53 protein-coding genes and 4 pseudogenes (2 of these 57 cut by a window edge) are annotated in these 57,671 nt (G+C 32.3%); 46 read left to right on the top strand and 11 right to left on the bottom strand.

The window, feature by feature from the left end; translation table 11 throughout:
• A protein-coding gene (locus CO726_RS20090; RefSeq protein WP_099685458.1) for a glycoside hydrolase family 10-like protein crosses the window boundary here: on the bottom strand, positions 1-778 show its beginning. It extends 782 nt beyond the left edge of the window; the window shows 778 of its 1,560 coding nt (coding positions 1-778); it begins with the start codon at positions 776-778; its stop codon lies beyond the left edge, outside the window.
• A gap of 226 nt (positions 779-1,004) precedes the next feature.
• On the opposite strand from CO726_RS20090, the gene CO726_RS20085 reads away from it, so the two are divergent.
• The 8 genes and pseudogenes from CO726_RS20085 to CO726_RS20050 all read left to right on the top strand — a co-directional run.
• Complete coding sequence (locus CO726_RS20085) at positions 1,005-1,310, top strand: PTS sugar transporter subunit IIB (protein ID WP_076537689.1); 306 nt, start codon at positions 1,005-1,007, stop codon at positions 1,308-1,310.
• 11 nt (positions 1,311-1,321) lie between these two features.
• On the top strand, positions 1,322-2,605 hold the full coding sequence (locus CO726_RS20080; protein WP_099685457.1) for a PTS sugar transporter subunit IIC: 1,284 nt from the start codon (positions 1,322-1,324) through the stop codon (positions 2,603-2,605).
• Positions 2,606-2,683: 78 nt separating this feature from the next.
• A complete protein-coding gene (locus CO726_RS20075) occupies positions 2,684-2,950 on the top strand; it encodes a hypothetical protein (protein WP_099685456.1) in 267 nt (88 codons plus the stop codon).
• A gap of 22 nt (positions 2,951-2,972) precedes the next feature.
• Complete coding sequence (gene anmK / locus CO726_RS20070; protein ID WP_099685455.1) at positions 2,973-4,121, top strand: anhydro-N-acetylmuramic acid kinase AnmK; 1,149 nt, start codon at positions 2,973-2,975, stop codon at positions 4,119-4,121.
• 20 nt (positions 4,122-4,141) lie between these two features.
• Positions 4,142-5,041, top strand: a complete 900-nt coding sequence (locus CO726_RS20065) for a BadF/BadG/BcrA/BcrD ATPase family protein (protein WP_099685454.1) — start codon at positions 4,142-4,144, stop codon at positions 5,039-5,041.
• 132 nt (positions 5,042-5,173) lie between these two features.
• A complete protein-coding gene (plsY, locus tag CO726_RS20060; protein WP_099685453.1) occupies positions 5,174-5,722 on the top strand; it encodes a glycerol-3-phosphate 1-O-acyltransferase PlsY in 549 nt (182 codons plus the stop codon).
• A gap of 69 nt (positions 5,723-5,791) precedes the next feature.
• Positions 5,792-7,375, top strand: a complete 1,584-nt coding sequence (locus CO726_RS20055) for an aminotransferase class V-fold PLP-dependent enzyme (RefSeq protein ID WP_099685452.1) — start codon at positions 5,792-5,794, stop codon at positions 7,373-7,375.
• Positions 7,376-7,460: 85 nt separating this feature from the next.
• Positions 7,461-7,928, top strand: a pseudogene (locus CO726_RS20050) (pyridoxal-phosphate dependent enzyme); the annotation flags it as partial.
• 66 nt (positions 7,929-7,994) lie between these two features.
• On the opposite strand, the gene CO726_RS20045 reads toward CO726_RS20050, so the two are convergent.
• Positions 7,995-8,324, bottom strand: a complete 330-nt coding sequence (locus CO726_RS20045; protein WP_099685451.1) for a YkvA family protein — start codon at positions 8,322-8,324, stop codon at positions 7,995-7,997.
• Positions 8,325-8,568: 244 nt separating this feature from the next.
• Here CO726_RS20045 and CO726_RS20040 point away from each other — a divergent pair, with 244 nt between their 5' ends.
• Positions 8,569-9,255, top strand: a complete 687-nt coding sequence (locus CO726_RS20040) for an MBL fold metallo-hydrolase (protein WP_099685450.1) — start codon at positions 8,569-8,571, stop codon at positions 9,253-9,255.
• Here the strand turns inward: CO726_RS20040 and CO726_RS20035 are convergent.
• Positions 9,250-10,092 (bottom strand): hypothetical protein, encoded by an 843-nt coding sequence (locus CO726_RS20035; protein ID WP_099685449.1) that lies wholly within the window; start codon positions 10,090-10,092, stop codon positions 9,250-9,252. The genes CO726_RS20040 and CO726_RS20035 overlap by 6 nt on opposite strands.
• Before the next feature lie 29 nt (positions 10,093-10,121).
• On the opposite strand from CO726_RS20035, the gene CO726_RS20030 reads away from it, so the two are divergent.
• The 8 genes from CO726_RS20030 to CO726_RS19995 all read left to right on the top strand — a co-directional run bounded on the left by CO726_RS20030 (position 10,122) and on the right by CO726_RS19995 (position 18,430).
• Entirely contained in the window at positions 10,122-10,391 is a 270-nt protein-coding gene (locus tag CO726_RS20030) for a hypothetical protein (RefSeq protein ID WP_099685448.1), read from the top strand.
• Positions 10,392-10,464: 73 nt separating this feature from the next.
• Positions 10,465-11,805 carry a DEAD/DEAH box helicase gene (locus CO726_RS20025; protein WP_099685447.1) on the top strand — a complete coding sequence of 447 codons (1,341 nt, stop codon included), beginning with the start codon at positions 10,465-10,467 and terminating at the stop codon, positions 11,803-11,805.
• Between the two features lie 248 nt (positions 11,806-12,053).
• Positions 12,054-12,689 carry a TetR/AcrR family transcriptional regulator gene (locus CO726_RS20020; protein ID WP_099685446.1) on the top strand — a complete coding sequence of 212 codons (636 nt, stop codon included), beginning with the start codon at positions 12,054-12,056 and terminating at the stop codon, positions 12,687-12,689.
• Between the two features lie 61 nt (positions 12,690-12,750).
• Positions 12,751-13,998, top strand: coding sequence for an MFS transporter (locus CO726_RS20015; protein WP_099685445.1), 1,248 nt, complete (start codon positions 12,751-12,753; stop codon positions 13,996-13,998).
• A 6-nt stretch (positions 13,999-14,004) separates the two neighbouring features.
• A complete protein-coding gene (locus CO726_RS20010; RefSeq protein ID WP_099685444.1) occupies positions 14,005-16,344 on the top strand; it encodes an ABC transporter permease in 2,340 nt (779 codons plus the stop codon).
• 11 nt (positions 16,345-16,355) lie between these two features.
• Positions 16,356-17,117, top strand: coding sequence for an ABC transporter ATP-binding protein (locus CO726_RS20005; protein WP_136699771.1), 762 nt, complete (start codon positions 16,356-16,358; stop codon positions 17,115-17,117).
• 133 nt (positions 17,118-17,250) lie between these two features.
• Entirely contained in the window at positions 17,251-17,904 is a 654-nt protein-coding gene (locus CO726_RS20000) for a class I SAM-dependent methyltransferase (RefSeq protein ID WP_099685466.1), read from the top strand.
• Positions 17,905-18,022: 118 nt separating this feature from the next.
• Positions 18,023-18,430 (top strand): VOC family protein, encoded by a 408-nt coding sequence (locus CO726_RS19995; RefSeq protein ID WP_099685442.1) that lies wholly within the window; start codon positions 18,023-18,025, stop codon positions 18,428-18,430.
• A gap of 47 nt (positions 18,431-18,477) precedes the next feature.
• Here the strand turns inward: CO726_RS19995 and CO726_RS19990 are convergent, their stop codons facing one another.
• A complete protein-coding gene (locus CO726_RS19990) occupies positions 18,478-20,163 on the bottom strand; it encodes an alpha-keto acid decarboxylase family protein (RefSeq protein ID WP_099685441.1) in 1,686 nt (561 codons plus the stop codon).
• A gap of 106 nt (positions 20,164-20,269) precedes the next feature.
• On the opposite strand from CO726_RS19990, the gene CO726_RS19985 reads away from it, so the two are divergent.
• The 6 genes from CO726_RS19985 to pepD all read left to right on the top strand — a co-directional run bounded on the left by CO726_RS19985 (position 20,270) and on the right by pepD (position 24,685).
• Complete coding sequence (locus CO726_RS19985; RefSeq protein WP_099685440.1) at positions 20,270-20,752, top strand: MarR family winged helix-turn-helix transcriptional regulator; 483 nt, start codon at positions 20,270-20,272, stop codon at positions 20,750-20,752.
• Between the two features lie 172 nt (positions 20,753-20,924).
• Positions 20,925-21,662, top strand: a complete 738-nt coding sequence (gene gpmA / locus CO726_RS19980) for a 2,3-diphosphoglycerate-dependent phosphoglycerate mutase (protein ID WP_099685439.1) — start codon at positions 20,925-20,927, stop codon at positions 21,660-21,662.
• Between the two features lie 188 nt (positions 21,663-21,850).
• On the top strand, positions 21,851-22,588 hold the full coding sequence (locus CO726_RS19970; RefSeq protein WP_099685438.1) for a type II toxin-antitoxin system SpoIISA family toxin: 738 nt from the start codon (positions 21,851-21,853) through the stop codon (positions 22,586-22,588).
• A gap of 107 nt (positions 22,589-22,695) precedes the next feature.
• A complete protein-coding gene (locus CO726_RS19965; RefSeq protein ID WP_136699769.1) occupies positions 22,696-22,824 on the top strand; it encodes a D-alanyl-D-alanine carboxypeptidase in 129 nt (42 codons plus the stop codon).
• A gap of 72 nt (positions 22,825-22,896) precedes the next feature.
• Entirely contained in the window at positions 22,897-23,073 is a 177-nt protein-coding gene (spoIISB, locus tag CO726_RS31860; RefSeq protein ID WP_099685436.1) for a stage II sporulation protein SB, read from the top strand.
• A 142-nt stretch (positions 23,074-23,215) separates the two neighbouring features.
• Entirely contained in the window at positions 23,216-24,685 is a 1,470-nt protein-coding gene (gene pepD, locus CO726_RS19955; RefSeq protein ID WP_099685435.1) for a beta-Ala-His dipeptidase, read from the top strand.
• A 594-nt stretch (positions 24,686-25,279) separates the two neighbouring features.
• Here the strand turns inward: pepD and CO726_RS19950 are convergent.
• Positions 25,280-25,750, bottom strand: coding sequence for a DUF5065 family protein (locus CO726_RS19950; RefSeq protein WP_099685434.1), 471 nt, complete (start codon positions 25,748-25,750; stop codon positions 25,280-25,282).
• Positions 25,751-26,204: 454 nt separating this feature from the next.
• On the opposite strand from CO726_RS19950, the gene CO726_RS19945 reads away from it, so the two are divergent.
• From CO726_RS19945 to CO726_RS19910, 7 genes are all read left to right on the top strand, one after another.
• A complete protein-coding gene (locus CO726_RS19945) occupies positions 26,205-26,864 on the top strand; it encodes a CatB-related O-acetyltransferase (RefSeq protein WP_099685433.1) in 660 nt (219 codons plus the stop codon).
• Positions 26,865-27,328: 464 nt separating this feature from the next.
• Positions 27,329-28,642 (top strand): D-alanyl-D-alanine carboxypeptidase family protein, encoded by a 1,314-nt coding sequence (locus CO726_RS19935; protein WP_099685431.1) that lies wholly within the window; start codon positions 27,329-27,331, stop codon positions 28,640-28,642.
• A 538-nt stretch (positions 28,643-29,180) separates the two neighbouring features.
• Positions 29,181-30,290: an acyltransferase family protein gene (locus tag CO726_RS19930; protein WP_099685430.1), complete on the top strand. Its 1,110-nt coding sequence runs from the start codon at positions 29,181-29,183 to the stop codon at positions 30,288-30,290.
• Positions 30,291-30,464: 174 nt separating this feature from the next.
• Positions 30,465-31,085, top strand: coding sequence for an SGNH/GDSL hydrolase family protein (locus CO726_RS19925; protein WP_136699767.1), 621 nt, complete (start codon positions 30,465-30,467; stop codon positions 31,083-31,085).
• Between the two features lie 203 nt (positions 31,086-31,288).
• Positions 31,289-33,256: a penicillin-binding transpeptidase domain-containing protein gene (locus CO726_RS19920; protein ID WP_099685428.1), complete on the top strand. Its 1,968-nt coding sequence runs from the start codon at positions 31,289-31,291 to the stop codon at positions 33,254-33,256.
• A 592-nt stretch (positions 33,257-33,848) separates the two neighbouring features.
• On the top strand, positions 33,849-34,382 hold the full coding sequence (locus CO726_RS19915; protein WP_136699765.1) for an RNA polymerase sigma factor: 534 nt from the start codon (positions 33,849-33,851) through the stop codon (positions 34,380-34,382).
• Positions 34,372-35,199 carry an SH3 domain-containing protein gene (locus CO726_RS19910; protein WP_099685426.1) on the top strand — a complete coding sequence of 276 codons (828 nt, stop codon included), beginning with the start codon at positions 34,372-34,374 and terminating at the stop codon, positions 35,197-35,199. Before CO726_RS19915 ends, CO726_RS19910 begins: the two co-directional genes overlap by 11 nt.
• An 11-nt stretch (positions 35,200-35,210) precedes the next feature.
• Here the strand turns inward: CO726_RS19910 and CO726_RS19905 are convergent, their stop codons facing one another.
• On the bottom strand, positions 35,211-36,977 hold the full coding sequence (locus CO726_RS19905) for a peptidoglycan D,D-transpeptidase FtsI family protein (protein WP_099685425.1): 1,767 nt from the start codon (positions 36,975-36,977) through the stop codon (positions 35,211-35,213).
• Positions 36,978-37,355: 378 nt separating this feature from the next.
• Here CO726_RS19905 and CO726_RS19900 point away from each other — a divergent pair, with 378 nt between their 5' ends.
• From CO726_RS19900 to CO726_RS19875, 6 genes and pseudogenes are all read left to right on the top strand, one after another.
• Complete coding sequence (locus CO726_RS19900; protein WP_099685424.1) at positions 37,356-39,488, top strand: peptidoglycan D,D-transpeptidase FtsI family protein; 2,133 nt, start codon at positions 37,356-37,358, stop codon at positions 39,486-39,488.
• Positions 39,489-39,715: 227 nt separating this feature from the next.
• Positions 39,716-40,642, top strand: a complete 927-nt coding sequence (gene bla / locus CO726_RS19895; RefSeq protein ID WP_425427811.1) for a class A beta-lactamase Bla1 — start codon at positions 39,716-39,718, stop codon at positions 40,640-40,642.
• A gap of 222 nt (positions 40,643-40,864) precedes the next feature.
• A pseudogene (locus CO726_RS19890) lies at positions 40,865-41,107 on the top strand (hemolysin BL lytic component L1); the annotation flags it as partial.
• A 146-nt stretch (positions 41,108-41,253) separates the two neighbouring features.
• Entirely contained in the window at positions 41,254-41,802 is a 549-nt protein-coding gene (locus tag CO726_RS19885) for a fascin domain-containing protein (RefSeq protein ID WP_099685422.1), read from the top strand.
• A gap of 154 nt (positions 41,803-41,956) precedes the next feature.
• A pseudogene (locus CO726_RS19880) lies at positions 41,957-42,268 on the top strand (peptidase S8); the annotation flags it as partial.
• A 215-nt stretch (positions 42,269-42,483) separates the two neighbouring features.
• Complete coding sequence (locus CO726_RS19875; protein ID WP_099685421.1) at positions 42,484-42,699, top strand: alpha/beta-type small acid-soluble spore protein; 216 nt, start codon at positions 42,484-42,486, stop codon at positions 42,697-42,699.
• A gap of 75 nt (positions 42,700-42,774) precedes the next feature.
• On the opposite strand, the gene CO726_RS19870 is transcribed toward CO726_RS19875, so the two are convergent.
• The gene (locus CO726_RS19870) at positions 42,775-43,188 is read right to left on the bottom strand and encodes a hypothetical protein (protein ID WP_099685420.1); all 414 of its coding nucleotides are present in this window, start codon (positions 43,186-43,188) and stop codon (positions 42,775-42,777) included.
• A 1,054-nt stretch (positions 43,189-44,242) separates the two neighbouring features.
• On the opposite strand from CO726_RS19870, the gene CO726_RS19865 reads away from it, so the two are divergent.
• The 9 genes and pseudogenes from CO726_RS19865 to CO726_RS32555 all read left to right on the top strand — a co-directional run bounded on the left by CO726_RS19865 (position 44,243) and on the right by CO726_RS32555 (position 51,674).
• Complete coding sequence (locus CO726_RS19865) at positions 44,243-45,340, top strand: S-layer homology domain-containing protein (protein ID WP_099685419.1); 1,098 nt, start codon at positions 44,243-44,245, stop codon at positions 45,338-45,340.
• 1,107 nt (positions 45,341-46,447) lie between these two features.
• Positions 46,448-46,741, top strand: a complete 294-nt coding sequence (locus CO726_RS19860) for an ArsR/SmtB family transcription factor (protein WP_098761965.1) — start codon at positions 46,448-46,450, stop codon at positions 46,739-46,741.
• Positions 46,742-46,909: 168 nt separating this feature from the next.
• On the top strand, positions 46,910-47,377 hold the full coding sequence (locus CO726_RS19855; protein ID WP_099685418.1) for a GNAT family N-acetyltransferase: 468 nt from the start codon (positions 46,910-46,912) through the stop codon (positions 47,375-47,377).
• A gap of 399 nt (positions 47,378-47,776) precedes the next feature.
• A complete protein-coding gene (locus CO726_RS33210; protein ID WP_016135744.1) occupies positions 47,777-47,896 on the top strand; it encodes a lariocidin family lasso peptide in 120 nt (39 codons plus the stop codon).
• A gap of 496 nt (positions 47,897-48,392) precedes the next feature.
• Positions 48,393-48,989, top strand: a complete 597-nt coding sequence (locus tag CO726_RS19850) for an ABC transporter permease (RefSeq protein ID WP_099685417.1) — start codon at positions 48,393-48,395, stop codon at positions 48,987-48,989.
• A 629-nt stretch (positions 48,990-49,618) separates the two neighbouring features.
• Complete coding sequence (locus CO726_RS19845; protein ID WP_099685416.1) at positions 49,619-49,801, top strand: hypothetical protein; 183 nt, start codon at positions 49,619-49,621, stop codon at positions 49,799-49,801.
• 308 nt (positions 49,802-50,109) lie between these two features.
• Positions 50,110-50,559 (top strand): annotated as a pseudogene (locus CO726_RS19840) (asparagine synthase-related protein); the annotation flags it as partial.
• Positions 50,560-50,774: 215 nt separating this feature from the next.
• Positions 50,775-51,329 (top strand): streptothricin N-acetyltransferase SatA, encoded by a 555-nt coding sequence (gene satA / locus CO726_RS19835; protein ID WP_099685465.1) that lies wholly within the window; start codon positions 50,775-50,777, stop codon positions 51,327-51,329.
• A gap of 186 nt (positions 51,330-51,515) precedes the next feature.
• Positions 51,516-51,674, top strand: a complete 159-nt coding sequence (locus CO726_RS32555; RefSeq protein WP_245916702.1) for a hypothetical protein — start codon at positions 51,516-51,518, stop codon at positions 51,672-51,674.
• Between the two features lie 62 nt (positions 51,675-51,736).
• Here CO726_RS32555 and CO726_RS32550 read toward each other — a convergent pair whose 3' ends face one another.
• The 4 genes from CO726_RS32550 to CO726_RS19810 all read right to left on the bottom strand — a co-directional run bounded on the left by CO726_RS32550 (position 51,737) and on the right by CO726_RS19810 (position 56,515).
• Complete coding sequence (locus CO726_RS32550) at positions 51,737-52,003, bottom strand: hypothetical protein (RefSeq protein ID WP_245916700.1); 267 nt, start codon at positions 52,001-52,003, stop codon at positions 51,737-51,739.
• A 693-nt stretch (positions 52,004-52,696) separates the two neighbouring features.
• Complete coding sequence (locus CO726_RS19820; protein WP_099685415.1) at positions 52,697-53,341, bottom strand: GNAT family N-acetyltransferase; 645 nt, start codon at positions 53,339-53,341, stop codon at positions 52,697-52,699.
• A gap of 108 nt (positions 53,342-53,449) precedes the next feature.
• Entirely contained in the window at positions 53,450-55,102 is a 1,653-nt protein-coding gene (locus tag CO726_RS19815) for a pyridoxal phosphate-dependent decarboxylase family protein (RefSeq protein ID WP_099685414.1), read from the bottom strand.
• 486 nt (positions 55,103-55,588) lie between these two features.
• Entirely contained in the window at positions 55,589-56,515 is a 927-nt protein-coding gene (locus tag CO726_RS19810; RefSeq protein WP_099685413.1) for an aldo/keto reductase, read from the bottom strand.
• Positions 56,516-56,881: 366 nt separating this feature from the next.
• Here CO726_RS19810 and CO726_RS19805 point away from each other — a divergent pair, with 366 nt between their 5' ends.
• Positions 56,882-57,671 carry the beginning of a non-ribosomal peptide synthetase gene (locus tag CO726_RS19805; protein WP_099685412.1) on the top strand. 6,806 nt of this gene lie beyond the right edge of the window, so only the first 790 of its 7,596 coding nucleotides appear in the window; it begins with the start codon at positions 56,882-56,884; the stop codon falls past the right edge of the window.

Raw genomic sequence — 57,671 nt, 5'->3', positions numbered from 1 at the left:
CGTATGATTTTTCTTGTTTGATAGTAGCATTTAAATCTTTGACAAGTCCATTTACATTGTCACGTCTCCAATCCTCTATATTTGTAAATCTACCGTTATTATACGCTTCGAATGTTTTTTGATCGGGAAATTCTTCACCCACTATTCTATAAGGATAGAAATAATCATCCATATGCAAAGCGTCAATATCGTAATTTTGTACGATTTCTAAAGTACCTTCAGTTATAAATTTTTTCACTTCTGGAATACCGGGATTGTAATATAACTTTCCACCATATGGTACAACCCAATCGGGATGTTGTCTTGCAGGGTGATTATTTGATAATCGATTTATATCAGTGTGATTCATCGTTATTCTGTATGGATTAATCCATGCGTGGAATTCTATATTTCTTTTATGAGCTTCTTCAATCATAAATGCGAGCGGGTCGTATCCAGGATCTTTTCCTTGTGTACCTGTAATGTATTCAGACCAAGGACCGTAATGGGAAGGGTAAAAAGCATCAGCGGTTGGTTTTATTTGTACAACGACTGCATTCATACCGGTGTTTTTTACATCGTCTAATAATCTAATAAATTCTTGTTTTTGATTTTCGATAGGTAAGTCAGTTTTTGAGGGCCAATCAATATTAAGAACAGATGCAATCCATACAGCACGTAACTCATGTTTTTTGTACGTAGTACTTACTTCAGCATAAGTAGAGTGAGGGGAAATGAAAGAGAAAGGAATAAAAAAGATGGCGATACAACATATCATTAATAAACGTTTAACAATCATTTATACGCCTCCCTATCATATGATTATCTAATATATTATCTGAGGTGGGGTTGGCCTTGCAATTGAGAAAATAAATATTGAAACATTAATTTAATAGGAAAAATATTTTTACTGAAATTTACTTTCATTATAACTAAATCGATTCACTTCTTCATATGCTTGTTAGTAAAGTGAAACTTTCTTTCATTTGAAGGGGAATAAATTATAAGTATAGGAGGATTAATAAATGAAAGTATTGTTTGTTTGTTCTGGAGGAATGTCCAGTGCAATTGTTGTAAACGCTTTAAAAAAAGAGGCAGAGAAAAAAGGTGTAAACATGGAAGTGCATGCGATTGGAACAAATGAGGTAGAGGAAGAAGTAAAGAATGGCTGGGACGTTGTAATGGTTGCACCTCAAGTAAGACATCGATTTGATTCAGTTAAAAAATTCGCAGAAGAGGAGTCTATTCCGTGTGGTATTATTCCGCCGCAAGCATATACTCCGCTTGGCGGACCGACTTTATTAAAAACTGTAAATGATTTAATTAGTTAGGGGGAAGCGTTATGAATAAGTTTGTCACGTTTCTTGATAAAAATCTATCTGGACCGATGGCAAGGCTTTCTGAACAGAGGCATTTACAAGCAATCCGTGATGGCGTTATTTCGGCGTTACCATTTATTATTGTTGGAAGTTTCTTTTTAATTGTAGCATTTCCACCATTACCGAAAGATAGTTTCATATCGGTTTGGGCATTAAAGAATCAAACAAGTATATTAATACCATATCGTTTAACAATGTTTATTATGTCTTTATATATAGCGTTTGGAATAGGATATAATTTAGCGAAGAGTTATAAGCTAGATGCCTTATCAGGAGCACAGCTTGCAGTATGTTCATTGCTATTAACATTAACGCCTGAATTAATTGATAAAAAAGGGTTTATGCTTCCGATGACAAATCTCGGAGGCCATGGATTATTCGTGACAATGATTGTTTCTATTTTATCAGTTGAGATTTTAAGATTTTGTAAGAAGAAAAACGTAACGATCAAAATGCCAGAACAAGTACCACCGTCAGTAGCGCGTTCGTTTGAAGCACTTATACCTGCGGCTTTCGTTATTATTATTATGAGCCTTATTACTGTCGTTTTTAAAGTAGATGTACATTACGTTGTGGATAAATTAGCAGCACCATTAGTTAAAGCTGGCGATAGTTACTTTGGCGTTATTATACCTGTATTTTTAATTACATTTTTCTGGTCTTTCGGGATTCACGGTGTATCCGTTGTAGGTACTGTCGCAAGGCCGCTTTGGGATGTGTATTTAGGGAAGAACGGTGAAGCTGTAGCAAGTGGGGCAAGTCATTTTCCATTCATTGCACCAGAGCCGTTTTATCAATGGTTTATTTGGATTGGTGGTTCGGGAGCAACGCTAGGGCTTGTATTAGCCATGATTGTATTTGGTAGATCGAAATATTCGAAAGCATTATCGAGAAGTTGTATTGTGCCTGGAATTTTTAACATTAACGAACCAGTTATATTCGGTTTACCAATTGTCTTGAATCCAATTTTAATTATTCCATTCGTCATTACGCCGCTAGTAACAGCTACTATAGCTTATTCTGCAACTGCAATGGGATTTGTAACGCCAACGCATATTATGCCGCCGTGGACACTACCTGCTCCAATTGGTGCATATTTAGCTACAGGAGGAGATTGGCGTGCAGTTGTTTTAGTTTTAATAAATATAGTCATATCATTCCTTATTTATCTACCATTCTTTAAAATGTACGACAAAAATATGCTTGCAATTGAAAAGAATGGAGACGGAGAGTCTGTTAATCCGTAAGTTTCATACTGTATTTATGAGTGATAGGTATTTTGCCTATCACTTCTTTCACATGAATTCCAGAGAGGATGAAATGGGATGAATATAAAATTTAGTTATAAAGGTGTATTTTTATTATTATTTGGAGTGATATGTGCAAATTTACTTTTTGTCCCTTTATTAAGAATGCTACATCTATCACAAATGCATAGTATATGGCTCGTTACAAGCATTGCGGCAAGCATTTTGCTTACAGTAGTTGTTTCTTTCATTGATGGATCGTTTGCATCAAAAGTTCAGTTGTTTTATAGATTTATATTCTTTTCGATCGGTTGTACGTTTGTAACTTACATGATTGTTTTCTAGTAAATGGGAGGTCATGCATGTCATGTATATTGCAGGGATAATGTCCGGTACGTCATTAGATGGAATAGATGTAGCGCTCGTTCGTATAGAAGGGAGTGGTGTAGATTCTAAGGTTGAACTCACCCATTTTACTACAGTTCCATTTCGTAATGATATAAAAAGTGAAATACAACAAGCATTATCAATAGAAAATTCAAATGTCCAACTCATATGTAGTTTGAATTTTAAGTTAGGTTTATGTTTCGCCAACGCTGTAAAGGAAGTTTGTAAAGAGGCCAATTTTTCTTTGGAACAATTAGATTTGATAGGTTCTCACGGTCAAACGATTTACCATCAGCCAAAGCCAGAAGGTAATATGATATCTTCCACATTGCAAATTGGGGAACCTGCAGTAATAGCATATGAAACGAACACGACGGTTATCTCAAATTTCCGAACGATGGACATGGCAGCAGGAGGACAAGGTGCACCACTTGTACCATATTCAGAAGTCATTTTGTACCGTGATCCAAGTAAAAATAGACTACTACAAAATATTGGTGGGATTGGTAATGTTACAGTAATACCAAGTCAACAAAGTGATCAGAACGTTATAGCTTTTGATACTGGTCCGGGGAATATGATAATTGATGAAGTATGTCAAAGGTTATTTCAGTTGCCATATGATCAAAATGGTGAAATTGCAAAACAGGGTGGAGTTGTAGATGAAATTTTGACATATTGTATGAACCATCCATTTTTGAAAATGAATCCACCGAAATCAACTGGTAGAGAACAGTTTGGAGAAGAATTTGTAAGTGAGTTATTGAAGCGGTATGAAAAGCATAGAAAAGAAAATATATTGACGACTGTCACGATGTTTACAGCAAGTTCAATTGTACATCATTATAAGGAGTTTATTCTGCCGTATTATGAAATCGATGAGGTAATTGTAGGCGGTGGCGGAAGCTATAATAGCACACTTGTTGAAATGATACGGTATGGATTGAAGGATGAAGAATGTACAATATTCATTCAAGAAGATATAGGCTACTCTTCAGAGGCGAAAGAAGCAATCGCCTTTGCAATTTTAGCAAACGAAACACATCATCGTAATCCGAGTAATGTGCCAAGCGCAACTGGTGCAAAGCAAGCTGTACTTTTAGGGAATATAACATTCCCTCTGGTATAAAGAAAATGAGGTGAACATATATGAAGTATATGATTGGAGTAGATGGCGGGGGAACGAAGACAGAAGCAACTGCATTTGATAAAGACGGAAACGAACTTGTAAGGGCTACTAGTGGATTTGGAAACATATTAATAGATTTTGAAGAAGCTCTTGTGCATATTATGGAAGCGATTGATCAATGCCAAAAAGGTTTATTAAACGGGCGTTGTGTTTGTATTTGTTTAGGATTAGCGGGTGTAAGTGGAGCAAATACAAATGAATTAACAGTACGTCTAAAAAAGAAGTATGGAATACAAATTGAAGTTTTTAATGACGCAATGATAGCACATGCAGCCGCTTTAGAAGGGAAGGACGGAATTTTAACAATTGGTGGCACAGGCGCGATTTGTCTAGGGAGAAAAGGAGAAGTATACGAGTATAGCGGCGGATGGGGACATATTTTAGGAGATGAAGGAAGCGGATATTGGATTGCATTACAAGCTTTAAAGAGAATGGTAAATCAATTTGATCAAGGAGTTAGATTTTGTCCATTAAGCTTAAAAATTCAAGACGAGTTTCAACTTTTGACATCGTCTCATTTAAAAAGGCTAGTATATAGCTCTTCAAAAGATAAAGTTGCAGCAATCACACCATTAGTTATTCGGGAAGCTAGAAATGGGAATGATGCTGCACATGAAATTATGATGCAAGCTGGAAAGGAATTAGCAAGAATTACGGTAGATGTTTATAACAAGATGCAGTTTGATTTATCAGCTTCAATTGCAGTAAGTGGCAGCATATTGCGTTTTGTTCCTGAAATATATGCTGAATTTAAGAAATGCTGTGAGAAGAGTATAGGAGAAGTTACATTTGTATCACAATCAGAACCAGCAGTGAAAGGAACATATTATTTAATGAAAAATATATATTTTAAAAAATAGTTGTATGAGAATTTTTGTATGATTTGTAAATATATGATGTTAAAATGTATAAAGGGATGTGGATAGAAAAGTACAATATACATAGTTCTTGAATATTGTATAAGTACTCCTACGTAGAAAGTGAATGATTACATGATTAATAGTATGCAATTTTTGTATTTGGTCGCTTCTTATTTATTTGGAAACATATTGACCGCTTATATAGTAACGAAATGGAGACATAACGTTGATATTCGGGATGAAGGAAGCGGTAATCCTGGTGCAAGAAATATGGGGCGCGTATATGGAAAAGGGTATTTCGTCGCTACATTTTTAGGTGATGCAATTAAAGGGGCAATCGTAGTTTCTATTGCAAAATACCTTTTTGAAGATTCTACTTTTGTAATGTTAGCTTTACTAGCTGTTTTACTTGGACATATTTACCCAATTGTATTTAAAGGCAAGGGCGGAAAAGGCATTTCAACATTTATTGGAGGATTAATCGCATTTGATTATTTAATAGCGCTTACTCTTGTTACTGTTTTCATTATATTTTATTTAATCTTTAAAGGATTTACTAAGCCAGGGTTAATTACAATCGCTTGTTTACCAATTTGCATAATTTTGTATTCTTACTCTATTGTTACGACTATTTTCAGTGCTCTTATAATTGTACTTATTTTATATGTAAATCAAGAATGAAATGAACTTTTAATAAGTGGAGTTAATCTCCACTTATAATTTTTATTAAATGCATAAAGGAGATAGAACATGGGGTTAATTTATAAGGTTGCTGATCAAGATTGGGAATTTGAAAGTATACATAAATTGAATTATAAAACATTTGTAGAAGAAATTCCGCAACATGAAGAAACGAAAGAACGTGCTCGTATTGATCGTTTTCATAAAGAGAATACATATTTAATTTGTTTAGATGACGATAAGTTAGTAGGTATGGTTGCGTTGCGAGGAAAACGACCATTCTCGTTAGATTATAAAATTTCAAATCTAGATTTTTATTTGCAAGAACATGGAGAAAATGTATATGAAATTCGTTTACTTTCAGTAGAACGTGAATATCGAAATGGAAGAGCATTGTTAGGTTTAATTCGCTTTTTACATCGTTATTTGCTTCTAAATGGATATGAATTGGCTCTCATTTCTGCGACAACACGTGAACTACCTTTATATGAGCAAATGGGATTTAAACCTTTCCATAGGTTAGTTGGTACAGAAGAAGCAGACTTCCAGCCTATGTATGTTACCCCTGCTATGTTTGAAGCGTCGAGTGTCGGGCGGATTATGACGAAAGAATATACGTTTTTACCTGGTCCAGTAGATATTGAAGAGAATGTTCGAAAGGCATTTTCTACTAAGCCTATTTCGCATCGTTCTAAGTCGTTTCAAGTGACGATGGATAATGTAAAGAAACGATTACTTCAAATGACAAAAGCGAAACGTGTGCAAATAATGTTAGGAACAGGGACGTTAGCAAATGATGCCATTGCTTTACAGTTACGTTCTTTAAAAGGGAAAGGTTTAGTATTAACAAATGGGGAATTTGGTAATAGATTAGTTGGGCAGGCAAAACGCGCACAGTTATGTTTTGATACGTATGAAACAGAAATGGGAAAACCGTTTATTTATACAGAATTAGAAAAAACAATGGAAACTGGAAAGTATGAATGGTTTTGGTTTGTTCATCATGAAACATCAACTGGAATGTTAAATGATTTAGACGAACTAAATGCTCTAAGTAACAAGCATCAAATGAAACTATGTGTAGATTGTATTAGTTCGATTGGAGCAATACCGATAGATTTAAAGGATGTATATTTTGCAAGCGGTGTTAGTGGAAAGGCAATTAAATCGTTTACTGGAGTATCTTTCGTTTTCCATAATCACAATGTGAAAGTAAACGAGACATTACCAGCCTATATGGACATTGGCATGTACGAAGAAAATGAAAGTATTCCATATTCTCATTCATGGAATTTAATTTATGCACTGCAAGAAGCATTAAATAGTTTTGAAGATGAAATGGCATTTGAAAAAATAAAAGAGACCTATGCATATATTGAACAAGCTATTACTACTATAGGTTTAAATCTTGTTACACCTAAAGAAAATGCCGCGCCAATTATACTTACCATTCAATTAGATGAAGATCAGTCTTCTAAAACAGTAGGCGATACGTTAGCGTTACAAGGGTATATCGTCCATTATGAATCAGCGTATTTACAAAAGAATAACTGGATCCAAATTGCATGCTTAAATCATTACAAAGAACGTGATATGAAGAGGATGTTAAATTGTTTGCAAATGTGCGTATTACAGAGTGGGGTTCATATATAAAGACTTTTTCTTAACATAGATGGTTTCGTATAAAGGAGCTGCGACTTACGAAAACTTAGGAATAGAACATTGGAAGAGGTGTTAGATTGTACCTATTGGCGGAGGCGGAATTATTTCTGGTATTGCTGTTGCATTAAAATCTTTTAATCCATCGATCAATATAATTGGTGTACAAGCAGACAATGTTCATGGGATGAAGGCATCTTATGACAAGGGTACAATTGTAGAACATTATGAGGCACCTACTATTGCAGATGGTTGCGCAGTTAAAATACCAGGGGAACTAACATTTGAAATTGTAAAAGAATTAGTAGATGATATTGTAACAGTATCAGAAAAAGAGCTGGAAGTAGCGATGAAAGACTTATTACAGCGTGGGAAAGCTGTTGTAGAAGGTGCAGGTGCATTAGCTACTGCTGCTCTACTTGCAGGGAAAGTGGATACATATATTAAAGAGAAAAAAGTAGTAGCAGTTATATCTGGTGGAAACGTAGACTTACAGCGCATTTCGAGTGTTTGTGAGCAATTTTTTGTGGCGAATGAAGTGAAATGAAATAGTACATTTAAACATTGTGTAATGAAAGAGGAGCTAAGTGAAATTATATTAGCTCCTTTTTCATTATGTTTGTGCGGGAGTAAATAATGATTCCATTTTTATTTTACTCTTTTCTCGAATTTCAGCATCTGCATGGCGCATTACAAATTTATGCGCTATAGCGATTGCTAAAACATCATCTAATAAGCCGATCCCAATAATAGCAGCTATGTCTGGAATGAAATCGATTGTTAATACGTAATAAGATAAAGCGGCTAATATTATGAATTTCGCTTTAGTAGGTAACCCTTTTTTTCTCATTGTGTAGTATAAAATAATACTTTCATATACGCTAGATTTCCCAAGGTTTGTTGAGCTTTTTTTGAATTTTTTCCAAAGTGTCTGTTTCTCCATATAAACACTCCTTTTACAAAAACATAGATTTTTTAAAAGGATAGACAAAGAAGTAGGGAAATAATCAATTTTATTATTTTTCTTATTGTATATTCCATAAAAATAGGGAATTACCTGTTCAAAATAATAGAATGTTGGTTATGTAACGACTCACAGTGTTTTGTTACATAAGTATGTACAGTAAAATGTATGTGGATGATTTATTAATTATTAATCATTAAATAATGGGTATGGGGGAAGAAAAATGAAGATAATAGAACTACCAATTGAATTTGAAATTAACGGGGCAAAACAATATATTTATCCGAGCTTAATTATAATAAACAATGAATTAACTTTAGTAGATACGGGTTATATCAATTTTTTAACTTTAATTGAAGACGCAATTTTAAAACATGGATATGAGATGAAAAACTTAAAAAATATAATTATTACTCATTATGATGACGATCATATAGGATCTTTATATGATTTCAAAGTGAAATATCCTCATGTTAATATTATTGCTAGTGAAATTGAATCCCACTACATTAATGGTGATATAAAATCAGAGAGATTAGTTCAAGCTAAAGAAATGTTAGAACATATGCCAATTGAAGAGAAAGAATTTGGTGAGTGGTTTATACAGCAATTAAAAAATATAAGACATATTTCCGTCGATGAAAAAGTATATGATGGTCAAATGATTTTGAATGATGAATGTCAAATAGTAGCGACCCCAGGACATACTTCGGGGCATATTTCATTATATTTTCCAAATTTAAACTGTGTAATTACAGGGGATGCGGCCGTTCAAGATAATTGTGAATTAGAAATAGCTAATCCGAATTTTTGCTTAGATATAGAAAAAGCGGAAGAGTCTTTAAAGAGAATTAAAAACCTTAAAGCAGCAAGCTATTATTGTTATCATGGAGGAAAGCTTACTTTATAAAATAATAAAAAAACGATCTTTCCCATATCGAAAAGATCGTTTTTTTAAATTCATAGATTCTGCAATTTGAATTAAATCCTTTATGTTATATTTTCCTTTTATATAGCGTTTGTTACCAATTGCAATTGTATATTGAAAACCATTCTGCTGAAAGATAAATTCATATGCTGAATCAAAATGAGGATTATATAATGCCTTTATATTATTTTTTAAGGTGTAGAACTTAGCTCCCCTAAGTACATAGAAGCCTAATTTGTTTTGAACTGGTGAAATAGTGATTTTAAAAATCCCATTAATATCTTCATTGTAGTATTGGAGGTTTAAGTAATCGTTATAGATGTACCCTTGAAATTCGTGAATTTCGAACGGGAATTTTGTAGGAGTAAGTATATGTTCCTTACACTTTATTTCATATTCTTTTACAATAGTAGCTTCTTTCATAAGAGGATTCGTTCCATCATAAATTTGATTAATTTGAGATATTTTATTATTTTTTGTTACTATTTCTAAAATGTGACCGAGAGTAAATCCATCATCAGTGTCTTTGAAATAAGAAATAAGAATTGTAGTATCTTCTTTTGGAGATGGTACTATTTTAACTTCATGAATTTGTTTATTTGTTTGGAAAGTAGGTATTTCAACCCCTTCTGTTACATATGACCTCATTAATTTTTTATCATTTTTGAGTAAAGCATGTTTGAATTCACTTATTATATCTGTTTGAGATTTCGCCATAATAATTGAGGTCGATTGAAAATATAGTAAGAAAAATATACAAAATATCTTTATGAATGTATTGGTCAATTTTATCACCTTGTAACTATGTTTCCTTAACATTGAAATATATATGTATAGGAGGGGAGAAGATGAGTTTATTATTTGATCTAATAATGGATATAATTATGTTTTATCCTCGAAATGACATGAAATTGAAACACCATATCGCAAAATTAAGCGAATTTGAGTGGTTTCGAAGGCTACACGAAGATACAAAGTATACAAGATTAATTTGGAGTAATAGAAAAATTAAAAAGTTCATTTTGTCTACTACTAACATGGAAGCATTAATAAATTCCGAGAAAAAGCAAAAAGAATTTGTCTGCCTAGTACACGATGAATATAAAAAAAGAAGATAAGAATTTTTTTATTTTTCATATTTGGCGAAACAAATGGTACAATGAAAGCTAATGTGAAAAATAAGGAAAAGAAGTGGTCTATTTGAAAAACTTTTTAGAATTAGGAATTAGTGAAACTTTTAATCATACATTACGTGAAAATGGAATTACAGAAGCAACTCCGATTCAGGAGAAGGCAATTCCTGTGATACTGTCAGGTAAAGATATTATTGGGCAGGCAAAAACAGGTACGGGTAAAACATTAGCATTCGTGTTACCGATTTTAGAAAAAATTGATCCAGAGTGTAGTGATGTTCAGGCTTTAATTGTCGCACCAACAAGGGAACTAGCGCTGCAAATTACGACTGAAATAAAAAAAATGCTTGTTCAAAGAGAAGATATTAATGTACTAGCGATTTACGGCGGACAAGATGTAGCACAGCAATTGAGGAAATTAAAAGGCAATACACATATTGTTGTTGCGACACCAGGACGATTATTAGATCATATACGACGTGAAACAATTGATTTAAGTAATCTTTCAACGATTGTACTAGATGAAGCGGATCAAATGCTTTATTTCGGTTTCTTATATGATATTGAAGATATTTTAGATGAGACACCTGGTAGTAAACAAACGATGTTATTCTCAGCAACGATGCCAAAAGATATTAAAAAATTGGCGAAACGTTATATGGATGAGCCGAAAATGATTCAAATACAAAGTGAAGAAGTAACGGTAAATACAATTGAGCAGCGTGTCATTGAGACGACAGATCGTGCAAAGCCAGATGCACTTCGTTTTGTTATGGATCGTGATCAGCCATTTTTAGCTGTTATTTTCTGTCGTACAAAGGTTAGAGCAAGTAAGTTGTATGATAATCTAAAAGGACTAGGTTATAATTGTGCTGAACTTCATGGTGATATACCTCAAGCGAAACGTGAAAGAGTTATGAAGAGTTTCCGCGAAGCTAAAATTCAGTACTTAATTGCGACTGATGTAGCAGCTCGTGGACTTGATGTAGATGGTGTAACGCACGTATTTAACTTTGATATCCCTGAAGATGTAGAAAGTTATATTCACCGCATTGGCCGAACAGGACGTGCAGGTGGATCAGGTCTTGCAATTACGTTCGTTGCAGCGAAAGATGAAAAACATTTAGAAGAAATTGAAAAAACGCTTGGTGCACCAATACAAAGAGAAATAATCGAACAACCGAAGATAAAACGTGTAGATGAAAATGGAAAACCAGTACCAAAGCCGGCTCCGAAGAAATCAGGTCCGAAACGTGAAAGAGATAGCCGTGAAGGTTCAAGAAGCGGTTCAAAAGGTGGCCCAAGAAACAATTCAAGAAATGATAACAATCGATCATTTAATAAGCCAAGTAATAAAAAAAGTAGTGCAAAACAAGGTCAGCAAAGACGTGGCCGTTAAATAGTTATTTTTGAGAAGAGTCGCAGATCGTTGCGGCTCTTTTTATTTTCTATACAACGAGGTATATAAGTGCAAAGGTGATGAAAAGGAGAATTCTTAAAATTTCATTCATCGTATTAAAAAATAAAAAAATTATAAAGGAAATAAAAAGTAGTGTGTTGTATATGTACAATAACAGGAAACTTTTTACTAACTAAACATATAATTAAAATAGACCGGCAGTCGGTCTGGTGGGAAGGAGAACGTGAATGCGCATTGTAAAGGAGTATGAGGAGCGACGAAAGGAAATTTTAGAAACTGCTGAACGTTTATTTATTACGAAAGGTTATACGAAAACAACAGTAAATGACATTTTAAAAGAGATAGGGATAGCAAAGGGGACGTTTTACCACTATTTTAAGTCGAAAGAGGAAGTAATGGATGAAATTATTATGAGGATTATTAAAGAAGATGTTGCTAAAGCAAAAGTAATCGTCTCTAATCCCAATATCCCAGTGTTAGAAAAGTTATTGCGGGTATTGATGGAGCAATCGCCAAAATCAGGGGATGTAAAAGATAAAATGATTGAGCAATTTCATCAACCAAATAATGCAGAAATGCATCAAAAAAGTTTAGTACAATCCATTATTCATTTATCTCCTGTATTAACAGAAGTTTTAGAACAAGGAATTGAAGAGGGGATATTTTCAACTTCATACCCACAAGAAACGATTGAACTATTACTATCCTCAGCGCAAGTCATTTTTGATGATGGGTTATTCCAATGGAAACCGGAAGAAATGATGAGGAGAGCGAAAGCGTATATTAAAATGATGGAAGTATCTGTTGGAGCGAAAGAAGGATCCTTTGATTATATGATGGAGGTTTTAATGAAACAGAAATAATATTTTTCTGTTTGTTTATTATAGACCGACAGTCGGTCTAAATTAAAGGAAGGTTGTGATCATGATGTCTATTAGTATAAAACCTTCGATGAAAGATTTTTATTTAATTGTGAGTGGGCAAATTATTACTATTTTAGGTTCAACACTTTTACGTTTTGCTTTGTCATTATATGTACTAGATATAACAGGGCGTGCTGATATATTCGCAGGACTATATGCGGTAACAAGTATCCCGTTTTTGCTAGCTCCTCTTGGCGGAGCTATAGCAGATCGTTTCAATCGTCGTAATTTAATGGTTATTTTTGATTTTATAAATGCTGCGATTGTAATAAGCTTTATAGTTTTGTTATTTACTGGATCTGTATCTATTTTATTGATTGGAACAATTATGTTTTTACTAGCAGTCATTGGTGCAATGTACTCACCAGTTGTCATGGCAAGTATTCCACAATTAGTCCCAGAGAAAAAGTTAGAACAAGCGAACGGTATCGTAAATGGTGTGCAAGCACTATCTAATATAGTTGCTCCTGTATTAGGAGGAATATTGTACGGCATAATTGGTTTGAAAATGCTCGTAATAATAAGTTGTCTTGCTTTCTTTTTATCTGCGATTTTAGAAATGTTTATTAAAATCCCTTTTATAAAAAGAGCACAAGAAAGCCATATAATACCGACAATTGTAAAGGATATGAAAGAAGGATTTATATATGTTTTAAAACAGCCATTTATTTTGAAGGCTATGTTACTTGCAGCTTTACTAAACTTAATTTTGACACCGTTATTTGTTGTTGGAGGACCTATTATTTTACGAGTAACTATGCAGAGTAACGATACGATGTATGGAATTGGGATGGGGTTAATTGATTTTGCAACCATATTAGGTGCATTGTCAATCGGTTTCTTTGCTAAAAAGTTACAGATGAAAACATTATATTATTGGATGCTTATTATAGCTCTATTAGTAATACCAGTGGCGCTATCAGTCACACCATTTATTCTTAATTTAGGACACTACCCACCATTTATCCTCTTTATACTTTCTTCTATTCTAATTGCAATGATTATGACGATTGTATCCATCTATGTGATTACTGTAGTCCAAAAGAAAACACCAAATGAAAATCTAGGAAAAGTAATGGCAATTATAACAGCGGTATCTCAATGTATGGCTCCAATTGGGCAAATCGTTTATGGTTTTATGTTTGAAGGATTCAGTATGAAAATATATTTACCTATATTAGCTATTAGTTTCATAATGATAATAATATCGATAGTGACGAAGAAAATATTATGGAATGAGGGGAACTAGCTTAATATGATTAGGAGAATGTTAAAACGAGATTTCTCTCAAAATAAAATGATAATTTCTATTTTATTTATGTTTATCATGCTATCAAGTCTTTTAATGGCTAGTGCTTCAAGTAATGTTATAAATTTATTGAACTCGATGGATCAATTGTTTAAAGTATCAAGCGCACCGCACTTCGTACAAATGCATGCCGGAGAAATAAATCAAAAGTCAATTGATTCATTTGTTGCGAGAACACCTTTTGTAAAAAAACAGCAAACGGCTGAAATGCTTCAAATAGGTGGATCTAACATTTTTATAAAGAAGAAAAATCAAGCGGAACATAATAGTGTAATGGACATAAGCTTCGTTAAACAAAATAGTAAGTTTGACTTTTTATTAGATTTAAATAATGAAGTGATTGATGTTAGGAAAGGGGAAATAGGTGTACCAATTTATTATATGCAAAAATATAATTTGCGTATTGGAGATAAAATATGGGTTGTTAAAAATAATAATGAATTAGAATTTACTATTTCGGCATTTGTTCGTGATGTTCAAATGAACCCATCAATTGTTAGTTCAAAGCGATTTGTTATAAGCGATGAAGACTTTGAAAGATTAAAACGAAATTTTGGAGAAAGAGAATATCTTATTGAATTTCAGCTAACAGATGTAAATAAGATAAATGAATTTGAAAATTTATATCAGTCATCGAACTTACCTCAAAAAGGTCCCTCTATTACTTATACTCTTTTTAAAACACTTAATTCATTAACTGATGGAATAATAGCGGGAGTGCTTATGATAATAAGTACATTATTAATGCTAATTGCAATGCTATGTATTAGATTTACGATCATTACTTCGATAGAAGAAGACTATCGGGAAATTAGTGTTATGAAAGCTATCGGCATTACAAGTAAAGATATTCAAAAACTGTATGTAACAAAATATGTTGTTATTTCAGCTGGCGGATGTATATGTGGATATATTCTCTCACTATTTGTTACAAAAATATTCACCTCAAATATCGCTCTTTATATGGGGGCAGCAGGTAAAAGTATATTACACTATTTTGTTCCATTAATAGTCACAACTTTGTTATTTCTAGCTGTTATCCTTTTCTGCCGAATCATTTTACGGAATTTCAAGAGAATTACGGCAATAGACGCTTTACAGTCAAGAGATAAACTAGGAAAAAGAAAGATTAGAAAATTATTTTTACTCAATCAAACTAAAATTAAAAATGTAAATATATTCATTGGTATACAAGATATTGTGAAACGATTTAAGTTATATCGAGTATTAATCATTGTTTTAGTAATAGCGGTATTCATGATTGTAGTACCAGTTAACTTTTTGTACACGATGCAGTCACCGCAGTTTGTCAATTATATGGGGACAGGAAAAAGTGATATACGGATAGATTTACAGCAATCAGAAAATATAGAGCAACGATTTAAGGATGTTATATCGTATGTACAAAACGATCAGGAAGTAGAAAAATATGCAGCGTTTGTTACGAGCACATTTAAAATGGTAAACGCTGATGGTACACATGAAAACTTAAATGTAGAAATGGGAGACTTCACTAAATTTCCATTAGATTATATTCAAGGTATGGCACCAAAAAATGAAAATGAAATTGCTCTTTCTTATATGAACGCAAATGAATTAAAAAAGAATGTAGGGGATAAAATCGTTTTATTTGTAGATGGGAAAGAAAAAGCACTAACTATTAGTGGTATGTATCAAGATGTAACGAATGGCGGGAAAACAGCTAAAGCGAGTTTTTCTTATAATAATGAAAATATATTATGGTATGTAGTAAATGTAGATTTGAAGCCTACTGTGAATCTACAAGAAAAAGTGAAGGAATATAAACACAATTTTCATTCTGCAAAAATAACAGATACGGATGATTATTTAACGCAAACTTTAGGAGAGACGATTAAACAATTAAGACTCGTTACTCAAGTGGCAATTTTGATTTCAATATTGATATCAGTTTTAATTACTGCAATGTTTTTTAAAATGTTATTCGCAAAAGACTCCTCCCAAATATTAATAATGAAAAGTATTGGTTTTTCTAGCAAAGATATTCGTATACAGTATATAACACGTTCTATTGTCATTGTATTATTAGGCATTGTGACAGGGACATTTATAGCTGCTACGTTTGGTGAGATGTTAGTAAGTTGGTTGGGCTCATTTATGGGAGCAGCTCATATAAAGTTTGTCGTGAATCCTATCGTTTCTTATGTAATATGTCCAGCTATATTATTTATATCTGTGACAGCAACAACACTTTTCAGTAGTTTTACTATGAAACAAACAAACGATGTAAAGCCAAATGGAGAGTAGGGGTGTGTAACTTGAACAAAATTTTAGAAGTTAAACAATTAAACAAAAAATATTCAATAGATGGAAATGCAACTTATCATGTGCTAAAAAATATAGATTTAGAGATTTATGAGGGAGAGTTTGTATCGGTCATGGGGCCTTCGGGTTCTGGGAAATCGACGTTACTGTATACTATTAGTGGAATGGATCAAATGTCATCGGGAAGTGTGAAAGTTGATAGGAAAGAAATATCATGTATGAAAGAAGAAGCGTTAGCCAAATTGCGCCTTACTGAAATAGGATTTATTTTTCAGCAGAGCAACCTTCTTAGAAACTTGAATCTATTTGATAATATCATTTTGTCAGCATATTTAGCGAAATGTGAGAGTAAGAAAATAGTAAATAAACGTGCTCTGGAGCTAATGGGGAAAATGGGGATAAGTGATATAGCGTCTCGTTATATAACTGAAGCATCTGGAGGGCAATTACAAAGGGTCTCTATATGTAGAGCACTCATCAATAATCCGAATATTATTTTTGCAGATGAGCCAACTGGTGCTCTAAATTTAAAATCAACAGAAGAAGTAATGCAAATATTATTAAATATTAACCGTGATGGGACTACAGTTATGTTAGTGACTCATGATGTAAAGGTAGCAGCGAAAACAGAAAGAGTTCTTTTTATGGTGGACGGAGAAATTGTTAGTGAAATACAGTTAGGTAAGCTTAGGAACGATGATCTAAAAGCGCGAGAAGAGAAGTTGTTAAAATGGTTAGCTATACTTGGATTTTAAAGAAAAAACTCCTATTGAATATAGGAGTTTTTTCTTTATTTGAAAGTTCAAAAAGATATATAATAATTTTCTGACTATTAAGTTTTGGAGGGATACAAATGAAAAATTGCACACTCAAGAAGATATTATTAAAATGCTTGATTCATTATTAAGACCGGCAGAACCATTTTGGAATGAATTTTATATGAATAGAAAAAAAGATGTTCCGTTTTTTGAAAACGTTCCAGATGAGAACCTAGTTTCGTATATACAAAAAAAACGGGTTTCAAAAGGAAAAGTACTAGAACTTGGATGTGGTCCGGGTAGAAATGCAATTTATCTAGCGAATGAAGGATTTGATGTTACAGCAGTAGATGTATCTATAGAGGGCATTAATTGGGCGAAAGAGAGAGCGTTAGCAAAAGGAATATGTGATTCGATTTTTAATTTAGAGGGTCAAAATGAATATGATTTTGCGTATGATTCAGGTTGTCTTCATCACATTCCACCACATAGAAGAATGAATTATATAGAGTTAATTGATAAATCATTAAAATCGGGAGGTTATTTTGGATTAACATGTTTTGCAGTAGGCGATTTAGATGAACGAAATGGCTCAGAAATAACAGATGGGGACGTATATAGAGGATGGAGTCTGCAAGGTGGTCTAGCATACTCTGAAGAAAAATTAAGAGAGATATTTAAAGAGTTTGAAGTGATTGAAATTAGAAAAATGAAGCAAATTGAACAACCAAATACTATGTTTGGAGAATCATTTCTTTGGACAGCATTATTTAAGAAGAAATAAGAAAGTAGATAATTGACAAACTCATCGTTTTTATAGACAATACATTTATAAGAATGTAAGTTCGGTTATGTTAACGATGTATATTTTGCATAAATACATAACAAGGGGCTGTCTCTATATGAGTAACACAAATCAAAAAATGACCACGTTTTTAATGTTTGAAGGCAAAGCTGAGGAAGCGATGAACTTTTACACGTCGCTATTTGATCAATCAGAAATTGTAAGTATCTCTCGCTACGATGAAAATGGACCTGGTAAAGAGGGTTCTGTAATTCATGCAACTTTTACGCTAAATGGCCAAGAGTTTATGTGTATCGATAGTTATGTAAATCATAATTTTACATTTACGCCAGCTATGTCTCTTTATGTAACTTGTGATACGGAAGAAGAAATTGAAACTGTCTTTCATAAACTAGCGCAGGATGGAGCAATCCTGATGCCTTTAGGTGCCTATCCGTTTAGTAAAAGATTTGGTTGGTTAAATGATAAGTATGGTGTGTCTTGGCAGTTAACTCTGGCTGAATAAAAATTAAAAAAGAAAAGCGTAACCTATTTATAGTTACGCTTTTCTTTTTAAGAATTTTGTTGGCTGAATCTCTTCCCAAGTTTAGCTAACAATTCAGGCTGATCTCCTTGGCTCATTACAACTTCAACAAAGGTAAGTTGATTCTTATCAATACTTATTTTAGTTAAGACTTCTTCTAACTCTGTTTCGTTTTCTACTTTAAATGTTTGGCTTTTTTCTTCTGTTCCGAATACGTTCGCTAGTTTTGTGTAATCCCACAGTTGTATGTCATTATACGGTTCGTTTTGACCGTGAATGGCACGTTTCACAGTATATCCGTTGTTATTAATTAAAAATATAATTGGTTTTAAATTTTGATGTAGTATAGTCGATAACTCTTGAACAGTTAATTGGAAAGAACCATCACCAATAATTAATATGTTGCGGCGTGATAAATCAGTAAGCTGTGTACCAAGTAGAGCAGGTAATGTATAACCGATTGATCCCCATAATGGTTGCGCTACATATGTAGTGTTATTAGGTAATGGGATAACGGCACTACCAAAGAAAGGTGTTCCTTGCTCTACGATTAAGACGTCGTTTTCTTGTAAGAAATGGTACATTTGCTGCCAAAAACGTTTTTGCGTAACCATTTGCATTTTTTGATTAAACTTTTCTGTAATAGAAACTGATTCTGAAATAAACGGCTTAATTTTAAGAGTTTCCTCATTACGATGCTCAATTAAGTCGCTTAAATGTTGTAAAACATCTTTCATTACAACAGGTCCATATTTTTTATCTATAATTTTCACAGTATAGGGATGGATTTCTATTACTTGCTCTTTCGTAAAGCCTTGTGTGAAGCCACCAGTAATAGTATCAGTTAATTTCACGCCAATACTAATAAGACAGTCAGATTCATCAATTCTTTTTCGTAAGTATGAAGAACTAACATCACCAGTATAAATTCCTATAAATTGAGGGTGTTTTTCAGGGAATATTCCTTTCCCCATACTTAATGTTGCGATAGGAAACCCAGTTTTTTCTACGAATTGATGCAAATATTCTTCCGCATGAAAACGTGCCACTTCAAAATCAGCTAAAATAACAGGTTTTTTGGCACTGTTTATTTTTGAAGTTGCATGTAGAAGCATTTTATCCAGCGCATCTTTATTACTTAAAACTGGTTTATGTAAAATTGGTTCCGTAGGTTTGTTAATGGGTTTATTATACACATCAATTGGTAATTGAATATGAACAGGGCGTTTTTCACTCCAACATGCACGTAACACACGGTCAATTTCTTCAGCGGCATGCTCAGGTGTTAATTTTGATTGTGCCACCGTGATTTCTCTATACATATTGGAAAAATGATCGAACTTTCCATCACCTAACGTATGATGAACGAGTGCTCCATTCTCCATTACTGTTGTTGGTGGTGTCCCCGTGATTTTTACAACAGGTACGTTTTCTGCGTATGAGCCAGCAACACCGTTAATGGCGCTTAATTCTCCAACACCGAAAGTGGTAATAAGAGCGGCGATTCCTTTTATACGAGCATATCCATCAGCAGCATATGCCGCATTTAACTCATTACAATTGCCAACCCACTCTAACTTTTCATGTGCTACTACGTCATCTAAAAAAGCCAAATTATAATCACCAGGGACACCAAAAATATGCTCAATTCCTAATTCGCTTAGTCGGTCTAATAAATATGTACTTACAGTATATTGCGTTTTCAAGTGAATCATCTCCTCATTATTTTGCTTTCTTGTAATAAACGAAAGCAGCTCTAGAGTATGGATTAAAATATTCATTACTAGAATGTGGTATAATTTACATACAGGGGGAAAGTAGATGACACAGCATAAAGAAGAACAGATGAATGAAGCATTAGCATTATTTTACTTTGCATATAAAACATTTACTGAAAAGCCAGATGAAATTATAAAAGAATATGGCATTCAACGAGTACATCACCGAATTTTATTTTTTATCGCACGTTTTCCAGGGATAAGTGTAAATGAGTTATTATCACTGCTAGAAATAAGTAAACAAGCTCTTCACGGACCATTACGACAACTTGTGGAAAAGGGCTTAATTGAGAGTAATGAAGCTACACATGATCGCCGTGTGAAACAGTTATCTTTAACAGAAAAAGGTGCCGATTTAGAGAAAAAACTGAGCGATGTACAAAGAAAACAAATGGGTACCATTTTTTCAAAATTTGGTGAATCGTGTGAAGAAAATTGGCATCAAGTTATGAATGAAATGGCAAATAGCCGATCAGGTTTTGATGCTTGGATATCGAAACGGGAAGTTGCAATCGATCAAAAATAAAAAGAAATATATCTGTTTTTATAGTTTGAAAAAGAACAAATTTTATCCATACATTTGGCAACTATGGAGCTATCATAGAGTGAATGGATAAAAAGATACATTACTAGATACTTTATACGTGTACGCAATGGAACAATAAAATTCACATTTCCGAGAGGGGAATTATATTATAATGATAAAACTTGTACTTATTCGTCACGGACAAAGTTTATGGAATCTTGAAAATCGCTTTACTGGATGGACTGATGTAGATTTATCAGAGAATGGATTAAGTGAAGCGAGAGAAGCGGGAGCGATATTAAAGAAAAATGGATATACTTTTGATGTAGCTTATACATCTGTATTAAAACGAGCAATTCGGACGTTATGGATTGTACTTCATGAGATGGATCTTGCCTGGGTGCCAGTACATAAATCTTGGAAGCTAAATGAAAGACATTATGGTGCATTGCAAGGGTTAAATAAAGATGAAACTGCCCAAAAATATGGTGAGGAGCAAGTTCATATTTGGAGAAGAAGTATTGATGTAAGACCACCTGCTCTTACTGAGGATGATCCTAGATATGAAGTGAATGACCCAAGATATAAAGCACTGAAAAAAGGTGAGTTTCCATTGACAGAATGTTTAGTGGATACGGAGAAAAGAGTACTTGATTATTGGCATTCAGAAATTGCGCCGAATTTAAAGAATGGTAACAAAGTAATCATTTCATCACATGGTAACACAATTCGCTCGTTAGTAAAATATTTAGACAATCTTTCAAGTGATGGTGTTGTTTCATTAAATATTCCAACGAGTATTCCGCTCGTTTATGAATTAGACGAAAATTTACGTCCCATTCGCCATTATTACTTAAGTATGGATGGAGAAGTACCTGAAGGGGAAATTCCGAAACATATTACTTTTTAACATGAAAATTTGAAACGCATGCTTGTCTACATATACAATGTAGATTCAGGATAAAAGACGTGGCACCTTCTAATGTATATGCGATGTAGCTAAATTTAGAAGCTTGTCCACGTCTTTTGTCATAAAGAGAGCTGCTTGTGCATGTAATGATATCGTGAGTAGTTTTTGAATGGAGGGTGATGTGATTGATGATCTCTAACATTCGAATTGGCTTATTTATTTTAGCAATCGTTTTTGTAATTCTTGTTTTCTTTTATTGGAGAAATGAAGAGTTGTATGAGGAGAAAAAGCAACGTATTAGAAAGACATGGTATGGGTTGTTTATAATATCAGTCACCGTGTATTTCATGCTAAAAGGAATTGATTTAACCCTCTGGAAAAATCTTTTAATGTTCACTGCAATGGTTATTTTCGTTGATATTGCATTTATTTTAACACCTAATATTTCAGAAATATGGGGAGCGAAATTTAGCGATATCGGCAAGACGGTTCAATCGATAAAACGGTCATTAATTGCTTCTAAAGCAAGGGGAGAAATATACACAACAATAATTCAAAATGTCAATCCAGCAGTGTTCGGTACGATGGAATGGCATACGGAGGAAAAATATACAAAAAGCTTAAACGCATTTTTAGATTCGTATGGGGAAAAGATTGGAGCAAAAATTGTTGTATTTGAAGCGGCAAAGGAATTAAATACAAACTTTCGCGGTATCCGTTCTCAATTTAGTACTATGATTCCGTTAGAGTACATTGAGCAATTGAATGAGCAGAAAGCAGTACAAGTAGAAAATGTCGGAATTATACCAGCAAAAATAGTGAGTGATGTTTTCATTGTTATTGATGGGAAGAAAAATAACCTGCAAGATCGAGATTTTGAAAATGTATATAATTTAACTATACATCATAGTTATTTTAGTAAGTAGGACAGAACTTTCTGTCCTACTCTTTTATACATAAATTCGGAATAAATCCGACAAAGTTGAATAAAATCGGACAATCATTCCTACACTAGCACGTAGAGGTGATTGTAGTGATGAAAAATTATGACAATGATTTTTTTAAAGAAGATAATGAAGATACAACGGATTTCTCGTTAATTAAAGGGGATACGATGCAGCAAGTAGAAGAGTTAGAAGAAGAATTAAAAAGAAAATCATAAGCGTACACTCTTTCTGCATTTGCTATATAATATAAATAGAAGATTGTATCTTTTTGAAAAGGGGGAGAAGAGATGGCTGGAGTAAATGTACAAAAGTCTTCGTTTTTTAAAGAAAAAAAAGAAGAACCCAATACAGATTTCTCTCTTGTGAAAGGTGCATTAACGGAAAATATAAATCGGTTAGAGAAATTAATGAATAATGGTACTTCAAAATATATGAGAGCAAAAAAAGAGAAAGAAAATGCATAGTGCATTTTCTTTCTCTTTTTTTATGCAATTAAATGTTTAACGAGCAGATATTAAAGTATGAAATAGAAAGTGGAAATAATGAATCATGGTATAATGATAAAAGACTTACATATTATTTTGTTATTTTGAGAGGAGCTTAAAAATGTATTCTACTTTAGAACAATTAACAAAGCACCCTGTATTTTATTATTTTGCAGAGATTTCAAAGATTCCTAGAGGATCGGGTAATGAAAAGGAAATTAGTGATTATTTAGTTGGCTTTGCAAAAGAGCGTAACTTAGAAGTGATTCAAGATGAAGCGTTAAATGTCATTATAAAAAAAGAAGCAACTGCTGGTTATGAAAATGTACCAGCTATAATCATTCAAGGTCATATGGATATGGTATGTGAAAAAAATCAAGCAACCGTACATGATTTTGAAAAAGATCCAATTGAATTACGAATTATTGGGGACATGTTATATGCAAATCAAACGACTTTAGGTGCAGATAATGGTATTGCAGTTGCATATGCATTAGCTTTATTAGATTCAAAAGACATTCCGCATCCAGCACTTGAAGTAGTTATTACTACTGAAGAAGAAACGACAATGGGCGGAGCTTTCGCTGTTGATTCAAATCATTTTGAAGGAAAGATTTTTATTAATATTGATTCTGAAGAAGATCATAAATTACTTGTAAGTAGCGCAGGTGGTGCAAAAGCTGTTGAAAAAATTCCAGTAATTTGGGATGAAGCGCCAGCGAATACGGATGCATACCGTCTATATGTTGGTGGTCTAAAAGGCGGACATTCTGGCATGGAAATTGATAAACAACGCGGGAATGCGAACAAAGTATTAGGACGAGTATTACGTGGTTTATCAACAAATATTCAATTTGATATAAGTGAAGTTCATGGCGGATTAAAAACGAATGCAATTCCACGTGAAAGTGTAGCTACAATTTTATTACGTCAAGAAGATATAGAGAAGGTAGAAGAAAAGCTTGAGTCATGGACAAGAGTATTACAGGAAGAAATGCGTGCTGTTGATCCAGATGTTCATGTTACAATTACAAAATTAGATGAAACAGTTGAAAAAGTATTTGCAAAAGAGACACAAAAGCAACTTATTTCATCATTATTCTTAATCCCGAACGGCATTCAAAGTATGAGCATGGATATTAAAGGTCTAGTAGAAAGCTCAACAAATTTAGGCGTTATTGAAACGTTGCAAGATGAAATTAAATTACGTAACGAAGTACGAAGTTCTGTAAGTAGTTTAAAACAACATGTTGCAGAAGAAATCAAATATATTGCCGAATTAGTTGGTGCTACATTTGAAATTGAGTCAGAGTATCCAGAATGGCCATACAACCCAAATTCACAAATTCGTAATTTATTTGAAAAGGTTCATCAAGAAAAATACAATAAAGATATTGAAATTTTCGCTGTGCATGCAGGGATTGAATGTAGTGCATTCGTTCAAAAAATGCCTGAATTAGATGCAATTTCATTCGGACCAGACATTTTCAACGTTCACACTCCGGATGAACATATCAGTATCTCTTCTGTAGTGAATAACTGGGGATTCTTCATTGATGTAATGAAGGGTACGAAAGAATTAGCTAAGTAATAATGATGAAATGAAAAGTAGCCTATAAAAATTTGTAGGCTACTTTTTTTGTATAGAGTTTTATTAGAAATTCATTTTTACGTCAGTATTTAATTTAAAGTTTTATTTCTAGAGGAGATTGTACCAAAGATTGCTCCAGATAATGCTCCGATTAAAACCATAAAAATTGCACTCCATGCTGCAAATGACATTATTACACCTCCAAATCATAAATTATTGTTTCTTAAGATTTTTAATAGAAATGATGATTGCAACACTACTAAGAAAATAAGAGGAGACCAAGAAAAGAAAGACATGTAGCATTCGCCCTTCAATATTTATGTAAGATATTTACATAAACTAATTATTACATGTTTTTAAATCGAACATGTGGAATATGCAATATTGCATATTAAATTGTAGAACTTAAAGAAGTGGAAACAGCTATTGAATAAAAATGATAATTTATAAAGAAAGTAAGGATTTTTCTAACCTTAAAAAGGGTAAACAATTAAAAAGCTCCTCTATCTTATATAAGGTAGAGGAGTTTTGAAAATGGTTTTTGTTTAAGAAAAATAGTATCCAATATTTAGTTAATGGTGAGATAAATGTAAATTATTTTAAGATTTTAAAGCTGCCCCCATAATAATAATTTTCTCCAAGTTTCATAACAGCTACATATGTTCCTGGATTATAAGCTTTAGTAATAGGCGTTACAAATCTACCATAATTATGTTTTAAACCCGAGTCATATATGGTTTTATATCTATGCAAGTTTATTTCATCATTTTCATTTCCGCTCAATTGATATATTTTTACAATACCAGTATCCTTACCACCAGTATATATAGTAACATCGAATGTATCTCCATGCTTTAAGTCACCAACTGCTAACTCTTCTATAAAATCTGCATTATGATGTAATAAAAAATAGCTTTGCCATTGCCAATCATCTGAAAAGTGTGATTCTTTTTGTGTAGGTTGCGATTCAGCAGACACAGGTGGGAGTGTACCAATTGTATTCGAAAATAAAAATCCTCCAACAGTCAATGCACCAATAATTGTTGATTGCCTTAAAAATTTCATCTTCTAGACCTCCTAATTAATAAAGAATTTAGAAATCGTTTTTGTGAAAAACTAGCTGTGAAATCTAAAGGATGATAATATCTTCTATAATTATATTAACATTTATTGATTTATCAGACAAATCAATGAATAATAAAATTATATCTAGGGAGTTAAGGGTAATATTAGAAAGAAGTTAGGTGTTAAACTAAAAAATCTTTATCATATGTAATTAGGATTTATTATTTGAAAACTCGATTATTTTAATACTGAAATTTCAATTCACACCATATGTTTTAGTACATAATTTTACAATTTGACTAATATAATTTATCGCGTTATGATTCCGTTATAATAAAAGAAAGGCTTGAAGACAATGATTCGTCGTTTGAGAAAGCTAAAAAATGTAGCAGTCGTAGTAAGCTTCTAAGTAAATTGCAAAAATCTATAATACTTAGAAGCGAGGAATAAAGTTATGAAACATCCATTATTTAATCATTGGTCAGAAACAAAGTATATAAAAGATATAGTAACAAATCCACTCATTGAAGTAGGAGAGTACTCTTATTATTCAGGGTATTATGGTCATCAAAATTTTGAAGATGGCTGTGTAAGGTATTTGTGGGGGGATGCTAAGTCCCTGGCACTTTTCAATCCAATTGAACAGATGGGATGGCACCTTGATAAACTCATTATTGGGAATTATGTTTGTATTGCCAGTGGAGTAATTATATTAATGGGTGGTAATCATAATCATCACTCAGAATGGATTACAGTATATCCATTCGCTGAGCAAATTGAACATTCATATGAACCGAAGGGCGATACAGTCATTAAAAATGATGCTTGGATTGGAATGAATGCTATTATTATGCCTGGCGTTACAATCGGTGAAGGTGCAATCGTTGCAGCGGGATCTGTCGTAAGTAAAGATGTTCCGCCGTATACAATAGTTGGTGGAAATCCTGCTAAGGAAATAAAGAAACGATTCACTGATACAGAAATGAAAATGCTAATGGAAATGCGTTGGTTTGATTGGGATAGAGAATTAGTCGAGAAGGCAATGCCGCTTTTATCTAGTTCATCTATTGAATTATTATATGATTTTTATAACAAGGAAGTAAAAAATAGATAGATCTGTGAGGGAAACTACATTCTATATAGGATGTAGTTTTTTTATTATAAAAAATTAATAGTCTAGACTAAGGAAAATTCATCTCTGGTATGAGTATAGTAAATAGCTGAATTAAATAATTAAAACCCTTGATAGCTAATAAAACCAGTGTGTCTCGATATTTAATCGGGATACACTGGTTTTATTTTTTGTAAATGTGGAACAAACGCATTATTTAGATTGTCTATTCATTGTAATCCTAAAAAATATGAAAGTACGGATCATTTTGAAAAATACAAGGGTATTAAAAATAGGGATGTGTGTAGGAATACAAAGTATCAGTGCGCCTAAAAGTGTGAGATGGTCTATATGAAAGCGATCCTAACTTCTTATATGTATATAGAATTTGATAAAACTATCTATTTTTATAGGGATTATGCTAGAATAACGTTTTTTTGAGTACAAAGATATTGGAGGTAAGAGAATTGAAAGGTATGTTTTACAAAAAATTCATTGTAATAGTAACAGTGCTTACGCTATTTTGTAGCATAGTTGTTACATCTGGGAGCGCATCAGCGGAAACAGTCCCTGTTTTAGACGTAGAAGCAGGATCAGCAATTTTAGTAGAAGCAAATTCCGGAAAAATTTTATATCAAAAAAATGCAGATGAATCACTAGCAATTGCTAGTATGACAAAAATGATGAGTGAATACTTAGTTCATGAAGCGGTGGATAAAGGAAAACTTAAATGGGATCAAAAAGTTAAAATCTCTGAATATGCACATAAGATCTCACAAGATCGCTCATTATCAAACGTTCCATTAGAAAATGGTGGCTCTTATACAGTAAAAGAGTTATATGAGGCAATGGCAATTTACTCTGCAAACGGTGCAACAATTGCTTTAGTTGAAGAAATTGCTGGAAAAGAAGCCGATTTCGTAAAAATGATGAATGATAAGTCAAAAGAGTTTGGAATGAAAAATTATAAATTTGTAAACTCTACAGGTTTAACAAATTATGATTTAAAAGGATATCACCCAGAAGAGACAACTCCAGACGAGAAAAATAAAATGTCCGCAAGGGATTGTGCGATTTTAGCACAACGCCTCATTCAAGATTTTCCGAAAATATTAGATACAGCAAAAATCTCAAAAAAAACATTTCAAAATGGTGGCAAGTATCCAATTGATATGGTGAATTTTAACATGATGTTAAAAGGGTTAATTAAGCAATACGAGGGTGTAGATGGGTTGAAAACAGGAACTACCCCAGAAGCCGGTGATTGTTTCACTGGTACAGTAGAAAGAAACGGTATGCGTCTAATATCTGTAGTGATAAAAGCAAACTCCCATACAGCACGTTTTGATGAAACGAAGAAATTATATGATTATGGATTTGCGAATTTTGAAGTGAAGAATATCTACGGAAAAGATTCAGTAGTAAAAGGGCATGAAACTTTTCGAGTTGCAAATGCGAAAGACAAAGATGTAGTTGTTCAAACGAAGCAAGCTATTTCACTTCCAATACCAAAGAGCAATAAAGATGTTTATAAAAAAGAATTTAAAGTATTGAATGAAGAACAGGAAGCACCTATTAAAAAAGGTGTAACAATTAGTAAAATGATTATCTCGCCTAAAGATAATACAGATCCTGGGTTCGTATCAGGTAAATCATTACAAATAGACCTTGTAACAAAAACTGAAGTAGAACAAGCAAATTGGTTTACACGTTTTATGCGCCAAATTGGATCTTTCTTTAGCGGTATATGGGATAGTGCGGTTGATATAGTAAAAAGCTAACTTTGTAGGATAAAACTAAAAATTAATCTGAAATACAGAGTTTTAAAGTATTATGGATTTTTATGTAGATAGCTAGGAACGGTAGATTGCATTAATTCTCAAATGTGGTTCTTCAGAACTATTTGTAGTGGTAGTGCTATCAAGCTAAATTAAATTTGTATCTATATAATCAAAAAACGCTATTCTTTTTGTAGAAATATACAGAAAGGATGGCGTTTATTATGAATTTTTTGATTCAAGGAATTCTGGTAAAAGGTTAGTTTAATAAAGTTACATGATGAAAAACCATTCATTATTCCATCATGCGACAAAAAAATGGTACGTATTTCTGTTATTAAGTTTTATAAAAATTTAATAAAATCTTTTCTTTGTATTAAATATTTTGTTTTAAATTATTTATATAAAGGAATGGAGGCCAAATCGACTTTGTACTGCTTATATTAGGGGTTTAAAGAGACATTATGTACACTTCTCCCACTACACTAGTATAGTGGCCTGTATTAACAGTAAAATCTACAATTTACAAGGAGAACATTTTATGAGTAAGAGAATAAAAGAATTAGATTCCATACGAGGGTTAGCAGCACTTACCGTGGTATTTGGACATTTTTGTTTAATGCTACCATCGTTGCCTAATTCTATTAAATTTTCCCCGCTTAGGATTTTATGGGCGGGTGGAGAAGCTGTTATCGTTTTTTATGTACTAAGTGGTTTTGTGTTATCTATGGCACTTTACCATTCAAAAACAAATTATTGGGGATATTTAATTAAGAGATTTGTAAGAATCTATATCCCTTATTATTTTTGGATAATCATTACCTTTGCTTTATTTATTTTATTTTCACCGTATGAAGTGGTAGGACTACGGGATTGGTTCTATGATAGGTGGCAAGGTTCTATAACAAAATTAGATATTATAAACCATTTTGTGCTTCTTAATAACTTTTTTACGGAAAATTATAATCCAGTTATCTGGTCATTGGCTCAAGAAATGCGTATATCTATTGTGTTTCCTTTCTTATTCCTTCTTTTTTATAAACTGAGTTGGAAGAAAACGATACTATTTGCTTTGAGCTTTTCTTTAATTAGTGTTTTTCTTAATATGTTGTATATTGGGAAAGCTGAGGGATTTTATAATGGTTATGCCGATACACTGCATTTTACATCTATGTTTATGGTTGGAATGTTACTTTTTAAGCACCAGGAAAAACTTATCTGCTCATACAGGAATATGAAAAGGTTTAAAAAAGGATTTCTTATTGGACTAGGGATTATTTTATATTTATATTCCATTTTAATTTATGGTATTTCCCGTAATGATACTACTTTCTTATTAAAAGATTGGGGTGTCGTAATGGGTGTTAGTATATTTATTATAATGGCCATGAGTAACCTAAAAGTAAAAGCATTTTTAAATAAGAGTGTGTTTGTATATTTAGGAGAAATTTCATACAGTATCTATTTGTGTCATTTTCCAATCATGATGGTACTATTTAAACTTTTGTATACAAAGATACCTATCTTATTCCTTCTTACTTTGTGCATTACAATGACACTCCTTTTTTCTATAGTTTCGTATCATTTAATCGAAAAGAAATGTATCAACTGGGCAAAACAAAGAACAACAAATTTTTTGAAAAAAGTATAATGCCTAGAGAGATTTTATTTCTTTAGTAAATATACGAATATGACCGATTCCTAAGTATATTGGGAATCGGTCAATTTTGGATTCTAAATGTAAATATAGTAAAGTGGAATATAATTGAAATCAAAAAACACTTAGAAATAACAATTACGTTGTGACCTATTGTATAGTATAGATATGGTTAAAAATAAAGGGGGACTACATATGTGGAAGCGATTTGTAGCGATTGGTGATAGTTTTACAGAGGGAATAGGGGATGAAGTAGAGGGAATTGCATTAAAAAGCTGGGTAGATCATTTTGTTCAACTGTGTGAAAACGATATAGAATATGCCAATTTTGCAAAGCGTGGGTTAGTAACTAAAGAAATTCGCTCGCAGCAATTGGAAAAAGCATTAACTTTTAAACCAGATTTGGTTAGTCTAATTGCAGGTGCAAACGATGTCTTAAAAGGACGCTGGAATCATCAAGCATATAAGAATGATATGGAATTTATGATAGATACATTAAGTAAAACAGATGCTGATATTATTATAGCAAACCTTCCAGATTTTACAGTTAGGCTTCCTTTTTCTTCAGAAAAAAAACAAGTATTAAAAGAACAATTATTAGAGGCAAATGAAGTTATACGTTCACTGAGTAGAGAGTATAAGGTTCATCATGTTGACTTTTGGAATCATCAGTTAGTTAATGACAATACGCTTTGGTCTACGGATTTAATTCATCCAAACTCAAAAGGCTATGTAAAAGTAGCTGAATTGATTTTTAGTAGTTTGCCTGTACATGACTCTTCTAAATAAACTGTAGAATGACCAAAACGCCTGTCGCATAATGCGCAGGCGTTTTTGATACGAAAAAGAAGGATATAGGGTGCCTATAAATTAAATTTTTTTGTAAATGTGGAACAATTTCATTACTTACACTGTCTATTAAGCGTTACAACATTTGTTATTTCATATATCAAGAAAGGAATAAATATTTTTAAATAAGGGAGAAGATTGAATTGAAAAAATTATGGATGCTGCTTTTCTTTTGTTTTGCAGTTATGTTGGTAGGATGTAATAAAAACGAACCGCCAAAACAAGCATTTGAAGAATATATAAATTTATGGAATGATAAAAAATTTGCAAATATGTATGATCGTTTATCAGAACATGCCCAAAAAGCGATTTCTAAAAAGGAATTCACCGAGAAATATCAAAAAATCTATGAAGGTATTGGAGTTAAGAATTTAAAAGTTAAAACGAAAGGAGAGAATGCTAAAGATAAAGAACTTATTCTTTTTGAAGTTAAGATGGATACAGATGGAGGAACAGCTTCATTTATCCATGAAGCAAAACTTGTGAAAGAAAAAGAATCTTGGAAAATAGATTGGACACCAGATTTCATTTTTCCAGGTATGAAAAAAGATTACAAAGTACGTATGCAAACAGAACAAGGAAAACGTGGAGAAATATACGATCGAAATGGGAAAGGTCTAGCAACGAATGGTAAAGCGACTGAGGTTGGAATTATTCCGGAGAAACTAGGCGAAACGGCAGCACAAACAAAAGAAATAGTAGCACAGTTACTGGATATGTCTACAGAAGAGATCGATCAGAAGCTTTCAGCGAAATGGATAAAACCAGACTCCTTTGTACCAATTGGTATTTTAAAAGAGGGAACTAGACAGAATGATTATATTGAATTAGAAGGAGTTTCATCTCGTCCAGTAAATATTCGTACGTATCCATTAGGAGAAGCAGCGGCACACTTAACAGGATATATAGGAAAGGTGAATGCAGAGGAGTTAAAATCGCTTCAAAAAAAAGGTTATCATGCAGATGATTTAGTGGGTAAGACCGGTTTAGAGAAAGTATTAGAGAATAAATTACGTGGTGAAAAGGGTGGACGCGTATTTATGGAAGATGAGAACGGGAAAGAGATTAAAAACGTAGCAAAAAAAGAAGCAAAAGCTGGGGGAAATGTTACGTTAACAATTGATGCTGCAATTCAAGAAAAAATCTTTAATGAGATGAAAAATGAAGCAGGATCTAGTGCAGCGGTCAATCCGAAAACAGGTGAAACAATTGCACTTGTAAGTAGCCCTGCTTATAATCCAAATATAATAGTTAGAGGAGCATCAAAAGCCCAACGAGAAGCATGGAATAACGACTCGAAACTACCAATGATGAATCGTTTCACACAAGCATTTGTACCAGGTTCCGTATTTAAAACGATTACAGGTGCAATTGGTTTGGAAACAAACACAATAAATCCTAAGGAAGAATTTAAAATTCAAGGATTAAAGTGGACAAAAGATTCATCTTGGGGAAATTATTATGTAACACGTGTGAAGGGTGCAAGTCCAATTGATTTTGACAAGGCAATGAAGTACTCTGATAATATTTATTTTGCTCAACAAGCTTTGAAAATGGGAAAAGATCAGTATGTAAACGAATTTAAGAAATACGGATTTCATGAAAAATTACCAATTGAATATGAATTTCCTATTTCAATCATTGCAAGAGACGGGATAAAAAATGATATTCAACTAGCAGACACGGGATACGGACAAGGACAAGTATTAATGACACCACTTCATTTAGCATTAACATATGCACCGATTGTGAATGAAGGGAATATTCCGTCGCCTCATCTTTTAAAAGAAGCAAAAGTAGCGGGGAATTGGAAAGAAAATGTGGTTTCTAAAAAGAATCAAGAGATATTAAAGAGTGCCTTAATAAAAGTCATTAATGACCCTGATGGTGCGGGTAGAATTGCTAAGGTTGATGGTGTAACTCTTGCTGGTAAAACAGGTACAGCAGAATTGAAAGAATCGAAAGAGGCAGACGGAAAAGAACTTGGATGGTTTGCGGCTTTTGATGCAAATGAGCCAGACATGATTGTAACCATGATGATTGAAGATGTAAAAGGAAGAGGGGGGAGTAACGTTCCAGGCGAAAAAGTAAAACACGTTTTTCAGAAATAATACGTAACTATAAGGTGAAATCTTTTACTACATTCATTGTTTGCTTAACACGAAGGTATAAATTGAGCAAAACAAAGAGCAATTAAGTTTTGAAAAAGCATTCTCCTTAATCGAGAATGCTTTTTTGTTGTGGCTGAATAAAGTTGATACCTCATCTTTATTTTCATTTTTGAAAAGTTGGTATTGCTAATAGTAAATAGAAGAGTAAAACATATTGAAAGGGACAAGTTTAAAACTGTAACAAAACAATTATTTAGTAAAACATAAATAGAGCACACAAATAAGTATGCTCTAAGAAAAAAGGTGATACAAGTGGAGTGTTGCGTGAAATGCACAAATAATAATCAGATTTTTTATGAGTGTATTTTTAATATTGTATGCTTTACTTGTTTTTTAGGAGCCTGTCATGTAAGAGAATGTATAGATGATTATTTTATGAAAGTAATTGCACACCTTTACATTTTTAGGAGGATGTTTCTATCAAAAAAGATAAACAATGGAACAAATGAAACTTGTATCTTGTCTATATATTGAAACCATAATAAAAGTGAGGGCAGTTTTATGTTTATTCAAATAAGTTTGAGGTGTGGAAATGGAACAGACGTTTATTGAAAAGTGTAATCATGATGAGCTGGACGATATTATAAAAGACTATTGGCAAGATGTATGGAATTATTCATTTATTATTACGAAAGATCCACACTTATCAGATGATATCACGCAAGATGTATTTATAAAGGTATTTAAAAATTGGAATTCATTTCGAAAGGAGTCATCTATTAAAACGTGGATATTAAAAATTACAAGAAATACGGCAATAAACTATTTGAAATCCTCTTATTTTAAAAGGATATCTTTAATAGGATTTTTTAATGACGATAAGCAATCCCAGTCGGCAGAACAAGAATTTTTTAAGCAAGAAGAAATGAATGATGTGTGGAAGGTTGTATTAAAACTACCTAAAAAGCATCGTGAAATAATAATATTGGATGCAAAATATGAATTATCTTATGAAGAAATGGCTGAAACGTTAGGAGTTTCCATTGGAACTGTGAAATCTAGATTAAGTAGAGCAAGAAGTAAGGTTTCAAAATTAATAGGGGAGGGTAGTAGTAATGAAAAATAAAAACAATCCTGATTGGTATAGTAAATTAAAAAACGGCCCAATGGAACACCGTAAAGATGAAGAAGGATATATTTATAAAATAAAGCAATCTATATATCAAAGTAATGAGGTAGGTTCTCCAAAACAGACAAGACCATTACGTAAAAAAGCATTGCCAATTGTAGTGGTTTTAGCTTGTACATTTTTATTTTTTATTGTTCAACAACCTTGGCTTGATGATAATAAATCACCGGTACAAAGTAGTACACAAATTAAGCCTAAAACAAAAGATGAGTCTGCTCAAGATCCAACATTAAAACAATTTATGAATGATTTATATCAAAGTACAAATGCCAAAAATGAAAATGACTTGTATAAAGCGTTAAACGATGAAGTTCTATTTAAAGGGAAGAGTTATAATAAGGATGAATTGAAGTTTGATGAAGATATTTTTCATGAGCTGCAAGTCGCTCTTACAATGGGGGGAGAATTTGCAAATGATACAAAACAAGTATACAAAGTGCCAAGTGGATTGACAGAAAGTAACCAACCAAAGCAAGCACATTTTATATATGCAACTGTTACTGGAAATAAAACAAAAATTTTAGCTGAACCAAAGCGAGATGCACAAGTTTTATATGAAGTATCTAATGAAATGGTAAAAGCTTGGATTCCAGAAAAAGTGCAGAATGATGGATATATAAAAATATCGACAATTAACGGTAATACTGGTTATGTACAAAAAGAGTACGTTTTAACGGATATTAAATATTCCTTTATGTTCGAAAAGAATAATGAAGGTATATGGAAAATAATAAAAATAGATTCTATATGGTAAAAGAGGAAGGTTCATTTTAATGAACCTTCCTCTTTGTTTTTATTCTCTTTTTGAAGAGTATTCCAGGACTCTAAAATTTCGGATGTAACGAGAGCAGCAATGTTTTTTTCTGAATTACTACCAGGAATAACGACAGAAACGGCAATCTGTGGATCTTCGGTAGGAGCATATGCAATGAAAAGAGAATGATTTACCATTCTTGCTTGCTCATTCGGAAAACCTGTAATACCTGTTTTACCTGCGACGTCAAAGGGTAACTTTTTAATCTCCTCTATATTTTGACTCATGCCACCTTGCACGACACTCCAAAAGTTCATCGGGTAACGATTTGAACTTTCTAAAATTGGTTTGAACTTTTTTATTTCCTTACCATCTTGACCAATAATAGCACTTGCCATTTGAGGTATATATTTATCACCTTTACTTGCCAAAGTTGCTGCATATTGAGCGAGTTGAAGAGGAGTATGCACTTCATTTCCGCCCCACGAGGCATTTAATAAAGCGGAGATTCCATTTTCAAACTTATTAGAAGGATGGAATTCATATTGTCCGTCTTCTTCGAAGGGTAAATCAATCCCGGTTTTAGAGCGTAGGCCGAATTGCATTAAATAATCTGTCCATATATGTGCCACTTTTTCTACATTGCCATTATTTTGGTTAAATAATGGCAGAGCTACTTTTGCTGTCATAAATGTGTTAGATGAATTAATGATAGCCTGCCTCGGTGTAATCTCACCTGTGGGCGTTCCAGGTGCATTCGTAATGTTATTTTGATTATCATACTGAAAAGTACCTTTATCTAAATATGTATCTTCAGGTTGAAAAAGCTTTTCGTTTAATCCAATTAAAATAGTGAGTGGTTTTATAGTAGAGGCCATATTTACATAAGATTCACCATACTTTAATTTTTGAATTGCTTTATTTTGCGAAAGTGATTTAATGTTTTCTTTTTTAGGTGATATATGTGTATGTAATATATTTGGATCAAAAACTGCCGAGTTGGCCATAGTTAAAATTGCGCCAGTTTTTACATCGCTCACTACAGCATAACCAGCTTTAGCATCAGGTGTTTTCTTAATTTGAGATCTTAATGCTTCCTCTGTTTTTTGCTGCAACTTAAAATCTAAAGCTAGCCGGACATCTTTTCCGTTTTGTACTTTTCGAATGTTCCAAAAGAACTTTTTATTATTCATTTTAAAAATAAGAGTTTTACCCGGTTTTCCTTTTAAATCATTTTCATATTGCAGCTCAATCCCACTTTTTCCAACCGGCATATGCTTTGAATTAAGATCATTTTCTACATACCCAATTACCTGTGAACCAATTTCATGTTTAGGATAATATCGTATCACTTCATCTTTGATTATTACATTATTGGGTTTGTTTTTGTTTATGAACGCAAATTCATTCTCAGTTATGTCAGAGTATAACGGTATATCATTCATAGTTTGCTTTTTACAAGATTGTTGTAATTGAGATTTTATGTTCTCTGTAGAAATATCATGTTGAAACTCGCTTGAAAATTGATTAAAAAAAGCTATTGTGTTGGATGTATCTTGTTTCGATAGCTTTTCATCATTAGAAGTGCAATATAGAGACTTAACTTTCTTATTTGTAGCTAGTATTACACCATTTTGATCAAGTATTTCTCCTCTTTCAGCTGAAGAAGTTTTGATAGTAATTGAAACGAAATGGCTTTTTAATAAAATTATTAAAATCACACCCACAATAGAAAGAACCGCTATAAATCTCCATCTTTTTATTTTTGTATGTAACATAAAAACCTCCCTTTTTAGCCTATTCCATATTATAGTTAATTATTTTTTTTGTAAATATGGAACAACTTTATTATTTAGGTTGTCTATTAAGTATTACAGCATGAAGAAAGGAACAATCAGTATGAAAATTTACTAGAAAATCTAAGTGTAAGTTTAATAAGCATTATACAGCTTGGCATTTCTAATGCAAGTGACAAAAAATAGATAGAAAGCAGGAAGGGAGAGTTATGAATTATGTAGCTAAACGAAAAGGAATGGATGCTTACAAGGAGTAGGCAAAAAATTGAGTCGATATTTATAACCGGTCATCGGTATCTAATATATAAGGAATGCTTGTAGTATTTGTAGCAATTCCTGAAAGGATTAAATGGAGGATTTATGAAAGAACAAAAAGGAAAGAAGCAGCAGGCATATATATCTGTTCGATTAAATATAATGTTCCTTTGCATATTTTTACTATTCTCAGCTATTATTATGCAACTAGGAAAAGTACAAATTGTTGAGGGGGAGGCTTATAAGAATCAAGTGGAAAACAGTCAAAATGCAACAACTAGCATTCCAGTTCCGCGTGGACAGATTTTAGATCGAGAAGGGAAAACAGTCGTTAATAATAAGTCTCTTCGTACAATTACGTATACAAGGGTGAAGGGGATTACGAGTGACGATATTTTAAAAACAGCAAAAGACTTGGCGAAAGTACTGGAAATGCCTGAACAAGATATTAATAAATTAACTGCTATTGATAAAAAAGATTTTTGGATGCAGTTAAATATGAAACGTGCGGAGACAAAGATTACTAAAAAAGATATAGAAACGTTTAAAGCAAAGGGAATAGAGGGAAAAGAGTTAGACAAAAAAATTGAAGACTTAAGACGAAGTCGCGTTACGGAAGTAGAAATGGCAGAGTTAACAGCACAAGACTTAAAGGTGTTAGCTATTAAAAGTAAAATGAGTGCAGGTTATCAACTAACACCACAAATTATCAAAAAAGATGTAACAGATGAAGAGTATGCGCAGATAAGTGAAAATCTTGCGAATTTTCCAGGAGTAGATGCAACTGTTGATTGGGAACGTAATTATGTAAATGGTAATTTGTTTCGTTCCGTATTAGGTAATATTACGAGTAGTGAAGAAGGTCTGCCGAAAGAAAACTTAGATTCTTATTTGGTACGCGGATATAACCGTAATGATCGTGTCGGAAAAAGTTATATTGAACAACGATATGAGGATGTATTACACGGTACAAAAGAAGAAGTGAAAAACATTACTGATAAATCAGGAAACATTATAAACACAGAAGTAATTTCTAAAGGGAAAAGTGGAAATAGTTTAACATTAACGATTGATATGGAATTACAAAAGAAAGTGGAAGAAAGTATAGAGAAAAACTTGAGAGCTTTTAAGAGTTCAGAGCCGCTACTCGATCGAGCTTTTGTCGTCATGACGAATCCGAATAACGGACAGATTTTATCTATGGCAGGCAAAAAGATTGTAGAAAAAGAAGGGAAAATAGAGATCGAGGATTTGGCATTAGGTAACATGACAACTTCGTATGAGCTAGGTTCAGCTGTAAAAGGTGCTACTTTATTAACTGGATATGAGACAGGGGCAATACATCCAGGAGATCAATTTTATGACGCACCGATGAAATTTAAAGGTACACAAGCTAAGAAATCGTGGAATGTATCCGGATTTGGTAATATTAATGATTTACGAGCTCTACAAGTATCTTCGAATGTATACATGTTCCAGACAGCTTTAAAAATTGCGGGAGTTAATTACGTACCAAATGGCTCATTGGATATTAAACAAGGAGCATTTGATACGATGCGCTATTATTTCAAGCAATTTGGTTTAGGTGTCCCAACAGGTATTGATTTACCGAACGAAATAATTGGACAAACTAGAAAAGTAGATAGTCAACCAGGGTTTTTATTAGATTTTTCTATCGGTCAGTATGATACGTATACGCCGTTGCAATTAGCACAATATATTTCAACGATTGCTAATGGTGGTTATAGAATGCAACCACAAATTGTACAAGAAATACGAGAACAATCAATAAAAGAAGAGGTTGGCAAAGTTATACGCTCCATAGAGCCTGTCGTATTAAATCGAATTGATATGAAGACAGAACATATTGATCGGATAAAAGAAGGGTTTAGATGGGTATTCCAAGAAGGTGATGGAACTGGCGTGAAGCATTTCAAAAATGCTTCATACAAACCAGCAGGAAAGACAGGGACAGCTCAAACTGTATATGGTGGAGATGATCCAATTGGTAGAAATGCAAAAGGAGAACGTATGGAATGTTACAACTTAACGTTAGTCGGATATGCTCCATATGATAATCCAGAAGTGGCATTTTCTATTGTAGTCCCATGGCTTCATGATGATAAAAGTGGAATTAATTCTATAATTGGAAAGGAAGTTTTAGATGTATACTTTGATTTAAAACAGCAACCTATACATGGTGAAGTTGCTAGTACAGATACTTCGAATCAAAATTAGTAAAATTTGTGTACTTTTCTCAGGCAAGAGACCCTGTTTATATAAAGGCATTTATAAGTAAAAAGATGAGATGTGAGATAAGAGATAGCAGCTATCATAGTTGCTATCTCTTATTTTGTTTATAACATCGATATTACTTATAAAGTTTTTTAGTTTATGGAACAAACTTGTTTCGGTGATTGTCTATTATGTGTAAGTAAAAAAGTGTTAAGAATTTGAAAGGAATGATGATTTTGAAAAACAAGAGGATGCTAAAAATAGGAATATGCGTTGGTATATTAGGTTTAACTATTACAAGCTTAGAAACTTTTACAGGTGGGGCACTGCAAGTTGAAGCGAAAGAAAAGACAGGACAAGTGAAACATAAAAATCAGGCGACGCATAAAGAATTCTCTCAACTTGAGAAAAAATTTGATGCACGATTAGGTGTATATGCGATTGATACTAGTACAAATCAAACAATCTCTTATCGACCTAATGAAAGATTTGCCTTTGCATCAACCTACAAGGCGTTAGTGGCAGGGGTATTACTACAACAAAACTCAACTGAGAAATTAAATGAAGTTATTACTTACACGAAAGAAGACTTAGTGGAATATTCACCTGTTACAGAGAAACATGTAGATACTGGAATGACACTAGGAGAAATTGCTGAGGCTGCTGTTCGTTACAGTGATAATACTGCAGGGAACATTTTATTTCATAAAATAGGCGGACCTAATGGATATGAAAAAGCGCTTAGAAAGATGGGGGATCGGGTTACTATGTCTGATCGCTTTGAAACAGAGTTAAATGAAGCTATTCCAGGAGACATTCGTGACACTAGTACAGCGAAAGCAATTGCTACGAATCTTAAAGCGTTTACGGTTGGAAATGCGCTTCCGGTTCAAAAGCGTAACATTCTTACAGAGTGGATGAAAGGGAATGCTACAGGAGACAAACTTATTCGTGCGGGCGTGCCAACTGACTGGATAGTTGCAGATAAATCAGGTGCAGGAAGTTACGGGACAAGAAATGATATTGCTATCGTTTGGCCACCAAATAGAGCACCCATTATTATCGCAATTTTATCTAGTAAAGATGAAAAAGGGGCTACCTATGATAATCAACTCATTGCAGAGGCGGCTGAAGTTGTCGTTAATGCTATTAGGTGATCATCTCGTAATTTTATATATATTGTAATTAAAAATATAAAATTGGAAAGCGATTCTTTTTAATGTGAAAAGAATCGCTTTTTTGTTTTCCTATAATGAATAGTAAGTATATAAGTGAAAATTATTATTTCATGGAAAATTTATCTCCTAAAGTGCATGAGGGGAGTTTTCTCCTATGGTGTTCGTAGTAATATGATTATTATATAGAGGGTTTGGATCTAATTAACATATTTGTATCAGACAGTGGATCAAGCAATCATGTCTCTAACAAGTATTCAGCAACAATGGAATAAGATGGGAGCAAATTATAAAGATTTATATGATAATATCGATCAAATGCAAGAACATAAACTTTCGTTAATCCCCGATGATTTAAAGGCTGCTAAACTAAGTTGGAATGATATTCATAAGGAAGCAGAATTCATTTCAAAAGACATTACTTTTAAACAAGAAAAAACAAACTAAAGGGAATTTGGTTTAGATGTTATAAAATTGAGAAAAAAGAAACAGAATAGTGGAGTATTTATTGATAAAATCTTTCTTTAAATACATCTTTTTACATATTTGGTATGATGTATGTGAATTATATGTGTATTAAGGGAGGAATGAGAATGAAGAGATTCATAACACGTACAAATGGTAATAAAATTTTTAAGAAGTTAGTTCTAATGATGTTGCCAATGGTTGTAATGATTTTGATGATAACACCATCGAATGAAACATTCGCAGCTAGTCCATCCAATATGAGTTCACTAAAAGGCGTTAATTTATTTAATGGAAGTTGGACGGTGGCTATACAAGCAGCAAATTTACAATATGTTTCTGCTGAACCAAATGGAAATGTGGTAGCTAATCGTAATGCAGTTAATGAATGGGAGAAATTCGAATTAATTCCGACTGGGGAATTATATACGTACGCTTTAAAAGCAAAAAGTAATGGGAAGTATGTTTCATTTGAGCCAAATGGTAGAGTAGTAGCAGATCGTACATCAATTGGGGCATGGGAAAAGTTTATTTTATATAATGGAGGAGACAATAGGATATATGTATTACAAGCATTGAGTAATGGTAGATTTATATCAGCTAATGGTGGTAGAGAATTAACAGCTAATAGTTATGTAGCTGGAAGCTGGGAAAGATTTGTTATTGTGTATTTTTAGTTTTTGAAGTTTTATATCTTTAAATGATAATGGAATGTTTAGTTAATATGCATGCCTAACAAAATAAAGTGTTAAGTACTTCATACAAGTGTATATTAACGTACAAAAAGGGCTGCAAGTAATTGTCAGTCCTTTTTGTACGTTAAATAAGTAATATCTTAATGGAATAGAAAAATTCATTAAAGAAGAAAAACAAGACCCTGGGTTAATTGGAATTTTAGCCGAATACCAAAATGTAACTATAAATCGGCTTTTTAGTTCTTTAAATCCTAAAGAAATTAAAAATCTAGGTAAAGAAATAAAAGACTCCGATCATATTTCTTCTAATTTGCTAAACTATTATATTGTAGAAACAAAAGGTAATATTGATGTACGAGCATTACTTGTAAAATTTGAGAAATCATCTCTTGTTGAAACGGCGTATTTACAGGAAGAAGAAGCGCCACCAGAAGAGCGCTTACCAAATTCTTTAAATTGGCTCTCCCAAGAGTTAAAGAGTTAATAGGGGGATTCAAAATTAAGTAGGATAGGAGAAGGTGTAGGTATGACCTATACCTTTATTTATTCCCACATAAGGGATGAAAGCATAGATATATGTAAAATAGTTAAAAGAATAATTTGGTGCATATTTCACTGGAAATAGAGCATGATATTACCAAATTCAACGGAGGTGTGTAAGAGATGCAAATTCACGAAAATAATAATTCAAACGAAATCTTGGTAGCAGCTGCAGCAAGCGCCATTGAGCAAATGAAATATGAAATTGCTCAGGAATTTGGAGTTACACTTGGACCAGACTCAACAGCAAGAGCAAATGGTTCAGTAGGTGGAGAGATTACGAAACGTTTAGTTCGTATGGCGCAAGAGCAGTTATCGGGTCAATATAAAATTCACTAAAGTTAAAGGTATATCCCATTCAAGGGATATACCTTTTTAATTTGTTCTTAAAGAGGATAGTGAAATTTTTTCTTGCTAGTTAAATTTAGACAATGCAAATTTAGCCATGAAATTCACCTTATTCATGTAAGAAGAATTTACTCCTGCTTGAAATTGGACAGAAATATTACCGTCTTTTTGTGCTTTGAATGCGCGACCGTATGGTGAATTAGCATTGTATGTGCCAATTACTCGATCATCTGCATCAAAGACTGTATAAGAAATAGAGAACCCGGAATTTTGTACAAAGACCGTAAGTTCTTCCCCTTTATTAAGACTAAATAATTCTTTTTGAGAAACTTCATAGGAATTCATAGAGTAATATTTTGTAATTTCTTGAATGTCTAAGTTCGTAGTTGCCGCACTTGCTTTTGGTGCCTCTGCTCCTGGTAAATTCATACCTGATAGTACTGCAATTCCTAATGCCCCTGCTAAAATAACTTTTTTCATAATGCTAGTTCCTCCTTTAATATATTGTGAGAATTGAAAAGGAAGTGAAAATATCATCCCTTGAAACCATTATAGTTACAACGATAATGGTTTTCAAGGGAGTTTGATATGTAATTCTGCATACATAAGATGTTGATATAAGATAATCTATCCGAGGTTTAAAATATTCTTAAAGGAAGCGCGAACAAATCTTCAAAACTATACATGGGACGGTAACTGTTTTTTGCATGAGTTGGCCCCATAAGAAAATATTTAGTTGGCTTTATTTTTGTGCATTTTATGTAAATAAACATTCAAATGTTGATAAAGTTGTATTATTTGGAATTATCAAACAAAAATGAGAAGTTATATGTTATAATAAAGCTGCAATAAGGTTCAGCATCCTAATTTTATTGTGTATATTTAGCCTATGTATGTCGTTTGTATTAAAAATAAGAAGTCTCTCAAAAAGAGGCTTCTTATTTTTTGTATGAAGGGGGATTACAGATGATTAATTATTATCAAATAATACCTCGATGATACGTTTGGTTTGTTTACTTGTATTACCTCTTTTTTACCATTTATTGGTAAAAAAGATAATTTTATTTTACATAAAATTTGAATCTACTAACAAGAGACAATAACTTTGATCTATCCATTATCGAGAAATAAAGGAATTAAATAAAAATGTTTTATACAAATGTTGCAGATGCTCAGTTTGTATAGTTTTTCTTATTACGGGGTTCTTTTTGGTCTATAGAATTTTAGTTATTTAAAAAGTTTAAGCATCTGATGATTCATGTAATGCCTTAATGCTATTAAATATTTCATAATGTTGATAGTAAATTCTGTTTTATTTACTATCAACAAATCTTTTACTTACATACTCAATGGAATCTATTTTAGAGGTATTCCGAAAGTAGAACAGAGATTATTGATGTATAAGGTAAATTATATATTTATACATAACAATATTAGTGTTTCATGTTAATATTAATATGGTAGGAAAGGAATTATATAAGGCGAATGAAATTATTTGTAATAATAAATTATAGAAATAAGGGGATTACAGAGTATGAAACTAACAAAAATGCTTTTAATAGGAGCTACACTTGCTACGACGACATTAACATCGTTAGTGAATGTACAAGCAGCTACAGCATTTAAAGATGTTCCTGCAAATCACTGGTCTTATGATGCAATTATGCATCTAAAAGATAAAAAAATGATAGCTGGCTATGGAAATGGAATGTTTGGATTAGGCGATAATATTACACGAGGACAAGCAGCTCGTCTGCTTTATGTGTATCTACAGCCGTTACTTGTAGGTGATAGGTTTGAAGATCAATTTAAAGATGTAAAAGGTACTATGTTTGAAAAAGAAATTTATGCTGTTGTCAGTTCTGGTCTTATGAATGGATATGGAGATAATGAATTTGGACCAAATGATGTTTTAACACGTGAACAATTAGCGGCAATTTTACAAAAAACATTTAATTTAAAGCAACAATCTATTACTACTTTTAATGATGTGGAAAAAAATTATTGGGCTACTGAGGCGATTAGTGCCCTACAAGAGAACAAAATTGCTGTGGGCACAGGTGACAATTTATTTGAGCCTAAAAAAGTAGTAACACGTGAACAGTATGCACAGTTTCTATATAATGCAATGCGTAAGCTAGAGAAGCCGGGACAACCTGAAGTAATGCCGTTGGGAATACCGAGAGCCATGGTGACAGATGATTTCACTTTTGATAAATCGTTGGTTGACATTGTTCCCGTGTATAGTAAATCTATATCAAAAGAGGCACAGGATCTCATTAATGAGATAAATTTGAAATATGATCTAGATATAAAGTATTGGGAGACAAGTGCTGTACTATATTTAGCTTCATCTAAAATGTCAAAAGAAAATAAAGATTGGTATGGACCATTGAGTATAGATGAAAAGGGCGGTAATAATTTTACTATTAGCTTCGAAAATCATAAACCATCTATTGAATTGACGAAAAGATGGATTACTATGATATACCCAGATTTAAATTTAGACAAAGAGATTGATAAATTGGTCAAAAATATAAATATGGAATATGTGTTTGATAAAGGCCGACATAAAATTAAAATGGGACAAACAGCTAATTATAAGGGCTGGCGCATTTATATTGGTGAATAATTAACCCTTTTCAAGGGTTTAAACTGACAGAAGAAGTTATTATTTGTGATTGAAGACGTAAGTAATTGGTTAGAAATAAATATTGACTATGTAACGTAGAATTTTTATAAATTATGAAAAATTTACGTCTAGGAGCTAATTTGAGTAGGACTAATAGAAATGATGAAGTTTATAAAAGAAAATAGAGAAGAGCATTTTCGTAAATTAATTGCTAATAACGAGCGGGAAATTGCAAAAAAGAAGAGTTAATCAAAAATTAACTCTTCTTTTTATTTAAAAATAAACTTAATTTTTATATCCGTTATACCACAGTTTATTAATTAGATTGTGTATAAGATTAATTTTTACTATAAAAGAGAGTTAAATGGGAATAAATTAGTATTCGTAAGCAAAAATAGCCCCTCTTATAAGATGGCGTTCTAATAATTATTTTAGGATTATACATGTAAAATTAGGTGATAAGATAATGGAACGAAGTAAAAGTGATAAAACGTATTTTATTCGTTTGTATTATTTTGGTTTTGGATAATGATTGTAGTATGAGGTTCTAATAAATTTTTAATAGACATTTGTTAATTTAGCATCTCTAAATGGAGGAGTGTAAAAGAGATTTAATTACATTAAAAGAGGCATACATATTATTAGGGTTAACTAGAAAACGAAATATAAAGGATATTTTAGGTTAGGGAAATTTAAAAGGCCTTGTCATTATAGACAGGGCCTTTTAAAAAAGGGGCACAATTGACAACTGAAGGTGACTTCATATTACCATTTTTGGTATTTTAATTCCAGGTATCCATGTTGAGAAATAAAATGATTATTTTGTAGAGTGTGAGATGGGAGATACTGCTTATCAATTTTCAGGACGGGAAGGCAAAAGCAGAATTTTTTATTTGCTTTAAACAAAGGGTCAGAGAAGTACTTTTGCTTAGTAAATCGTGTTAATCATAGATCAAAGTTATGTAAAAAAACTGTTTTCTGGATAGGTGTCCTTTTTGTTTTAAGAAGAGAAAATATTTTCTCAACAGGACAAATCGTAATCATCTATAAGTACTATTTATAAGGATAATAAGAAAAATAGAAATTAATAATAAAGGAGAATGCGAAATGAAAACAGTAGTAACTGATAAAGATCTAGCTGAAATCCGCGAAGAAGACGTAGATGTTTTAAAAGTAATGGCACATCCGGTTCGATTACAAATTGTAAATGAATTAATGCACCATAAAATGTGTAATGTTACGCAATTAACGGAAATGTTAAGACTCCCACAATCTACTGTTTCACAGCATCTATCAAAATTAAGGGGAACTGTACTTCGTGCAGAAAGAAAGGGATTAGAGATGCATTATTATATAGATAATGCTAAAGCTCGTCAGATTGTAGGAATTTTAGATTTGTAAGTTAATAACACAAAAAAGATTTCCTGTTACATGGCAGGAAACCTTTTTTGTATATAATAAGGAGAATTGGTATTAAGTGGTATGATATATAATTTTAAGGGAGTAAAAATATAAGAGAGATCAATTAAATTATCCAATTATTACCCAAAAACAAAAGGAGGATTTTAAATGAACATTAGTATCGAAAAACTAGATAAAAAAATAAATAATCGAGAGAGTATTAAAGAAATAATAGAATTATGGAATCTAAACGCAATAGAAACTGCAGATTGTGAATTAGAGGAGAAGGATAAAAAAGGGATTGAAGAACAATTAGTGGAATTAATTCAATCAAGATATGGTGCAGTGTTTGTAGTAACTGATGAAAGTAATAATCTAATTGGTTATGGAATTGGCTCAATAAAGAAAGATCTAGTTACAGATATGTTATATGGTCAAATAGAGGAGGTTTATGTAAAATTAGAATATAGGAGGCAGCAAATTGCACAAAGTTTAGTTGGAAATTTGAGCAATTGGTTGAATCAAGAAAATGTCTCTTTGATTCATGTCTATGTAGACTTAGATAATAAATTAGCATTGAATTTTTGGGAGAATACAGGATTTGAAAAAGAATTTTTTCTTTTATCTAATAGTTAATTAATATAATGAAAGTATAAATAAAGATAGGCTCACTATAATAATAGCATTGCGCTACTATAGTGAGCCTATTTTTATTTATAAGAAAATAAAGGTTGAAAGTAATCATTTAGAAATGTTTAACGTAATATTCAAATTATTAACAGAGGAATAAATGCACTTACACCTTATGATTTAGGGGTGGAATTAAATAAATTACTTATATTTATATAAAAGTATATAAAGTTGAAAAAATAGATTGAAGAGACCTCGTTTAGAAAATATTTACATTTTTTTATCAATGGTAAACAAATAATTTAGATGTTAAATGTAAAAAAGTAGTTTCTTGAGTAGTTTACATTCTAATTTCTTGTGTATAAACTTCAACTTAATTCCATAGAAAGGAGGGGGAAAAGAAAAATGAAAAAACTAGAGGCAGGGAAAGTAAAGGCATATGGATCATTTATGGCAGTAACATTAGCGAAGAAAAACAAACCAGGTGATGGAACAAGAACAAAAGGAATCCGTAAAGGGCTATAAACGTTCTTCAATAAAGAGGATAGGAGGGAAGAAAAATGAAAAAATTAGAAATACCAATATACAATAACTATTTCGTTATAATGTATAAGCGTAAAATATTTAACAATTAGCTAGGTGGTAAAAATTTCATTTTATATTAGTTTAAAACCAAAAAAGAGCAGTTAGTAAAAGCTAACTGCTCCAATCATGGAATATGGTTCGAAATGGGTTGTTTATATTATTGACAGAATATTGAGTTTTATCCAAAGGTACCTAAAGGTTTTCTTTTTAACTTAATCCATATCCCACAAATAAAATAATGGCTAAAAACACAGATAATGAAAATGTCAGAAAGACTGTTATTATGCTTCTAGGCATCGTTTGTCAGTTGTTTACTTTAGTTGTGTTCTGCCATTGGTGAGATTTTTAATTCTATTAAAAATCGTAACAGCTCGTCCAAACTTATCTAATCTATCTTACATAGTATGTAGTAACAAATTTAAAGGAGGAATCTAGTATGTCTTATTACTACGATGATTATTGTAAGGATTCCAAAAAGAAATATCATGATTGTCATAAAAGCAGTAAGAGTTATGACAAATGTGATAAAAAACATGAGGAAAAGCCTTGGTTTAATGTAAAAGTGAATTGTTGTTCTGATGACAACGGATACAATCTTGTAAGAGCATCTGCTTTTAGAGCTGTGAGTACAGTTAATCAGAATTTGCCAGCAAATACATTTGTTAAAGTTTTATTCCAAAATGAACAATTTGATTTAGCAAATGAATATAACCCTGCAACATCCATTTTTATACCAAAGACAAGAGGTGTTTACTCTGTTATTGGAACAGTTGCGTTCATTCCCAATAATCTAAACGTAAACTATAGAGCGCGGGTAGAAATTCGAGTTAATGGAAATCCGGCAATTGCAATAGATAATGATTTTTTTGGTCCAATAAACTTTGCTAATGTTGTAGCTGTTTCATCGATAATTCAATTGAATGCAGGGGATATAGTTGAGGTTTTTGCACAAAGTAGCGTAGCTGGAGTTATTTCAAATGTAGAAAATAGTACGCATTTTGAAGCTGCAAGATTCCCGTCTCCACAAGAATAAGTAGTATGAAATCTCGTCAGTAATTTTATCTAAGTAAAGTTCCTAATTTATATTTGACCTGCATAAATGCAGGTCTTTTTTTCGATAAAAAGGGGACGTTTCTAGGGATTTCTCAAAACAGAATCGAAATTAGACTATACCTATACAGTTCTTTGAAAGAAAAGTAGTGTGGGGATAACGTATCTATGCGTTGATAAACAGTCAACATAGACCCCTTTATTAAAACGTTACTGGAGAACGGGCATGGACGGTAAGAATCCGCAAAAAGGACGAAAAGACTAATTACATTTATATATTCAGCTATAGTGCGTAAATGGTATCACTACTTCTGATTGATGCCAATAATTGCAGTATTTCTTGGAATAACTTGGGTAATTTTAATAATTATTGATTCTATTTTATTTAAGAAATAGGATGCCGAATGATAAGACCAATATCAATTATCGCTGATGCTGCCATGATTTGCTTGACGTCTTGTTTGTTGTTAAGGCAAGATAAGGGGTGAGATAGACTTGCAAATTGAAATACTATTAGCTTAAAACAAAAAATATAGACTAGTAAACAAGCTGTTTTCACCTTTTTTTCATAGAATATGATGAATTCTATTTTTAAAGGAGGGAATCATATCTATGGGATGGAATAATAATTTTGAACATTCTCGAGATTGTAATAGATTTTGGGATGATTTGGTATTTTGTGGTTGCGGTCGTAGACGCAGAAGAAAAGATTTTAACGACTGTCATTGTAAACGTGAATGCGATTGTGATGAGTGTCGTCGTAGACGTAATCATGATGATTGTCGAGATTGGTAAAGTGTTTTAAAAGAGTGCATATCTTTATAGCACTCTTTTTTATTGTGTTTTTTAATACTTAATAATTTGAAAGGCTCAGTTTCAATCGGGGTTAACGTTTAACAAAACAAATGAACTCAATGAACGAAAATACAGCGATGTATGAGATTTGTATTTTATTACATTTAAAATAAAATGTGACTCTTTTTAAAAGTAGCTATTTTTATTCTGTATAATAAATCTAAAGTGAATTGAAACAGGGATATTGATGTGAAAAAAATAGACGAGTCAAAAAGCCCTTTTTTCGAAACGCATGGAAAAAAGGGAACATTACACGTTTCTTGCCATTTATGTTAGAACGAAAAGATCGTACAAGTATGATGAATGGCTTGGAAGTACGAGTTCCATTTTGCGATTACCGGCTTGTAGAATACTTATGGAATGTCCCGTTCGAAATGAAAAGCATAGACAATATTGAAAAAGGTATTTTACGTCGAGCTTTTGAAAATGTACTTCCAGAGGATGTACGTTATCGCAAAAAAAGTGCATATCCATGCACAAAGGATGCCTCTTATCTACAAGGTATTAGTGATTGGATGTTACATGTGTTGAACGATCCACAATCACCTATTTTGCCATTAATTAATATAGAAAGAGTTCGTGCTATTGCAGAAGGAAAAGACAAAGTAATTTCTGGTAATGATGCAAGAGGTATAATAGATTATTTACTTCAAGTTAATGGTTGGCTTCAGGAATATAATATTAAATTAGTATGGTAGATGTAATTTTCAAATAAAGAGAATAGCTGAAACATTAATGACCTAAGTGAACCGCACCTCCAATGTATTAGATAGTTATCTAACAATTGGAGATGCGGTTTTATTATTTTTATTTGCCATAACGTTAATCAGTTAGTAAATTAGAATCAAATAAGGAACTAGAAAGAATTGGGGGAAATAATATGAAGTGGAAGTACCCAGTAAAGGAGAATACCATGAACCTTTTAATTAGAGAATTAGAAGTAAATGATTTAGACAATTTACCGGAGATTGATGATAGTTTCATAGTGAACTCTCGGCTAATTCTTTCTCTTTCAAAAGTAAATAAGCAAATAGAATATACAGTAGAAGACGTTCCAATTTATGAGAAAAGTTATTTACAAGATCAATATGATGATGAAATAGCGTACACTGAATATATAAATAATCCTGATCAAGTAATTTACATAGCAATTTTACATGACCAAATTATAGGAGTAATGGTATTGAAAAAGAATTGGAATCACTATGCTTACATAGAAGATATAAAGGTGGATAAAAAATATCGTTTACTTGGAGTTGGTAGAAGGTTAATTGAGCAAGCAACGCAGTGGGCGAAAAAAAGCAATATGCCAGGTATAATGCTTGAAACACAAAATAATAATGTAGCAGCATGTAAATTCTATGAAAAATGTGGGTTTGTAATAGGTGGGTTCGATTTTTTAGTTTATAAAGGGATACATGAAGAAAGCGATGAAGTTGCAATGTATTGGTATTTGCATTTCAAATAAAAGTACACCAAAATGCGGATATATAAATTCCGTGCTGTTATATTCGGGATACGCAAATAACTAAAAGAAAAAGGAGGTTTCTTTCTGAGAGTAGGGGGCATTTTTGATCTTGCTACCGATAATCAAACGATATGTTAATTAGATTTGGATAAAATCAATACGTAGCTACTAGGTGCAAAAGTGCTATTGGAATTTATTGGTGCCATAACAGAGGGAATTGAAAAGCAGGAACTAGAGTCTACACCAGGATTATTAGAAAATCTATTTATACATGTGAAAGAAACAATTCAAATTCAAAATATGAATCAACGCATAATAAAAGCCCCTGTAAAAAACAGAGGCTGATGGTATAAATAAAGATACATTATTTATGGAATCATATGTAGAATTAATCAATCATAAGTTTATTATTTCTGAATTAGCTGTAGAGCTTTCATCTGTTCTAAAAGAATTAAATTGTTTTGTTCAATCATCTTTGCCACAGCTTCAAAGTAAGCTTGATTCTCAAGAACTTCAATCTGCTTATCTTTAGAGAGTGATTGAAGTATTTCTTTTATTTCTTGACACTCGTATATGTTATTCCCCGAGTCTTCAATTAATTTATTGCGACGATTGGTGTATTCAAGTGCACCTAAGGTGGCTAATGCGCGAGGATCTAATCCTAGAATTTCCATGTAATCCTCTCCTTTCCTCTATAATAATTCGATAGGGGGAAGGAGATTCCTTTAATGAATTAGTAGAGTCTTTATATAGCTATACAAATTGTTAATGATTAGTAGACATGTTACCTAGTAGGAATGTAATAGAATTAGACTTTAAAGAGCTTCTAAAAAAAATCAAAAGAAAGGGGAACCCAGTAATTCTCACTCTTTTTTCTTAAATAATCTACATATGATACGGTTGTTTTCTTTTATCATGAGTTTTACATTGGATTCTTTGGGGAAGATTAGGTAAATATAGGATATGGGGGATGAATGAATACATAAACAAAATGAAAGAGAAATGTAAGAATTACAGGGAATGCTAAGGGGTTATTAGGTAATAAATTTTAAAGTATTTAAGAGTGGGAAGATGTGTATTAATCGTTACTTAAAAGTAAAAGATTAGTAATTAAATAGGGAGAAGTGTCTAAGTTACTTGTATAGATGAAATAATGGAGCGTATAAAATTAAAGCATGTTGAAATAAATAGAAGGGGATCTTGAGGTAGGCTAAGCAGAGAAATAAGGCATGCTGAGAAAGTGGCTATTGAATTCGAAGAAGTTAAAGTGTGAAAGGTGTCATCTATGTTCACTTGAATATCTATTACTAATGCACTCTATATAGAAGACTAGCTGGACTCAAGTACAGCTAGTCTTCTTCACAAATTTATATGGCCTCGATGACAAATTGAGATTGAGGTATATAAAGTAATTGGGCTGCTAAGGAAGCTGTTGTATTAGCAAATGGATATGCTTCCTTATAAAGAAATTTACTATACACTATTTCATTCATTTCAAAGGTCGTATACAGTTTTTTAAGAATTTTTTGGGAAATTTTATTTGTACAAGCAGCAATAAAATCATAATCTCTTTTACTTATTTCTTGAATAGCATGTGAAAGAAGGGTAGTGACTATACCACTTCCCATCCAATCTGGATGACAAGCGCCCATATCTAGATAGACCAATTTTTCTTTATCTAAATGAGAAAACTCAATAGATTCTGTCTCTAATGTATCTAAAAGTTGAAAAATAGGTTCCATTTGCGGGCATAGTTCAATCGCTTTCTCTGTATCTATTAGTGGCTGGGTTACTTTTTTTGTTAAAAGAACTCCAACAATTTGAAAATTTTCTATTGCTACAAATGACATAGCTTGAGATACAGCTTGTTTTATCATTTCTTCGCACATTTTGTGAAAAGGAGCAAAAGGAATTTGTAAACTGCTTACAAGAGGTTCGTTATTCACAAAAGAATGTGCAAGTAAATGTGCTGCGTCTTTCACGTGGTGTGTATCAAGTAGCTCTATATTCATATGTTTTTCCTCTTTCCTGATATAGTTAATAGTAATTAAAAGGATTAAAAATTTTATTTAATTTAGTTAAGTTAATTTTAACTATTAAAACGCTAACAAATATGATTATTAAACATATGAATAAATCTGTTTAGTAGCAATCGAAATATATTCATAAAGAAATGCTACGACCTCATCTAAACATTCAACAGTTGTATATGGGGAAATAGAAAAGAATTTTAATGTAGAAATCGGATTTCTATCACAACTGTTTATTGCGTCTACTACACATGAACGAGTTGTATCGCCTAAAAATATTTGATCACGATTTTTTCCTAGATAATTAAATAGTTCTATATTTAACCGATTTGTATCCTCAATTTCTTCTTTTGTTGCAAGACCTATTCGTTCTTTTTCCCAATTCTCTTGGCCATCTCCATTCATATAGAACCGAAAAGTTGTAATTGGTCCATATGTAAAATCATTTGTGATTGCAACTTGAGGGAGGGCCTTGCGCAACTTCTCTCTAAATAATAGATTTACACGAATATAATTTGCTAATAATTTTTGATATCCTTCAATTCCAAAGGCTAATAGATTGATATACATTGGAATAGCACTACCAGATCGCGAACATTCTAAGGTATAGCCTGTATGATAACTTCCATATGACCTATTACCAAGGTAAGGTGTGTCATCTTGTTCAATGTCCATCAGCTGTAAATCAGTATGATTTTTTACGATTAAAATACTTGAAGCATAAGGTGTTTGTCCTAATTTATGAAAATCAAAACATACACTATCAGCAAGTGCCATGTATTGCATTTTATCTTGTACGTATAGTAAAGCATTTTTTAAGTTAGGTTCAAATGAAAGTGGATTTTCTTCGAAATTATAATTATTAAAGAAACTATAGAATCCACCCATTGCAGAATCCGCATGGATATAAATAGGTTTTAATTTATATTTTTTTTGTATTGCTTCAGCGCTCTCTTTAATTTTTTTTATATCATCAATGGTAAAAGTATCTGTTGACCCCATAGTAGCTAGAATATAAAGGGGGATACCACCATTATTAATAACTTGTATCATCTTTGCCTCTAAATCATCTATATCCATAGAATTTGAATAAGGATCAGTTTTCACTTTAATTAAGTGATTTGATCCAATGCCAGTTGCTTCAGCTGACTTTAATAAACTATAGTGTGCATTCTCAGAAGCAAAGCAATATACATTTTGTGGAGCACCATATTCTTTTGCTAATGGGAATTGTTTAGAAATTGCTAAACGTAAGCTTGAAAATACACAACCTTGTCCACCCCATGTTGTATAACCACCGCTATTATGCGGATTATAACCAATCAGTTTTGAAAGCATGGATACAACTTTTACTTCTGCCTCTGCTGCCCCTGGGCCATAAACATCCCAAACGCCATTACCATTTAAAAGTGCCATGGTTAGTATACCCAATAGTGATGGAATACTTGGTAGTGGTACAGCGTTAGACAAGTAGTATTTATTTGGATAAGGATGGCCATTCATAAATTGGTTTAGCTCTTCTATAACCTCAGACATAGTGATTCCATCTAGTGGTATATGACTTTGGTGAATTAAGCTATTATAGTATCCTTCTGATTTTTCCTCACATTTACCTAAAGTAGCTCGCTCTTCATTTTTTAATCGGTCAAGATTTCTAATTATTTTCTGCATAGATTCTAATAAAAGTTGTTGTTTTTCTTCATTTCCATCAACGCTCGGAAATAGCTTTAAAATATCTTGCATGCAGTCACTTCTCCCTGTGAAAAACTGGATTTTTATTTTACTTGGTTAAACATAAAGGTATAATAATTTGTAATTGCCCTTTTGAATACTTAGAAATGAGGAGCTATTTAGAAAAAAATGTAATTCCATAGAAGATTATATGAACTATGGAATTTAAAGTAAAGAAAAATTTTTTGATTTATTTTAAAAAAAGTAATTGCGAGATAATGAAGTTTCTAAAAAATATATCTGAATTAATTGTTTATTTAATTTATATGTTGTCCTAACATGTATTCAACTAGTGTAGTAGATATTTTAATATAATGTAGAACTATTATAAGGTAGTTGAATATAAAGGCTCAACTACCTTATAAACTGTAGATATTGTTGGGAAAAGATAAAAAAATAAGGTGGAAGTGTTAAAGATATGTTCTAGTGGAGAAGAAGTAGTAGTATGGATTTGGTAGTAAAATCAGCGTAATTTTTTATGGAAGAATAAGTATTCGATCAAAGTTTTTTAATGAATTCAATTTCATTATTTAATAATAATGGACGAGTTAAGTGTGAAGAATTTTCTTCAACCTGAGTAGAATTTTTTGCACCAGGAATAGCAACTGAAACAGCTGGGTGACTTAAAACATAACGTAAGGCGATTTGCGCTAGACTTCGATTTGATCGTACAAGTGAACCTAATTTCTCTACTTTGTTTAAGCTATCTTTAAACCACTTTTCTTTTGGCCAATCTTTTCTTAAATCATCGTCTGGAAATTGAGTTTCATGATTAAATTTCCCAGTTAAAATTCCCATTTTAAGTGGACCTCTTATCACAGCACCTAAATTATGTTTTTCAATATAAGGAAGGATGTCTTTTTCAGGTTCTTTATTTAAAATACTATAATCGAATTGCACAACATCTAAATCATCATTCTGATTAAAATGTTTAATATAATCTAAATCATTAGTAGAAACGCCAACTGCTCTCACTTTTCCAGATTTTTTTAAGGTTTGGAAAGCTTGTAGAAAGGCTTCTGTTTCTTCAGGTTTATCCCACCAAATATGACAAAAGTACACATCTATATAATCAGTTTTAAGCCGTAGTAAACTAGCATCAAACGCATCAATGATCTTTTGAGGATCTCCATAAACGGCTGGTTGATTCGGGTCATAATGATGACCAATTAATCCACCTTTTGTAGAAAGGATAATATCCTGCCTACGTTTATGTATAGCTTTTGCAACGAGTGTTTCACTATGACCTATTCCATAAACATCAGCAGTGTCAATAAAATTAACCCCTAGGTCAATCGCTTTATTGATTGCATCAATGGATTCATTATCTTTTACTACTCCCCATTCATCTCCACCAATTGCCCAAGAACCAAATCCTATCTCTGAAACTATTAATCCCGTGTTACCTAATAATCTATATTCCATTATGAACGAACTCCTCCTATTCAGATTATGTTATTAGAAATATATATAGTGACCAGTTGGAATATTCTTGAATTTGTTTTCGGGATATAAATTAGGCTATTTACCTTAATAAATATATGTAAGATTACTGTATAAAAATAAATTAGAATTATTAGTTAAATGGTTTTTTATGCTTAAATTGAATAAAAGTATGAATTTTCATGGTATAAATATGAATTTTATTCATAATTTTAATAACTATGCAATAGGTGAAATAAATGTTGAATTTAGTCGAAAAAAATATATTTACAAATCGTAGAATATGTACATATAGTTGTAACTGTAAATATTATCCGTTTTGAAATATTTATAAAAGGAGAAATTCATATGAAGGAAATACAAAAGCAATATGAAATTGTAGAAGAATTGGATGCAACAGTAGGGCAAGAAGCATTATGGATAGCTCATCAAATGGAATTAGAAAATGGAATGAACAATGAAGCTACCATAATAAAGCTAAAAGGAAATCTTCAAATAGATACTTTTAAGAAAACGCTTACTTTAATGGTACAATCTCATCCGGTGCTACGTACACTATTTATTAAGAGAGACGAAAAAATTAAACAATTCATTCAAAAGAGTATAGATTTTGATATACCAATTAAGGATTTAACCGCTTTTAAAAACACAGAACAAAAATTTATTTTAAAAAAATTCTTAGACTCTATAGTGAATGAGAAATTTAATTTAGAAGAAGGTCCTTTGTTTAAATTCCACATCATTAAATTGAGTGAAGATGAATTTATTTTACATATGATTTTTCATCACATTATTTATGATGGATGTAGTTTAGGAATTTTTATCCGACAATTGTCTCATACGTATTGTGAATTACTACAAGAAAATACGGGTTTAGTATTAGAATCTCCTTATAAGAGCCTTGTTGAATTTGAGGCAGGTTTTATTGACAGTGCAATATATAGAGAAGGATCATCCTATTGGAAAGATTATTTACAAGGTGAATTACCTCCTACAGAGTTTCCTGCTCCTATTAATAAAATGAATGAACCGATATATACGAACAAAAATATAAGCAAGAATATTGATGCCGATCTATTTTATCAAATACAATGTTTTGCTAAAAGAAACAACATAAGTGTCTATCGGGTTATGTTAA

It is taken from the genome of Bacillus fungorum (genome assembly GCF_002746455.1).
Classification (GTDB): Bacteria; Bacillota; Bacilli; order Bacillales; family Bacillaceae_G; genus Bacillus_A; species Bacillus_A fungorum.
The sequence above is the reverse complement of the archived record's forward strand: the minus strand, read 5'-3'. Positions and strand labels throughout refer to the sequence as shown.

Coding starts and splice junctions, on each gene's coding strand:
- CO726_RS20085 (WP_076537689.1), top strand. CDS start 1,005: ATGAAAGTATTGTTTGTTTGTTCTGGAGGAATGTCCAGTGCAATTGTT.
- CO726_RS20080 (WP_099685457.1), top strand. CDS start 1,322: ATGAATAAGTTTGTCACGTTTCTTGATAAAAATCTATCTGGACCGATG.
- CO726_RS20075 (WP_099685456.1), top strand. CDS start 2,684: ATGAATATAAAATTTAGTTATAAAGGTGTATTTTTATTATTATTTGGA.
- anmK (WP_099685455.1), top strand. CDS start 2,973: ATGTATATTGCAGGGATAATGTCCGGTACGTCATTAGATGGAATAGAT.
- CO726_RS20065 (WP_099685454.1), top strand. CDS start 4,142: ATGAAGTATATGATTGGAGTAGATGGCGGGGGAACGAAGACAGAAGCA.
- plsY (WP_099685453.1), top strand. CDS start 5,174: ATGATTAATAGTATGCAATTTTTGTATTTGGTCGCTTCTTATTTATTT.
- CO726_RS20055 (WP_099685452.1), top strand. CDS start 5,792: ATGGGGTTAATTTATAAGGTTGCTGATCAAGATTGGGAATTTGAAAGT.
- CO726_RS20045 (WP_099685451.1), bottom strand. CDS start 8,324: ATGGAGAAACAGACACTTTGGAAAAAATTCAAAAAAAGCTCAACAAAC.
- CO726_RS20040 (WP_099685450.1), top strand. CDS start 8,569: ATGAAGATAATAGAACTACCAATTGAATTTGAAATTAACGGGGCAAAA.
- CO726_RS20035 (WP_099685449.1), bottom strand. CDS start 10,092: ATGTTAAGGAAACATAGTTACAAGGTGATAAAATTGACCAATACATTC.
- CO726_RS20030 (WP_099685448.1), top strand. CDS start 10,122: ATGAGTTTATTATTTGATCTAATAATGGATATAATTATGTTTTATCCT.
- CO726_RS20020 (WP_099685446.1), top strand. CDS start 12,054: ATGCGCATTGTAAAGGAGTATGAGGAGCGACGAAAGGAAATTTTAGAA.
- CO726_RS20015 (WP_099685445.1), top strand. CDS start 12,751: ATGATGTCTATTAGTATAAAACCTTCGATGAAAGATTTTTATTTAATT.
- CO726_RS20010 (WP_099685444.1), top strand. CDS start 14,005: ATGATTAGGAGAATGTTAAAACGAGATTTCTCTCAAAATAAAATGATA.
- CO726_RS20000 (WP_099685466.1), top strand. CDS start 17,251: ATGCTTGATTCATTATTAAGACCGGCAGAACCATTTTGGAATGAATTT.
- CO726_RS19995 (WP_099685442.1), top strand. CDS start 18,023: ATGAGTAACACAAATCAAAAAATGACCACGTTTTTAATGTTTGAAGGC.
- CO726_RS19990 (WP_099685441.1), bottom strand. CDS start 20,163: ATGATTCACTTGAAAACGCAATATACTGTAAGTACATATTTATTAGAC.
- CO726_RS19985 (WP_099685440.1), top strand. CDS start 20,270: ATGACACAGCATAAAGAAGAACAGATGAATGAAGCATTAGCATTATTT.
- gpmA (WP_099685439.1), top strand. CDS start 20,925: ATGATAAAACTTGTACTTATTCGTCACGGACAAAGTTTATGGAATCTT.
- CO726_RS19970 (WP_099685438.1), top strand. CDS start 21,851: ATGATCTCTAACATTCGAATTGGCTTATTTATTTTAGCAATCGTTTTT.
- spoIISB (WP_099685436.1), top strand. CDS start 22,897: ATGGCTGGAGTAAATGTACAAAAGTCTTCGTTTTTTAAAGAAAAAAAA.
- pepD (WP_099685435.1), top strand. CDS start 23,216: ATGTATTCTACTTTAGAACAATTAACAAAGCACCCTGTATTTTATTAT.
- CO726_RS19950 (WP_099685434.1), bottom strand. CDS start 25,750: ATGAAATTTTTAAGGCAATCAACAATTATTGGTGCATTGACTGTTGGA.
- CO726_RS19945 (WP_099685433.1), top strand. CDS start 26,205: ATGAAACATCCATTATTTAATCATTGGTCAGAAACAAAGTATATAAAA.
- CO726_RS19930 (WP_099685430.1), top strand. CDS start 29,181: ATGAGTAAGAGAATAAAAGAATTAGATTCCATACGAGGGTTAGCAGCA.
- CO726_RS19925 (WP_136699767.1), top strand. CDS start 30,465: ATGGTTAAAAATAAAGGGGGACTACATATGTGGAAGCGATTTGTAGCG.
- CO726_RS19915 (WP_136699765.1), top strand. CDS start 33,849: ATGGAACAGACGTTTATTGAAAAGTGTAATCATGATGAGCTGGACGAT.
- CO726_RS19910 (WP_099685426.1), top strand. CDS start 34,372: ATGAAAAATAAAAACAATCCTGATTGGTATAGTAAATTAAAAAACGGC.
- CO726_RS19905 (WP_099685425.1), bottom strand. CDS start 36,977: ATGTTACATACAAAAATAAAAAGATGGAGATTTATAGCGGTTCTTTCT.
- CO726_RS19900 (WP_099685424.1), top strand. CDS start 37,356: ATGAAAGAACAAAAAGGAAAGAAGCAGCAGGCATATATATCTGTTCGA.
- bla (WP_425427811.1), top strand. CDS start 39,716: ATGATTTTGAAAAACAAGAGGATGCTAAAAATAGGAATATGCGTTGGT.
- CO726_RS19885 (WP_099685422.1), top strand. CDS start 41,254: ATGAAGAGATTCATAACACGTACAAATGGTAATAAAATTTTTAAGAAG.
- CO726_RS19875 (WP_099685421.1), top strand. CDS start 42,484: ATGCAAATTCACGAAAATAATAATTCAAACGAAATCTTGGTAGCAGCT.
- CO726_RS19870 (WP_099685420.1), bottom strand. CDS start 43,188: ATGAAAAAAGTTATTTTAGCAGGGGCATTAGGAATTGCAGTACTATCA.
- CO726_RS19865 (WP_099685419.1), top strand. CDS start 44,243: ATGAAACTAACAAAAATGCTTTTAATAGGAGCTACACTTGCTACGACG.
- CO726_RS19860 (WP_098761965.1), top strand. CDS start 46,448: ATGAAAACAGTAGTAACTGATAAAGATCTAGCTGAAATCCGCGAAGAA.
- CO726_RS19855 (WP_099685418.1), top strand. CDS start 46,910: ATGAACATTAGTATCGAAAAACTAGATAAAAAAATAAATAATCGAGAG.
- CO726_RS33210 (WP_016135744.1), top strand. CDS start 47,777: ATGAAAAAACTAGAGGCAGGGAAAGTAAAGGCATATGGATCATTTATG.
- CO726_RS19850 (WP_099685417.1), top strand. CDS start 48,393: ATGTCTTATTACTACGATGATTATTGTAAGGATTCCAAAAAGAAATAT.
- CO726_RS19845 (WP_099685416.1), top strand. CDS start 49,619: ATGGGATGGAATAATAATTTTGAACATTCTCGAGATTGTAATAGATTT.
- satA (WP_099685465.1), top strand. CDS start 50,775: ATGAACCTTTTAATTAGAGAATTAGAAGTAAATGATTTAGACAATTTA.
- CO726_RS32550 (WP_245916700.1), bottom strand. CDS start 52,003: ATGGAAATTCTAGGATTAGATCCTCGCGCATTAGCCACCTTAGGTGCA.
- CO726_RS19820 (WP_099685415.1), bottom strand. CDS start 53,341: ATGAATATAGAGCTACTTGATACACACCACGTGAAAGACGCAGCACAT.
- CO726_RS19815 (WP_099685414.1), bottom strand. CDS start 55,102: ATGCAAGATATTTTAAAGCTATTTCCGAGCGTTGATGGAAATGAAGAA.
- CO726_RS19810 (WP_099685413.1), bottom strand. CDS start 56,515: ATGGAATATAGATTATTAGGTAACACGGGATTAATAGTTTCAGAGATA.